Origin of the sequence: Leclercia sp. AS011 (assembly GCF_037152535.1) — a bacterium.
GTDB lineage: Bacteria > Pseudomonadota > Gammaproteobacteria > Enterobacterales > Enterobacteriaceae > Enterobacter.
In genome coordinates this window covers 230,124-286,696 of record NZ_JBBCMA010000002.1, presented here as the reverse complement: position 1 = coordinate 286,696, position 56,573 = coordinate 230,124, and the positions used below count along the sequence as shown (strand labels likewise).

Sequence of the window (56,573 nt, the reverse complement as noted above, 5' to 3'; positions counted from 1 at the left end):
CTGCCCGTGGGTGACAAACGTCGCTCCGGCTTCCTGATCCCGAACGCCAAGTACAGCTCCACAAACTATTTTGAGTTCTACCTGCCGTACTACTGGAACATCGCGCCCAACATGGACGCCACGATCACGCCGCACTATATCCATAAGCGCGGCAATATCATGTGGGAAAACGAGTTCCGTTATTTAACGCAAGCGGGCACAGGCCTGATGGAGCTGGACTACCTGCCATCGGATAAGGTCTACCAGGATGAGCATCCTACCGAAGGCGATCGTCACCGCTGGTTGTACTACTGGCAACATGCCGGGGTCATGGATCAGGTCTGGCGCTTCAACGTGAACTATACCAAAGTCAGCGATCCGAACTATTTCAACGACTTCTCGTCGAAATACGGCTCCAGCACCGACGGTTACGCCACGCAGATCTTCAGCGCCGGCTATGCGGTTAAAAACTTTGATGCCACGGTGTCGAGCCGTCAATTCCAGGTCTTCAGCAGCCAGAACGCCAGCACCTACGGGGCGGAACCGCAGCTCGACGTCAACTGGTACCAGAACGATGTCGGCCCGTTTGATACCCGCATCTACGGCCAGGCCGTGCATTTCGTGAATACCAACTCCGATATGCCAGAAGCCACCCGTGTTCACCTTGAGCCGACAATCAACCTGCCGGTGTCGAACGACTGGGCCAGCCTGGATACCGAAGTGAAGCTGATGGCGACCCACTATCAGCAGAAAAATCTGGATACCTACAACGCTAACAACGGCACTCAACTTGAAGAGTCCGTTAACCGTACGCTGCCGCAGTTTAAAATGGACGGCAAGCTGGTCTTCGAGCGCGATATGAACTGGAGCGAGGGTTACACCCAGACGCTGGAGCCGCGCGCCCAGTATCTGTATGTGCCGTATCGCGATCAGAGCAAAATCAATAACTACGACTCGTCACTGCTGCAGTCGGACTACAGCGGTCTGTTCCGCGACCGTACCTACGGCGGCCTGGACCGTATTGCCTCGGCCAACCAGGTGACGACCGGCGTCACAACCCGCGTTTATGATGATTCTTCCGTTGAACGTTTTAATGCTTCTGTGGGTCAAATCTACTACTTCACAGAATCGCGTACCGGCGATGACAACATTAACTGGGAGAAAAACAACAAAACCGGCTCCCTGGTCTGGGCGGGTGACACTTACTGGCGCATGACCGATCGCTGGGGGCTGCGTGGCGGCGTTCAGTACGATACGCGTCTGGATAACATTGCCACCGGCAATGCAGCCATTGAGTATCGCCGTGATGAAGACCGGATGGTTCAGCTGAGCTACCGTTATGCCAGCCCGGAATATATCCAGGCGACGCTGCCGAACTTCTCGACGGCCGATCAGTACAAAGAGGGCATTTCGCAGGTAGGCGGTACCGCCAGCTGGCCGATCGCCGATCGCTGGTCGATCGTCGGGGCGTACTACTTTGATACCAATCAGAGTAAGGCGGCCGATCAGATGCTGGGCCTGCAGTACAACTCCTGCTGCTACGCGATCCGTGTCGGATACGAACGTAAGCTTAACGGCTGGGATGTCGACAAAAATCAGAGCGAGTACGATAACGTCATCGGCTTTAACATCGAATTGCGTGGCCTGAGTTCCAACTACGGTCTGGGTACTCAGCAGATGCTGCGCTCACCGATTCTGCCGTACCGTAGTTCCTTATGATGTGCTTGAATTACAACGTAATCCGCATTGCGGTTAATTGATATGGAAAAAGTATGAAGAACTGGAAAACGCTGCTGCTCGGTATCGCTATGGTTGCGAATACCAGCTTCGCGGCCCCACAGGTTGTCGACAAAGTCGCTGCCGTTGTGAACAACGGTGTGGTACTTGAGAGCGACGTTGATGGTTTAATGCAGTCTGTGAAGCTCAACGCGGGTCAGGCAGGTCAGCAACTTCCGGATGATTCCACACTGCGTCATCAGATCCTTGAACGTCTGATCATGGATCAGATCGTTCTGCAGATGGGTCAGAAGATGGGTGTGAAGATCTCTGATGAGCAGCTCGATCAGGCTATCGCTAATATTGCGAAGCAAAACAATATGTCAGCGGACCAGATGCGCAGCCGCCTGGCCTATGACGGCATCAGCTATTCGACCTACCGTAATCAGATCCGTAAAGAGATGCTGATTTCAGAAGTGCGTAACAACGAAGTGCGTCGTCGCGTGACGATCCTGCCGCAGGAAGTGGACGCGCTGGCAAAACAGGTGGGTAACCAGAATGATGCCAGCACCGAACTGAACCTGAGCCACATCCTGATCCCTCTTTCAGAAAACCCGTCTTCCGACCAGGTTGCTGAGGCGGAAAGCCAGGCGCGTTCCATCGTCGATCAGGCACGTAATGGCGGCGATTTTGGCAAGCTGGCGATCACCTATTCGGCTGACCAGCAGGCGCTGAAAGGCGGCCAGATGGGCTGGGGTCGTATCCAGGAGCTGCCGTCTATCTTTGCCCAGGCGCTGAGCACGGCGAAGAAAGGCGATATCGTGGGTCCGATCCGTTCCGGCGTGGGCTTCCACATTCTGAAAGTGAACGATCTGCGCGGCCAGAGCCAGAGCATCTCCGTCACCGAAGTGCATGCCCGCCATATTCTGCTGAAGCCTTCCCCTCTGATGAATGACGATCAGGCGCGGGCAAAACTGCAGCAGATTGCCGCCGATATCCGCAGCGGTAAAACTTCCTTCGCCAACGCCGCGAAAGAGTTCTCTCAGGATCCAGGTTCTGCAAATCAGGGCGGCGATCTGGGCTGGGCGGCAGCGGATATTTACGATCCGGCCTTCCGCGATGCGCTGATGCGCATGAACAAAGGTCAGCTGAGCGAACCGGTTCACTCTACCTTCGGCTGGCACCTGATTGAGCTGCTGGACACCCGTAACGTGGATAAAACCGATGCGGCCCAGAAAGATCGCGCGTACCGCATGCTGTTCAACCGTAAGTTCTCTGAAGAAGCGGCAACCTGGATGCAGGAACAACGCGCCAGCGCTTACGTCAAAGTTCTGAGCAAGTAATGAAACAACATCGTGTTGTCATCACTCCCGGCGAACCCGCCGGGATTGGCCCCGATCTGGTTGTCCAGCTTGCCCAGCGCAGCTGGCCGGTCGAACTGGTGATCTGCGCCGATGCCAGCGTGCTTGAGGCGCGGGCGAAGCTGCTTAATCTACCGCTCACGCTGCTGCCCTATCAGGCAGATAACGCGCCCCTCCCCCAGCAAGCGGGTACCCTGACGCTGTTACCTGTCCCTCTGCGTACGCCCGTTGTTCCCGGTCAACTGAGCACCGAAAACGGCCACTATGTGGTGGAGACGCTGGCGCGCGCCTGTGATGGCTGCCTGAGCGGCGAATTTGCCGCGCTGATCACCGGGCCGGTACATAAAGGGGTGATCAACGATGCCGGCGTGGCCTTCACCGGCCATACCGAGTTTTTTGAAGAGCGTTCCCACAGCGCCAAAGTAGTGATGATGCTGGCAACCGAGGAGCTGCGCGTTGCGCTGGCGACTACCCATCTGCCGATCAAAGCGGTTTCCGACGCCATTACGCCGGACCTGCTGCGTGAGGTGATTGCCATCCTGCACTATGACTTACGCACCAAATTCGGCATTGCCGATCCGCACGTGCTGGTATGCGGCCTCAACCCGCACGCGGGCGAAGGCGGCCATATGGGTACGGAAGAGATCGACACCATTATTCCGGTGCTGGACGAGATGCGGGCCCAGGGGATGAATCTCAGCGGGCCGCTGCCTGCGGATACCCTTTTCCAACCCAAATATCTCGATCATGCAGACGCCGTGCTGGCGATGTACCACGATCAGGGCCTTCCCGTGCTAAAATACCAGGGATTTGGCCGCGGCGTGAACATCACCCTCGGTTTACCCTTTATTCGCACTTCTGTTGACCATGGTACAGCGCTTGATTTAGCGGGCCAGGGGAAAGCAGATGTCGGCAGTTTTATTACGGCGCTTAATCTCGCCATCAAAATGATTGTTAATACTCAATGAATAATCGCGTCCACCAGGGCCATTTAGCCCGTAAACGTTTCGGGCAAAACTTCCTCAACGATCAGTTCGTGATCGAAAGTATTGTTTCGGCTATCAATCCACAAAAAGGCCAGGCGATGGTCGAAATCGGGCCGGGCCTTGCCGCTCTGACCGAGCCGGTTGGCGAGCGTCTCGATGAGCTGACCGTCATCGAACTGGACCGCGATCTGGCAGCACGTCTGCAGACGCACCCGTTCCTCGGGCCGAAACTGACCATTTATCAGCAAGATGCCATGACCATGAACTTCGGTGAGCTGGCGGAGAAAATGGGGCAACCGCTGCGCGTGTTCGGCAACCTGCCGTATAACATCTCCACGCCGCTGATGTTCCACCTGTTTAGCTATACTGATGCCATTGCCGACATGCACTTCATGTTGCAAAAAGAGGTCGTCAACCGACTGGTTGCAGGGCCAAACAGTAAAGCGTATGGTCGTTTGAGCGTGATGGCACAGTATTTCTGCAACGTGATCCCGGTACTCGAAGTGCCGCCATCTGCGTTCACGCCGCCGCCAAAAGTCGACTCTGCGGTGGTGCGCCTTGTGCCGCATAAAACGAAGCCGTATCCGGTTAAAGAGCTGCGCGTACTGAGCCGTATCACCACAGAAGCCTTTAACCAACGCCGTAAAACGATTCGTAACAGCCTTGGCAATCTGTTTACCGTTGAGGTGTTAGCCCAGTTGGGTATCGACCCGGCAATGCGTGCAGAGAACATCTCCGTAGAACAGTACTGCAAGCTGGCTAATTACATCAGCGAAAATGCGCCGCCGAAGGAGAGCTAAGCCATGATTGATTCGCCCCGCGTCTGTGTTCATGTACAAAGCATCTATATTGAGTCCCAGTCCACACCGGATGAAGAACGCTATGTTTTTGCTTACACGGTAACCATTCGCAACCTGGGGCGGATGCCTGTGCAACTGCTCGGGCGCTACTGGCTTATCACCAACGGCAACGGTCGTGAAATTGAAGTGCAGGGCGAAGGCGTGGTGGGTGAACAACCGCACATTGATCCCGGCGAAGAGTATCAGTACACCAGCGGCGCGGTTATCGAAACGCCGCTGGGCACTATGCAGGGCCATTATGAAATGGTCGATGCCGACGGCAATGCATTCCGCATTGCCATTCCTGTTTTCCGTCTGGCTGTTCCAACACTCATTCACTAAACATGTCTACATATCTCATTGGCGACGTTCATGGTTGCTACGATGAACTGATCGCGTTGTTAAAGCAGGTGGAATTTACCCCGGGTACGGACAGGCTATGGCTCACCGGCGATCTCGTTGCGCGCGGACCTGGCTCGCTGGAAGTGCTGCGTTATGTGAAGTCGCTGGGCGACAGCGTGCGGCTTGTCCTTGGCAATCACGATCTGCATCTGCTGGCGGTTTACGCCGGGATCAGCCGTAATAAACCGAAAGACAGGATCACCCCGCTGCTGGATGCGCCTGACGCCGATGAGCTTATAAACTGGCTGCGTCGCCAGCCGCTGCTGCAGATTGATGAAGAGAAGCAGCTGGTGATGGCCCACGCGGGCATTACGCCGCAATGGGATCTGCAAACCGCGAAAGAGTGCGCACGCGACGTCGAAGCCGTGCTCTCCAGCGACTCTTATCCTTTCTTCCTTGATGCCATGTACGGCGATATGCCCAACAACTGGAGCACGGAGCTCAGCGGTGTGGCGCGTCTGCGTTTCATCACCAACGCCTTCACCCGCATGCGCTACTGTTTCCCAAACGGTCAGCTCGATATGTACTGCAAGGATGTGCCGGAAAACGCGCCGACGCCGCTCAAACCCTGGTTTGCCATCCCCGGACCGGTGACGGATCAATACAGCGTTATTTTTGGTCACTGGGCATCGCTGGAAGGCAAAGGCACGCCAGAGGGTATTTACGGCCTGGATACCGGCTGCTGCTGGGGGGGAGAACTCACCTGTCTGCGCTGGGAAGATAAAGCGTACTTTGTTCAGCCGTCGAACCGGCATCAGGATTCAGGCGAGAATGAAGCGGTAGCGTCGTAGCGGAGAGCTGCACCTCTCCCATGGGGAAAGGTGCAGAAAAACATTAGCGGCGTTCAAGGATCTCGAAGCAGTAGCTATGCGAATTTTGCGCATCCGCGTCGTGGAATTCGCTGAATACCGATTCCCACTCGTCAGGATCGTAGTCCGGGAAATGGGTATCCCCTTCCACTTCAGCATCAATGTGTGTCAGATATAATTTCTGCGCTTTTGGCAGGAATTGCTCATATACACGACCTCCACCAATCACCATTATCTCTTCGGCATCGCCGCAGGCGGCAATGGCTTCGTCAATGGATTTCACCCACTCAACACGCTCATCCGTGCCGGGCTGGCTGCTTATAACGATGTTTTTACGGCCCGGTAACGGTCGCCCGATTGACTCCCAGGTCAGGCGACCCATTACTACCGGCTTGTTCAAGGTAGTACGTTTAAACCACGCGAGATCGGCAGGCAGATTCCACGGCATGGCGTTTTCCATACCAATCACGCGATCTACCGCAAGCGCCGCAATCAGACTGATCATTGATTATTTCCCGGATGCAAAAAATTGCCGCCACTATACGGAAAGCTTAATCTTTCGTCGACTGGCGGCAGAGTAAAGAACAGGAAATTTTTTATATTTGCTGGCAACCCCTCTTCACGCCAGCGGTTTACTCTCCGGCTCGTCTCCCGGATCGCCGGTATGCTTACCCTCTTCGGTTCCCTGCCAGCCGTGACGCTGGGTCAGCGAGAGGTGATTACGGTCTTCATTGATGATGTCCATCAGCATGGCGCTGGTGCGTTTAACCACCGCCGCGCGTGACGTGGCATCGTTCTCCGCCATTGCCGCCATCTCTTCGACCATCTCTGTATTAAACCGGCGGAACAGATCGGCTCGCTCCCGGGCTTCATAGGCCCCGAGCCCGAGACTCTCCAGCGCCAGCCGACCGGATTTCAGCGCCCCTTCAAAGGTTTCACGCTCCGGCGCATCAACACCGATCTGACGCAGCTTGATGTAGTGATCGATATCACGCGCGCGGGAGATGATTTTCAGATGCGGGAAATGGGTCTTCGCCAGCTCGACCAGTTGCAGGCTGTTCTTGGGATCGTCGATCGCGTTAATCAGCACTTCGGCCTTCTGCGCCCCGGCGGACTCCAGCAGATCCACGCGCGTGGCATCGCCGTAAAAGACCTTCATGTCGAACTTACGCAAGGTTTCAATATGGTCGGGATCGTGGTCGAGGATGACCATCTTCACGCCACTGGAGAGCAGCAGACGGCCGGTGATCTGACCGAAGCGACCAAACCCGGCAATGATCACCCGCGGCTGTTCTTCATCAATTTCATCCGCCTCGCGCTCCTGGCCACTACCGGCCGCTTCCAGACGGGTCAACACCACCAGCAGCAGCGGGGTCACCGCCATAGAGAGCGCCACCGCCAGCGTCAGCGCCTTGGCCCATTCCGGATCGAGCACGTTGGCCATGCTGGCCGCGCCAAACACCACGAACGCAAATTCACTCCCCTGCCCCAGCAGCACCGCAAACCAGCGGCGCTGTTTTCCGGGCACCTTCAGCGGGCGGGCGACCAGCCAGAGCATCGCCATCTTAATCACCAGGAAACCCACCAGCAGAATGGCGATGCGCAGCGGATGAGTCACTAAGGTGCCGAAGTCGACCGACATGCCGACGCCGATGAAAAACAGCCCCAGCAGCAGCCCTTTAAAAGGCTCGATATCGCTTTCCAGCGCGTGACGGTACTCGGAGCTTGCCAGCAGGACTCCTGCCAGGAAGGCACCCATCGCCATGGAGAGGCCTGCCTCTTCCAGCATCAGGCCAAAGCCGAAGACCAGGAACAGGGCCACGGCGCTGAAGACTTCCCGCAGGCCGGAGCGGGCGACAAAGCGCAGCAGCGGTCGGCTGACGTACCGGCCAAGCAGGACCACCAGAGTCAGCGCCCCGGCGACCTTCAATGCCGAAAGGGCAAAGGCGCCGAGGGTGGTGGAGGCCCCGGATACGGCCAGCAGCGGGATCATCGCCACCAGAGGAATAGCCGCGATATCCTGGAACAGCAGCACCGAGAAGGCGCTGCGCCCCATCTGGGAAACCGTCAGGTTACGCTCGTTCATGGCCTGCATGGCGATGGCCGTGGAGGAGAGGGCCAGCGTCATGCCGATCAGCTCCGCCACCTTCCAGTCCATGCCCAGCAGGATGCAGAACCCGCCCAGCAGCAGACCGCAGGCCAGCATCTGCAACGCCCCGCCACCAAATACCGAGGCGCGCAGCTTCCACAGACGACGCGGATCCAGCTCCAGACCGATGACAAACAGCATCAGCACCACGCCGATTTCCGCAAAGTGCAGGATCGACTCGGCGTCGGTGACCAGCCGGAAGCCCCACGGGCCAATCACGCAGCCCGCGATCAGATACCCCAGCACCGAGCCCAGTCCGAGGCGTACCGCAACCGGCACAATCAGCGCCGCAGCGCCTAAATAGATCAGCGCCTGAATCAGCGTATGGCTATCCATGGTGCGCCTCCTGCCAGTCGAGTAAACGTTGTTTATAGTGTCGGGCCTGCGCCTGAAGCGTTTCGTCGTCACAGACAAAGGTGCAGTGCATGGCAAACGGCGGGAGCCAGTTCAGGCCGCAGTAAAGCGCGGTCGCCTGCAGCGGTTGCGCCAGCACGTCAAAACCGGGGAAGGAGCCGATATCAAAATGGCTTTCTCCACCGCCGGTGGTGACGGCCCACAGCAGGCTTTTACCCTTGAGCGCCCTGCCGTTATGACCGTATGCCCAGCCGTGAGAAAATACTTTATCGATCCAAAGTTTAAGCAGCGGCGGCGTGCTGTACCATTGCATTGGATGCTGCCAGACGATCAGATCTGCACGAGAAAGCGCTTCCTGCTCGGCGGCGATGTCGATATTAAAGTCAGGATAGAGCTGATAGAGTGAGCGGATCTCTACGCCCTCCAGCGTCTTAACCTGATCAAGCATTCGCTTATTCGCATGGGAGTGATGCGGATAAGGATGCGCGTAAATAATGAGTATCATGATTAACCTGATTGAACTGCTTTCTTGTTGTGACAGTCAGTGTAGACAGGAAAGAGGTGCGTTTGAAGGGGTCTTTGCTCTTCAGAGGCTTAACCGCAAAGATTGTAAACTGGCCCAGAATCGCGATATGCTCAACGATTAATGAATAATTAAAACTTATATTATTTAAAAATTATATTAATTGGTTATAAAAAATATAAATCATCAAGCATTTAATTTATGATTAATTCACTTTTTAAAATTAGTGAATATACAAGCTTGCTTTAAGATTTAATAATTTTAGTTTTTAATAATAAAAATATCTTTAAAATTCAAGTGTTTACAATAATTCACTTCATCATTAAGATACGCATTCTTTTTTAATCACAATTGGATGTGGCAATGAAGAGCACAGTTTTACAATTAAACAAAATAACGAAATCCCTCGGCAATATATTTCCGGCATTGTTTTTATTTACGCCATTAATGGCAACTGCGGAAATAATTACAGACTCCACTACAAACGCACTAAACTTCTCCGCCGATCAGACTTATACCGTTAATGAGAATGTCATTATTTCTCCCACAACATCAACGCCCGCTGTGACTATCGAGAATAGCGTGGTTACCAATGTTGAAAACCGGGGCACCATTTCAGGTGCTGGTGATGGGATGCACATCACTACGGGAGGACAAAACTTACAGATTAGTAATAAGGAAGGCGCAACCATTAGCTCTACTTCCGCAAATGCGATTACCGTCCAGGAAATGGCAGGAACCATCAATAATGCCGGAAACGTGCGCGGCGCTGAATATGGTATCCAGCTTAGCGATAATATCTCCGGGGTAATAGTAATCAATACCACCACCGGTAATATTGAAGGTAAAACAGCCGTTTCCGTCAACGAGCGTATTACCATGGTCAATGATGGCAACATTACAGGCAAGCAGGGTAATGGCGCAGAGTTCCTTAATTCCGGTAATAGTAGCATCACCAATACCGGCACAATTGAAGGCGCCACCAACGGAATTTTCTCTACCGACCAGGCAAGGGTGAGCGTCATAAATTCAGGTACGATCAAAGGCACCGACAGCGCAATCACCTTTAGCAGTGACAAAAAAAATACCTTAACGCTCAATACCCATTCGCAACTTATCGGCGATGTTATTTCCACTCGATCCCAGGAAAATACCCTTACCTTACTGGGTACCGGTAGCGAAGACAGTAATTTTATTGGCTTGAATCAAGGCGAGGGTTTTGCTTCGCTAACCATGTCGGGCACTGCCTGGGATCTTACGGGTAACGTGGATATTATCGGAACTAACGATTCGATAAAGGTCGATACTGGAAAACTGACGCTGGCAGGCACAGTGAATAACGCCGGTAATACCCTCATCGCCAATGGCGCAACCCTGCAATTGGGTAATGGCGATAAAACCGGTACCTTAACCGGGACAATGACTAACAATGGCACGCTGGAATTTAACCAATCTTCAGATTTCACCTACGCGACCGATATTACTGGTACCGGCAGTGTGATTAAAACCGATGCCAACACGCTGACGTTAACCGGCAATAACAGCTACACCGGCAATACCCTTCTGAGCGGCGGCACTACGCTGGTCGCCGAAGGTGCCACCCTGGGGAGCACAGGCAGCACCGCCACTATCACGGTGGATAACGGCGCAACCTTCGCCAGCGCAGGCAGCGTAAATAACAACGTTGAGATCCTCAGTGGCGGCGTGCTGGCTTCATGGAATGCCGTACAGGGGAACAGCGCTTCCACCTCCCCTACCCTTAACACCATCAACGGCAACGTCACCAACAGCGGCACGCTGCAAATTGCCGGGCTGAATAACAGCGTGGGCAACGATTTCACTATCAACGGTGATTACACCGGCGTGAGCGGTAGCCTGATCGCCATGAACAGCGTGCTGGGCGATGACAACGCCTTAACCGATCATCTGACCATTACCGGCAACAGCGCGGGCCAATCTGGTATAAGCATCACCAATATCGGCGGCGCGGGTGCGCAGACCGTCAACGGGATGCAAGTGGTGAGCGTGGGCGGTAACTCCGATGCCGCGTTTTCTCTCTCCAGACCGGTGGTGGTCGGGGCGTGGGAATACAGCCTGAATCAGCACACCGACGGGAACTGGTACCTTGAGTCTGCCTCGACCACGCCAGACCCGACTCCAGCCCCTACGCCTGCCGATGACAACGGTAACAGCGTTGTGCCTGATCCCGTACCTGATAACAACAACGATGGCGGTTATACCCCACCGGCGATGAGCAATCTCGCGCCTGAAGTGGGTGCCTATTTAGGTAACTACCTCGCCGCGCAGGATATGTTCCTGCACAAACGCGACGATCGCGATCAGCTGACCCTGCGCAATGAAGACGATCTCAACACCTGGATGTACGTCAAAGGGCGTTACCATGAAAATGACGTGGCGGGTGGCAAAGTTAACTACGACACCACCCAGTACGTGATGCAGCTCGGGAGTGATTTCATCAGCAACAAGATGGACACCGGCGTGCTGCATAGCGGGATGATGTTTGGTGCCGGTCAGGCTAAAACCGACTCCACCTCAACAGGCAGCAAACGTTCTGCGCAGGGTAAAGTGGATGGCGTTAACGTCGGGATATACGCTACCTGGCAGGAAGATCAGCAGCTGCGTAAAGGCAGCTATATCGACAGCTGGGCTTCTTTCGGCTGGTATCACAACACGCTGAGAAGCGACGATCGCAGCAACGAGTCCTACAATAGCCACGGCTTTGCCGCCTCACTGGAAGCGGGTCATGCCTGGATTATTGACTCTGAAAGCGAAAGAACCTGGAAAATCGAACCGCAGATCCAGGCCGTCTACAGCTATCTTGATCAGGAAAACCACACCGACACCGACGGCGTGCGTATTTCTACCCTCGATAACGACAGCATTCTGGGACGTGTGGGTGTGAAAACCAGCTACTTCGATCAGAAAGATGTGCAGGCATGGCAACCTTACGTGGCGGTCAACTGGCTGAAAGGTGCCGGTCAGAACGATATCGCCTTTAACGGCGAAGCGTTCAGCAACGACACGCCGGACGATCGCGGTCAACTGGAGCTGGGCGTTACCGGAAAACTGAACGAGACCACGCTAATCTCGCTGCGTGCCAGCGGCGAATGGGGTGAGAACAGCTACGATGCCTACGGTGGTCATATCCTGCTGAACCACCGCTGGTAATCGCGTGACTCAAATCAAACATGCAGTGGCTCAGGCCACTGCATTTTTTTATCAGTTCTTCAGCTCACCCATGGATTTAACCTGATCGCGGTTAATCTGTTCCGTCTGACCGGTTTCGGCATTATCAATAGACATCATTCCCGTATCGTCATCTACCTGCGGTTTACCGTCGGTGACGATGGTTTTGCCGTCGGTGGTTTTCACCGCCTGATTGGAGGAACAGCCGGCAACGGTGAACAGTGCTGCGGCAGTAAAAATTGAAGTTAGCAAAAGATTATTTCGCATGGTGTTCTCCCTGCTTTTCAGTTGGATTTAATTATCGACCTGATAATTTTAGGCTAACTGACTGATGGGATATGGAAAAGCAGAAGGTTCTGAAGAGGCAGTACGCTATCGTAGAGCGGGTGAGCGAAGCGTCACCCGCTATTTGCCCGGCTTCGCTTTCGCTTGCCGGGCCCAGGATAACAGACGTATTACTTGTTAATCTGCGCGTGCATCTCCTGCACCGAAATCACCTTCTCGGTGGCATCCGCATTCAGCGCCATGGCCGTCGCGAAACCGCCGTTTAGGGTGGTGTCGTAATGCACTTTGTACTGCAGCGCGCTGCGGCGAATCAGCTTGGAGTCTTCAATCGCCTGACGCCCCTCGGTGGTGTTGATGATGTAGGTATATTCGCCATTCTTGATACGGTCCTGAATGTGCGGACGACCTTCATGCACCTTGTTCACCAGACGCGGGTTGATGCCGGCTTCACCCAGCACAATCGCGGTCCCGTGAGTCGCATCCAGCTCAAAGCCCTGTTTCAGCAGTTTCGCGGCCAGGTCCACTACGCGCTCTTTATCCCCTTCACGCACAGAGAGCAGCGCACGGCCCTGTTTCTTCATGGTGGAGTTACTGCCCAGCTGCGCTTTCGCGAACGCTTCTGCAAAGGTGCGGCCCACGCCCATCACTTCACCGGTAGAGCGCATTTCTGGCCCTAACAGCGGGTCAACTCCCGGGAATTTGTTGAACGGCAGCACCACCTCTTTCACCGAGTAGTACGGTGGGATGATCTCTTTGGTCACGCCCTGTTGTGCCAGGGTCTGGCCCGCCATCACGCGCGCCGCCACTTTTGCCAGCGGAACACCGGTGGCTTTAGAGACGAACGGAACGGTACGCGCCGCACGCGGGTTGACTTCAATCAGGTAGACTTCGTTGTCCTTCACCGCGAACTGCACGTTCATCAGACCGCGCACCTGCAGTTCGAAGGCCAGCTTCTGCACCTGGTCGCGCATCACGTCCTGAATCTCTTTGCTCAGCGTATAGGCTGGCAGAGAACAGGCGGAGTCGCCGGAGTGTACGCCCGCCTGCTCGATGTGCTCCATGATGCCGCCAATCAGCACCATTTCGCCATCGCAGATAGCATCCACGTCCACTTCTACCGCGTCATCGAGGAAACGGTCCAGCAGCACTGGCGCATCGTTAGAGACGCTCACCGCGGTCTGGAAGTAACGGCGCAGGTCGGCTTCGTCGTAGACGATTTCCATCGCCCGGCCGCCCAGCACGTAGGATGGACGCACCACCAGCGGGTAGGTGATCTCTTTGGCTTTCTCAACCGCCTGTTCAATCGCCGTCACGGTGGCGTTGGCTGGCTGTTTCAGCTTCAGACGGTCAACGGCATGCTGGAAACGCTCGCGGTCTTCCGCGCGGTCAATGGCATCCGGGCTGGTGCCGATGACCGGTACGCCTGCGGCTTCCAGCGCGCGCGCCAGTTTCAGCGGAGTCTGGCCACCGTACTGCACGATAACGCCTTTTGGCTTCTCGATACGGACGATTTCCAGCACGTCTTCCAGAGTTACCGGCTCAAAGTAGAGGCGGTCGGAAGTGTCGTAGTCGGTAGAGACGGTTTCCGGGTTACAGTTGACCATGATGGTCTCGTAACCGTCTTCGCGCAGCGCCAGCGAGGCGTGTACGCAGCAGTAGTCGAACTCGATGCCCTGGCCGATACGGTTTGGACCGCCGCCCAGAACCATGATTTTGTCGCGGTCAACGGACGGGTTCGCTTCGCACTCATCTTCATAGGTGGAGTACATATAGGCGGTGTCGGTGGCAAATTCTGCCGCACAGGTGTCCACGCGCTTGTAGACCGGGTGCAGGTTGTACTGGTCACGCAGCTTGCGGATTTCCGCTTCGCGTACGCCAGCCAGTTTTGCCAGGCGCGCATCGGCAAAGCCTTTACGCTTCAGCACACGCAGGAAGTCAGCGTCGAGGCCGTTGATGCCCAGCTCCGCCACCTGCTCTTCCAGACGCACCAGCTCTTCAATCTGCACCAGGAACCAGCGGTCGATGTTGGTCAGGTTGAAGACGCCGTCGACGGACAGACCGGCACGGAAGGCGTCGGCGATGTACCAGATACGTTCTGCGCCTGCGTCTTTCAGCTCACGACGAATTTTGGTCAGCGCTTCCGGGTCGTCCAGGCTCACTTTCGGGTCGAAGCCAGTTGCGCCCACTTCCAGGCCGCGCAGGGCTTTCTGCAGGGATTCCTGCTGGGTGCGGCCAATCGCCATCACTTCACCGACAGATTTCATCTGGGTGGTCAGACGGTCGTTAGCACCGGCGAATTTCTCGAAGTTGAAGCGAGGAATTTTGGTCACAACGTAGTCGATGGACGGCTCGAAGGATGCCGGGGTACGTCCGCCGGTGATGTCGTTCATCAGCTCGTCGAGGGTGTAACCCACCGCCAGCTTCGCCGCCACTTTCGCAATCGGGAAGCCGGTAGCTTTCGATGCCAGCGCAGAGGAGCGGGATACGCGCGGGTTCATCTCGATAACAATCAGACGGCCATTCTTCGGGTTAACCGAGAACTGGACGTTAGAGCCGCCGGTTTCAACGCCAATCTCACGCAGTACCGCCATCGAGGCGTTACGCATGATTTGGTACTCTTTGTCGGTCAGCGTCTGGGCAGGCGCTACGGTGATGGAGTCACCGGTGTGGATACCCATCGCATCGAAGTTTTCGATGGAGCAGACGATGATGCAGTTGTCGTTTTTATCACGCACCACTTCCATCTCGTACTCTTTCCAGCCAATCAGCGACTCATCAATCAGCAGCTCTTTGGTTGGGGAGAGATCCAGACCGCGTTCGCAGATCTCTTCGAACTCTTCGCGGTTGTAGGCGATACCGCCGCCGGTGCCGCCCATGGTGAAGGATGGACGAATGATGCACGGATAGCCCACGTCAGCGGCAACCGCCAGCGCTTCCTCCATATTATGTGCGATACCAGAGCGCGCGGTGTCGAGGCCGATTTTCTTCATCGCCACGTCGAAACGGCGGCGGTCTTCGGCTTTATCAATCGCGTCGGCAGTTGCGCCAATCATGGTTACGCCGAATTCGGCCAGCACGCCCTGACGCTCCAGCTCCAGCGCGCAGTTCAGCGCCGTCTGGCCGCCCATGGTCGGCAGGACCGCATCCGGACGCTCTTTTTCGATGATTTTACGTACCACTTCCCAGTGAATCGGCTCGATATAGGTTGCATCGGCCATTTCCGGGTCGGTCATGATGGTCGCCGGGTTGGAGTTCACCAGGATAACGCGGTAACCCTCTTCGCGCAGGGCTTTACACGCCTGCGCGCCGGAGTAGTCAAATTCACAGGCCTGGCCGATGACGATCGGGCCAGCGCCAAGGATCAGGATGCTTTTTATGTCTGTACGTTTTGGCATGGTCTTCTCGGCTCCTGATTATTTAGCGGTCTTACGGTATTGCTCGATAAGTTCGATAAAGTGATCGAACAGCGGCGCGGCGTCATGTGGGCCCGGGCTGGCTTCAGGGTGGCCCTGGAAGCTGAATGCTGGCTTATCGGTACGATGGATACCCTGCAGGGTGCCATCGAACAGGGATTTATGCGTCACGCGCAGGTTAGCTGGCATGGACGCTTCGTCCACCGCAAAACCGTGGTTCTGCGCGGTAATCATTACCGTATTGTTGTCGATATCTTTTACCGGGTGGTTACCACCGTGGTGACCGAACTTCATCTTCACGGTTTTCGCACCGCTCGCCAGCGCCAGCAGCTGATGGCCGAGACAGATACCGAATACCGGAATATCAGTTTCAAGGAAGCTCTTAATGGCGTCGATGGCGTAGTCGCACGGTGCCGGGTCACCCGGGCCGTTGGAGAGGAAGATCCCGTCCGGGTTCATCTTCAGCACCTCGTCTGCCGGGGTCTTTGCCGGCACAACGGTCAGACGGCAGCCGCGATCCACCAGCATGCGCAGGATGTTGCGTTTGGCGCCGTAATCGTAAGCCACCACGTGGAACGGCAGCTCCTCTTCTTTTTTCGCTTCCGGCAGCTCATCTGCCAGCGTCCAGCTACCCTGAGTCCAGCTGTAGGCCTCAGCGGTGGTCACTTCTTTTGCCAGATCCATGCCGTTCAGCCCCGGGAAGGCTTTGGCTTTTTCCTGCGCCAGCGCCGCATCCAGGTTATCACCGGCGATGATGCAGCCGTTCTGGGCACCTTTTTCACGCAGCAGACGCGTCAACTTACGGGTATCGATATCGGCAATCGCCACGATGTTATGGCGTTTAAGGTAGGACGAGAGGTCTTCGGTATTGCGGTAGTTGCTGGCAATCAGCGGCAGGTCGCGAATAATCAGACCTTGTGCATGTACCTGGGAGGACTCTTCATCAGCGGCGTTGGTGCCGACATTGCCGATATGGGGATAAGTTAGAGTAACGATTTGGCGGGAATAGGAAGGATCAGTGAGGATTTCTTGATAACCGGTCATTGAAGTATTGAAAACGACTTCCCCAACCGCCGAACCTGTTGCCCCAATGGCCCGACCGATAAACTGGGTTCCGTCTTCCAGAACCAATAGCGCTGACTTAATCAAAACACCCTCCAGAGAATATTCACTCACTTTATTTGCATATTAATTCATAACAGTGCCAGGAATCAATGCAAATCTGCTGCCAGTGGATTTTCGGCAAACGGCGGCATTCTGGAGATTTGGCAGTGGAAAGTCAACTTAAAAAGCAGGTTTTGTTTGTTGTTTTTGCGGCACTGATTGGCAGGAAGGTTTTTAAGGGGCAAAAAGATCAACTAAATCACGTAAGAAAACGCTTGCGGAACATTTTTATTGTTAAAACCTCATGCATAGCCTCAAAAAGTGGACCATTTGGTCAAAATTCACAATATTGAAACAAAAATAACGAGGATAAGATTAGTTTATGAAGGTTTACCACAAAAATACATACGAACTAGATAAAATTAAAGGGCAATAAAATATTGCCCTCTGCAATCAAGATATTATGACTGCAATAACCACATCACGAAGGGTAACTATGATTATAAATTGTTAAGATCAAGCACATCTCGCATGTCAAAGAGACCATCTTTTTTGCCTTTCAACCAGATTGCGGAACGAACAGCCCCATTTGCAAAAGTCATACGGCTGGACGCTTTATGGGTGATTTCTACCCGCTCGCCGATATCAGCAAACATCGCGGTATGTTCGCCTACGATGTCACCCGCACGCACGGTGGCAAAACCAATGGTGCCAGGGACACGTTCGCCGGTATGGCCTTGCCGGGTATAGACCGCACAGTCTTTCAGATCTTTATCCATCGCCTGAGCAATCGCCTCACCCATCGCCAGGGCGGTGCCGGATGGGGCATCAACTTTATAACGGTGGTGCGCTTCGATGATTTCGATGTCGGTGTAATCCCCCATCACCTTCGCCGCCTTCTCCAGCAGTTTGAGCATAACGTTTACGCCCACGCTGAAGTTCGCTGCAAAGACGATAGCGATTTCGTTGGCGGCATCCTGAATAGCCTGCTTGCCCGTATCATCAAAACCGGTGGTGCCAATAACCATCCCTTTGCCGTGTTGACGGCAAAACGCCAGGTGAGTCAGCGTGCCTTCCGGACGCGTGAAGTCGATGAAGACGTCAAAGTCATCTTTGACCGCCTCAAGGCTGCTTTGAACGGTGACGCCTGACTTGCCTGCGCCCGCCAGCTCTCCGGCATCGGCCCCCAGCAGCGATGAGCCTTCACGCTCCAGCGCTGCGCCAAGCGTGACGCCATCCATCTGCAATGTGGCCTGAATTAACTGACGGCCCATACGGCCACCCGCGCCAGCTATTGCGACACGGACCTGTGCATCATGCATAGTTATTCTCTTACGTTAAAATGATGTAAACCGTTTTCAGATTAACCAGCCTCTGTCGATGCCGCTATCTGAAAACGCCAATAATTAGAATTTAATGATAAACAGGGAGAGATATCAGTGAAAGACATGATCGTTAGTGAATACCGCATGGTTCACGCACCACCAGCGCAGGCGGCAGGCTGATCCGTTTCGCGGGTTCATCATTGCCCTGAACCCGGCTGCAAAGAAACTCCCCTGCTGTATGGCCAATTTCCCGGCTAATCGAGGGCATAGGTGACTACCAACTGCCCCTTTTTCATCTTCAGCCCGAGGATCTGCACCATCCCCATATCCGCCAGCTGTTTAACGTGCGTTCCTCCGCACAGGTAGGCCGGGAGGTCGCCAAAGCGAACCTTGCGTCTGCCGGATTCAATTTCGGTATGACGAAGCAGGTTGTCGGCTTTCCAGCCTTCAATGAGGGCCATCAGAGCGCAGGCATCAGGCTGGGGAGCCAGACTCTTGCCGGGCATAAAGGTGATCCGCCCTTCGCCGGGCCAGTGATGGGCTTTTACCGGCTTCCAGCCAAACTGCTCACCGGCATAGCCAATCAAATGGCCTGCGCTGTGCCAGCGGGCGTGAAGTTCTCTCACATCTTTATCGACCTGTATCTCCACCTCGCCTGGCGCAAGCGCGCCGGAGAGAATGTGGACGACATGGTCTTCGCGCAGGGAGACCGCTTCTACCGCCATCCCGGCGATCGATCCTCGATCCGCGGGCTGTCCGCCCCCCTGCGGATGGAAAAGGGTTTGATTGAGTTCAATGGCGTAACGGCCGTCAGGCTCTTCAGTGCAGCGGATTATCTGCGCCCGGCCTGCTGTCGTGTCACTGGTGTAATAAAGTCGTTCTGTCATGGTTGTTCTCCTCTGTACCCTGACAGTATATTCATCACTTAAGTGTCGATAATCGGCCACTCACACATTGCACTCTTGCCCGGTATGCACAAATGAAACCTACCCTGCTTCCCGATCTCGCCACTTTCGTCACCATCGTAGAACATGGCAATTTTTCTACCGCAGCCCGGCTCATCGGCGCAACGCCCTCCGCGATTAGCCGCTGTGTTTCACGACTTGAAAAGGAAATGGGATGTAAATTACTGCACCGCACCACGCGCAAACTGGCACTGACCGCGACCGGAAAATCGGTTTATGAACATGCGCTGGATATGCTCGAGGCGGCACAACAGGCGATGGATTCTGGCAGCAGCCTCCAGACCGTGGCGCAGGGAAAGCTCACAATGAGCGTGCCGAAAGCCGTGGGGCGATTTGTGATCCATCCTTTAATCCCGGCATTCCTTGAGCGTTATCCGCAAATTGATGTCTGTCTGCGTCTGGAAGATCGCTATATGGATTTGATCGACGACGGTGTCGATCTGGCGTTACGGATCACCAACACCCCCTCTCCAGGCCTGTACGGTAAACCGCTGATGCCGGTCACCCATTTGATCTGCGCCACGCCAGAGTATCTTCGCCGTATGGGTACGCCACAGCATCCGCACGATCTTCGGCACCATAGCTGTATTTCGCTCGGTGAAACCCCGGCCGATTCACGTTGGAAGTTTACGTTAAGCGGGAAAACAGAAACGATACAGACGCACGGACGTTATGCCGCTAATCACACGGGTGTAAGGCTGGATGCGGTAAAGCGCAGTCTGGGTATCGGGAGTTTACCCCTGTTCACGGCGCGTGAGGCGCTGGAAAGCGGAGAGATTGTGCAGGTACTGCCGGAGTGGGAGTTTATCAGTAGCTATACGGGCGATCTCTGGCTGCTGTGGACACGTAACAAACATATGCCTGCCAGAATGCGGGCGATGATCGACTACCTGAATGAAAAAATGCCAGTCATTCAGTGACTGGCATTTTTTAAATCTTACTTAACTTCCCGGGCGTCGATACGCAGCTCTTTCGGCACTTCGAAGACAATATTCTCTTCGCGGCCCGCCAGTGGAATGGCCTCTCCGCCACCCAGCTCCTGCAGGCGTGCAATTACGTTCTGCACGAGGATGTCCGGGGCAGAGGCACCGGCGGTTACGCCAACGCAGCCTGCCTCTTTCACCCAGCCTTCCTGAATATCGGTGGCATCGTCAATCAGGAATGCCGCTTTCCCCATCCGCTGCGCCAGCTCGGCCAGACGGTTGGAGTTAGAGGAGTTTTTCGAACCGACGACCAGCACCACATCGGCCTGCTCCGCCAGGGCGCGCACCGCTTCCTGACGGTTAGTGGTGGCGTAGCAGATATCGTCCTTACGCGGGCCGACGATTTTCGGGAAGCGCTGACGCAGCGCATCGATAACGTCAGAGGTGTCATCCACCGAGAGCGTGGTCTGGGTCATAAACGACAGCTTCGCTTCGTTTTTGACGTTCAGGGTCAGCACATCGTCCGGAGACTCCACCAGATACATCCCCCCTTGCGGGTTGCTGTACTGGCCCATGGTGCCTTCCACTTCCGGATGGCCTGCGTGACCAATCAGGATCGACTCTTCACCGCGACGGCTGGCACGTGCGACTTCCATATGCACTTTGGTGACCAGCGGGCAGGTGGCGTCAAAGACGGTCAGATCGCGGCTTTTCGCTTCGTTTCGTACCGCCTGAGAGACACCGTGTGCGGAGAAGATCAGGATCGCGCCATCCGGCACTTCATCGATCTGCTCAATAAAGATCGCCCCGCGGGTACGCAGGCTATCCACCACGTAGCGGTTGTGCACCACTTCGTGACGGACATAAATCGGCGCGCCGTAAAGTTCCAGCGCGTTTTCAACAATGCTGATAGCGCGGTCTACTCCGGCACAGAAACCGCGCGGGTTAGCCAACAGGATCTGCATTCACATCCTCCAGTACCGGGTCAATTTCCAGCACTTCAACATCAAAATGGACGGTACGCCCGGCAAGCGGATGGTTAAAATCGACGGTAATGGAGTCGCCGTTGATTTCACGGATCACGCCAGGCATTTCGCTGCCATCCATAGCGGTAAAGAGCATAATCGCCCCGATTTCCGGTTCGCCCGCATCCATAAACTCACGGCGCGAGAAGTACTGGATCAGGTCCGGGCTCGGCACACCAAATGCGGCATCCGGCTCCAGAGAGAAGGCTTTTTTCTCGCCTTCTTTCAGCCCCAGCAGCTGTTGCTCCAGACCTTCCGACAGAGAAGTGTCGCCAAGACGGAACAGCGCCGGTTTGCCGTTATTGCGGGTGGACTCCGCGGTGGAGCCATCATCAAGTTTCAGCGTGAAATGTACCAGCATCGCGCTGTTGGACTGTACGGATTTAGACATGCAGAGTGCTCACTCATTTTGCCCGGTGGCGCTGCGCTTACAGGGCCTACTCATCGTAGGCCGGTGCAAGCGCAGCGCCGCCCGGCGGGTTTGTTACGCCTGCTCTTTCGCCGCGGGCTTCGGCAGGAAACCTTCCAGCACAATCAGCGCCGCACCGATACAAATCGCCGTATCGGCCAGGTTGAAGGTGGCGAAGTGCCAGTTGCCGACATAGAAGTCGATCATATCGACCACAAAGCCGTGCCACAGACGATCGAACAGGTTGCCCAGCGCGCCGCCAATGATCAGCGCGTAGGCGATGTTATTCAGCTTTTGTGTAGCCTTCGAGCGGTACATCAGCACCGCCAGCACCACGCAGATACCGAGAGCGATACCTGCGAAGAACCAGCGCTGCCAGCCACCGCTGTCCGCGAGGAAGCTAAACGCCGCGCCATAGTTGCGCGCATAGTGCAGATTAAGCGACGGGAACAGCGAAACCGTATCCCCCAGAGCAAAGTTCTGGAGGATCAGGTACTTGCTACCCAGATCGATAATCAGCACGACCACTACCAGCCACAGCCAGCGCAGCCCTGTTGAAGAGAGTGATTTACTCATCAGGCAAACTTACGTTTTTCGCCATCACCGGCGACGTTGCTGACACAGCGTCCGCAGATCTCTGCGTGTTCCGCCACCTTGCCGACATCGGTGGTGTAATGCCAGCAACGCGGGCATTTCTCACCGTCAGCTTTCACCAGCGCCACTTTCAGCCCTTTGAGCAGTTCGCTCTGCTGGGCATCCGCGCTCGCGTCGGCATAATCCGCAACATTCGCCCCGGAGGTCAACAGGACAAATCGTAATTCATCGCCCAGCGCGGTCAGCTTCGCCGCCAGCTCAGGTTCAGCGTACAGGGTTACTGACGCTTCCAGAGAGCCACCGACTTTCTTGTCGGCACGCGCCTGCTCGATCACCTTGTTCACTTCGCCGCGCACTTTCAGCAGCTCGTCCCAGAAGCCGTCGTTCATGGCTTCGGTCTCTGCCAGGCCAAACAGACCCTGGTACCACTCACCGGTGAAGACATACTTCTCACGATCGCCTGGCAGGTAGCCCCAGATCTCATCCGCAGTGAAGGACATGATCGGTGCCATCCAGCGCACCAGCGCTTCCGCGATATGGAACAGTGCGGTCTGGCAGCTGCGACGCGCCACGCTGTCCGCTTTGGCGGTGTACTGACGGTCTTTGATGATGTCGAGGTAGAACGAGCCCATCTCGATGGAGCAGAAGCGCATCAGGCGCTGCACCACTTCGTGGAAGTCGTAAGACTCGTAGGCTTTCAGGATATCTTCCTGCGCCGCTTGCGCGCAGCCTACAGCCCAGCGATCCAGCACTACCATCTCTTCCGGTTTCACCATGTCTTTTGCCGGATCGAACCCGTTCAGGTTCGCCAGCAGGAAGCGCGCGGTGTTACGGATACGACGATAGCTGTCGGCAGCACGTTTCAGGATCTCGTCGGACACCGCCATTTCGCCGGTGTAGTCGGTTGATGCCACCCACAGACGCAGAATGTCGGCGCCCAGCTTGTTCATCACATCCTGCGGAGAAACGGTGTTACCGATAGATTTGGACATCTTGCGGCCCTGACCATCGACGGTGAAACCGTGAGTCAGTACCTGACGGTAAGGTGCCTTGCCCTTCATGGCGGTGGAGATCATCAGGGATGACATGAACCAGCCGCGGTGTTGGTCAGATCCTTCCAGATACATGTCGGCCGCGTGACCCGCGAACTCCGGACGCACGTCAACCACGGAGGAGTGGGTAGATCCGGAGTCGAACCAGACGTCCAGGGTATCCGGCACTTTCTCGTAGTTGTCCGCGTCAGCGCCCAGGATGTCGCGGGAATCGAGATCCCACCACGCCTGAATACCGTCAACTTCGACGCGCTTAGCGACTTCTTCCATCAGTTCCAGGGTGTTCGGGTGCAGTTCCTGCGTCTCTTTATGCACGAACAGCGACATCGGCACGCCCCAGGTACGCTGACGGGAGATACACCAGTCAGGACGGTTGGCAACCATGGATTCGATACGCGCCTGGCCCCAGTCCGGGATCCACTGCACGCCTTTGATCTCAGAAAGCGACTGCGCGCGCAGGCCTTTCTGATCCATGCTGACAAACCACTGCGGGGTCGCACGGAAGATGATCGGGGTCTTGTGACGCCAGCAGCACGGATAGCTGTGCTGCATTTTCTCAACGTGCAGCAGCGAACCGTTGTCGCGCAGCATGTTGACGATGATGTCGTTGGCTTTGAAGACGTTGATGCCGTCCAGGGTCGGGTAAGTCCCGGCCAGATAAGCACCGTCCGGACCCACCGGGTTGGCGATCTCCAGACCGTATTTCAGGCTGATGTTGTAGTCGTCCGGACCGTGGCCACCGGCGGTATGCACCGCACCGGTACCTGCTTCCAGAGTGACGTGTTCGCCCAGAATCGCTGGCACATCGAAATCAAGGAACGGGTGCTTAAAGCGCAAGTGTTCCAGCTCGGCACCTTTAACGGTACCCAGAATGCGGTATTCGGTGATGTTCGCGCGTTTCAGCACGCTCTCCACCAGGTCTTTCGCCAGGATCAGCGCGCGGCCTTCAACCTGTACCAGCGCATAGTCGAACTCCGCAGAGAGGGAGATCGCGCGGTTGGCTGGCAGGGTCCACGGGGTGGTGGTCCAGATCACCAGTGAGATTGGGCCTTCTACGCCCGGCAGACCAAATTTGCCCTGCAGCGCTTCCTGATCGACGCCTTCAAAGGCCACGTCGATGGACGGAGAGGTTTTGTCGTAGTACTCAACTTCCGCTTCAGCCAGTGCAGAGCGGCAGTCCACGCACCAGTGCACCGGCTTAGCGCCTTTGTGCAGATGGCCGTTGCCGATGATTTTGCCCAGCGCACGGATGATGTTGGCTTCAGTTTTGAAGTCCATGGTCAGATACGGGTGCGACCAGTCGCCCAGCACGCCCAGACGGATAAAGTCTTCACGCTGGCCGTCGACCTGGGTCGCGGCATATTCGCGGCATTTGGCGCGGAATTCAGCGGCGGTGAACTTCTCACCCGGCTTACCGAACTCTTGCTCGACTTTCAGCTCGATAGGCAGACCGTGGCAGTCCCAGCCTGGAACGTAAGGCGAGTCAAAGCCCGTGAGGCCTTTGGACTTCACGATAATGTCTTTCAGAATCTTGTTAACCGAGTGACCAATATGAATGCTGCCATTCGCATAAGGAGGGCCATCATGCAGAATGAAGGTTTTTTTCCCTTTTTTGGCTGCACGGATGATGCCGTACAGGTCATCATCGGTCCAACGCGCCAGCATTCCCGGTTCACGCTTGGCGAGGTCGCCACGCATCGGGAACCCTGTTTCCGGCAAATTCAGGGTTGATTTAAAGTCACTCATCAGATTCTCGGTTCCGTATTTATATCTCAGGCATTAAGCCGGGTTTGATAGCCCAAAAATTTCACGGGCTGTTAACTCATCTCTCGCGATTTGCGCTTTTAGCTCATCAAGCGAGGCGAATCGCTGCTCATTGCGTATTTTTTTACGCAGGATTACATCTATATGGCGACCATAGAGGTCCATTACAACGTCCAGCAAATGCACTTCGAGCTGCTGGCGTACGCCAGCCACTGTCGGACGGGTACCAATATTGGCCACGCCGGGCAGAGGCTTATCGCCCAGCCCCGTCACTTCTACCGCATAGACCCCTTTTACCGGGGAAACCTGACGACGCAGCGGTAAGTTCGCCGTCGGGAAACCAATGGTGCGACCCAGTTCATCGCCATGCACGACGCGCCCGGAAATAGAGAACGGGCGTCCGAGCAGGGTTGCGGCGGCATCCAGGTCGTCGTCAGCCAGCGCCTGGCGTACTGCCGTGCTGCTGATGCGTACGCCGCCTTCGCAGAAGGTCTGGGTGCTGGTGACATCAAAGCCATACTCCAGGCCAGCCTTCTGTAATAGCAAGAAATCCCCCTGACGACCAGCGCCAAAGCGGAAATCATCTCCCACCGCCAGAAAGCGCACGCCAAGGCGATCAACTAACAGGTCGCTGACAAAATTTTGTGCCGTCAGGGCGGCGAAACGCCGGTCAAAACGGACGCACAGAACGTAGTCCACGCCGCACTGCGCCAGGTAACGTAACTTTTCACGCAGGCGGGTCAGGCGCGCAGGCGCCTTCTCGCTGGCAAAAAGCTCCAGCGGCTGCGGCTCAAAAATCATGACTACTACCGGCAGACCTCGTGCCCGCCCCTCTTCACGTAACCCCTGCAACAGCACCTGATGTCCACGATGCACGCCGTCGAAATTACCAATAGTCAGCACACACCCATGCGGGGCCTGACTGAGATTATGTATGCCGCGTATCAGCTTCATGACTGGCTCAAAACAGTGAAAATCGCCAAAGTATACCTTGTACAGCGGTTAAGGTTAACCGGCGATTGTTCACGCAAAACAGAAAGCCGTAATGATTTCATCAGGCTTACCTTTCACAGCGAAAAAATCTGTCCACAGATGACGATTTTTGTGTCGAAAAGCTGTATTCAGGAGAGACAAGCTGGTAGAATCCTGCGCCATCACTACGTAACATAGCGTCGCTTATTAACGGCGCTTATTTGCACAAATCCATTGACAAAAGAAGGCAAAGAGGGCATATTCCTCGGCCTTTGAATTGTCCACATAGATCATATTTGGGAGTTGGACTTGGCTAATATCAAATCAGCTAAGAAACGTGCCGTTCAGTCTGAAAAGGCTCGTAAGCACAACGCAAGCCGTCGCTCTATGATGCGTACTTTCATCAAGAAAGTATACGCAGCAATCGAAGCTGGCGACAAAGCTGCAGCGCAGAACGCATTTAACGAAATGCAACCAATCGTGGATCGTCAGGCTGCTAAAGGTCTGATCCACAAAAACAAAGCAGCGCGTCATAAAGCAAACCTGACCGCGCAGATCAGCAAACTGGCTTAATCGCTACTTGTTGTTGCTTGTTTAAAGAACCCGCTTAACGCGGGTTTTTTTATGCCTTCAGATTGCCGGTGGCGTAAACAGCGCCGAGTAGTCACGGTTACAGATTCGCTGCACCGCCGGGTGTTGAATCATCCTTTCGGCAAATATGGCGTGATACTCCTCCATCACGTTATCCACCCTGCCAATCTCCGTTATCTTGTCATCTGAATAGAGATCGTGCGCGTACAGCGTGGGTGCAACAAATATCGCATTGTGCGCTTCGCCAAAGGCTTTCATCAGTGCCGCATCGTCAAACTCCCCCAGAATCTCGACGTTCAGTCCCTGTGAGTTAAACCAGTTCAGCAGCTTGCGTCCGAGCATGGAGCGTCTGCCTGGCACCAGCAAACGGCGCTCTTCCAGGCAGGCCGGGAAGGGTTTTTCTGGCGGCGGATTGATGCACCAGAAGCTGACGCCACATTCGCCAATCTTCACCGAGAACAGCCCTTCCTGCTGGGTGGAGTCAATCGGGCAGTCGGAGATAATCATGTCCAGCTTATGCTGGCTCAACTGCTCCAGCAGCATCTCGTGGGTAGATTCAAAACAGCGCAGGTGGATCTGTTCATCCTCAACTACCGCCGCATCCAGCACGCCGCTGACCAGCCGTTTTGACAGGGCATCCGCGACACCGACGTCAAAGAGCAGATTAGACTCCTTGCGGTAGTTGACGATATCGAGCATCTCCTGGCTCAGGGTGAACATTTTGTCGGCATAGCGAAACACCAGTTCACCGAGCTCGCTGGGCTCGATACCGCGCCCCTTACGCTTGAATAACTTCCCCTGCAGGCGCTCTTCCAGGGCTTTAATCTGCCCGGTAATGGTCTGCGGCGTCAGGTAGAGTGCCTCTGCGGCACCGACAACCGAGCCCTCTTTATAGACATGCCAGAAGTAGTACAGATGGTTGTAGTTAAGATGAGACATGCGATCTTCGCTCCCTGATAGTGTTTACGGGAGGGCGACCGGCCCTCCCGACGTTCCGTTACGCCGGATGCACCTGCCCCGACAATTTCATTTTCAGTAAGGCATAGCCAATAAACGCCGCCAGCAGCGACCCGGTCAGAATACCCAGTTTAGCCCAGACGATAAGCTCCGGAGCATGCGGGCCAAACGCCAGCGTCGAGATAAAGATCGACATGGTAAAGCCGATCCCGCACAGCACGCCAACGGCCATAATATGTCGACAGGTAGTACCCTGCGGCAATGAGGCCAGCTTCAGCTTCAGTGCCAGCCAGCAGAAGAGGCTGATGCCCAGCGGTTTGCCGATAAACAACCCGGCGATGATCCCCAGCGGCAACATCGACGTCAGCCCACCGAAGGTCACTCCCTCAAGGGAGACGCCCGCATTCGCAAAGGCAAACAGCGGCAGGATCATAAAGGCGACCCACGGATGCAGGACATGCTCTAACTGTTTCGCCGGGGATTTACCCTCCTGCGGCTTCAGCGGGATAAAGAAGCCGATAATCACCCCGGCCAGGGTGGCATGCACGCCCGATTTCAGTACCGCCGTCCACAACACCATCCCCACCAGCACATAGATCCCGATCCGACGGACATTGCAGATATTCAGCAGCGCCAGCGCCGCAATGGCCGCCGCCGCGACACCCAGCGACAACACCGACAGCTCGCTGGTGTAGAACAGGGCAATAATAATAATCGCGCCAAGGTCATCGATGATCGCCAGCGCCATCAGGAAGATTTTAAGCGCCATCGGCACGCGATTGCCCAATAGCGCCAGAACGCCCAGCGCAAAGGCGATGTCCGTTGCGGCCGGGATCGCCCAGCCGTGGCGGGCAACGGGATCCTGCCAGTTAAAGGCCAGGTAGATCAGCGCCGGCACCACCATTCCGCCGATGGCGGCAATCACCGGAAACGCCGCGCGCTGCCGGCTGGCCAGGGAGCCCTGAACCAGCTCACGCTTGACCTCCAGCCCGACCAGCAGGAAAAAGACCGCCATCAGCGCATCGTTGATCCACAGCAGCATGTTCTTGTTGATTTCCAGCACGCCGACGCGAAGTTCAACGGGCGTTTCCAGAAAAGCATGATACAGGTCGCGGGTAACGCCCAGATTAGCCAGCAGCATGGCGAGCGCTGCAGCCAGAATAAGAATGATGCCACCGGAGGCCTCATTCTGGAAAAAACGGTGTAGAAGTTTCACTTTTACTCTCTCTCTTTAAGACAATCCCTCGTTAAAACCATCATACTCGCGGATATTCATCGGTAAAAGCAGGTTAATATTGAGTATGCATTCAGTTTTTTCGAGCTATCTTTTCAGCCATAAAAAAAGCCCGGAATCGCTTCCGGGCTTTGAGAATAACGTCAGCTCACCGATTAGCGAGTCAAATCGTCGAAGAATTTTTTCACGCCATCAAAGAAGCTTTTGGAGCGCGGGCTGTTGTTCTCACCCGTTGGGCCACCAAAGCTCTCCTGCAACTCTCTCAGCAGCTGCTTCTGTTTCTCATTCAGGCCAACCGGAGTTTCAACCACCACGCGACACAGCAGGTCGCCTTGGGCGCCGCCACGTACCGATTTCACGCCTTTACCGCGCATGCGGAACAGCTTGCCGGTCTGGGTTTCGCCAGGTACTTTCAGGTTTACGCGACCGTCGAGGGTGGGCACTTCAATCTCGCCGCCCATCGCCGCCATCGCAAAGTTGATCGGCACTTCACAGTAAAGGTTGTTGCCTTCACGTTCGAAAATCGCGTGCGGTTTCACCTGAACCTGTACGTACAGATCGCCTGCTGGTGCGCCATGTTCGCCCGCTTCGCCTTCGCCAGACAGACGAATGCGATCGCCGGTATCGACACCTGCCGGAATTTTAACGGACAGGGTTTTGGTCTTCTCAACGCGACCATGACCGTGGCACTTGTTGCACGGATCCTTGATCAGCGTACCGCGGCCCTGACAGTGCGGACAGCTCTGCTGCACCGCAAAGAAGCCCTGACGCATCTGCACCTGGCCGGAACCGTGACAGGTTGGACAGGTCTGCGGCTTGGTACCTACTTTCGCACCGCTGCCGTGGCAGATGTCGCACTCTTCCAGAGTCGGAATGCGGATCTCTTTCGTTACGCCGCGTACGGCCTCTTCCAGCGACAGCTCCATGTTGTAGCGCAGATCTGCGCCACGCGCCGCACGCTGGCGACCGCGACCGCCGCCAAAGATGTCGCCAAAGACGTCACCAAAAATATCGCTGAAATCTGCGCCGCCGCCACCAAATCCGCCGCCGCCGCCCATGCCGCCCTGTTCAAACGCAGCATGGCCATACTGATCGTATGCTGCTCGTTTCTGGGCATCGGTCAGGACTTCATAGGCTTCTTTGATCTCTTTAAACTTGGCTTCGGCCTCTTTGTCACCCTGGTTGCGGTCCGGGTGAAATTTCATGGCCAGGCGCTTATACGCCTTTTTGATTTCACGCTCTTCCGCTGTTTTGGAAACGCCTAAAATCTCGTAATAGTCTTGCTTAGCCATCTTATTTTATCTGCCCCTAACATGCGTGCACGGGCGGAGAGGAAACCTCTTCGCCCGTGCCAGTGTATTACCCGTTCAAAGGGCGATTATTTTTTGTCTTTCACTTCTTCAAACTCTGCGTCAACAACATCGTCGTCTTTCGCGTTGTTTGCGGAAGCGTCAGCACCCGCGCCAGCCTGCTGCTGAGCGTGTTGCTGCTGCGCGATCTCCATCAGCTTCTCAGAAACCTGAGCCAGCGCCTGCATTTTCGCTTCGATATCCGCTTTGTCTTCGCCTTTCAGGGACGCTTCCAGCGCGCTCAGTGCAGACTCGATAGCAGTTTTGTCGTCAGCTGGCAGTTTATCGCCGGCTTCTTCAACCTGCTTACGGGTGCTGTGCAGCAGATGGTCACCCTGGTTACGGGTCTGAACCAGCTCTTCGAACTTACGGTCAGACTCGGCGTTAGCTTCCGCTTCGCGAACCATTTTCTGGATCTCTTCTTCGTTCAGACCGGAAGAGGCCTTGATGGTGATCTTCTGCTCTTTACCGCTGTTTTTGTCCTTCGCGGAAACGTGCAGGATACCGTCAGCATCGATGTCGAAGGTGACTTCGATCTGTGGCATACCGCGCGGTGCCGGGCTGATACCGTCGAGGTTAAACTGACCCAGATCTTTGTTATCTGCGGCACGTTTACGCTCACCCTGCAGCACATGGATGGTTACCGCAGACTGGTTGTCTTCAGCGGTAGAGAACACCTGGCTGTGCTTGGTCGGGATAGTGGTGTTTTTGGCGATCAGCGCCGTCATCACACCGCCCATGGTTTCGATACCCAGAGACAGCGGGGTAACGTCCAGCAGCAGTACGTCTTTAACTTCACCGGTCAGCACGCCACCCTGAACGGCAGCACCGATAGCAACGGCTTCGTCCGGGTTAACGTCTTTACGTGGCTCTTTACCAAAGAATTCAGCCACTTTCTTCTGAACCATTGGCATACGCGTCTGACCACCTACCAGGATAACGTCCTGGATTTCGGAGACGGACAGACCCGCATCCTGCAGAGCAACTTTCAGCGGCTCGATGGAACGGTTCACCAGGTCTTCAACCAGGCTTTCCAGTTTCGCGCGAGTCACTTTGATGTTCATGTGTTTTGGACCGGTCGCGTCTGCAGTGATGTACGGCAGGTTCACGTCGGTCTGCTGCGCAGAAGAGAGCTCAATTTTCGCTTTTTCTGCGGCTTCTTTCAGGCGCTGCATAGCCAGCGGATCGTTACGCAGGTCAATGCCCTGATCTTTCTTAAACTCGTCAACGAGGTAGTTGATCATACGGCTGTCGAAGTCTTCACCACCCAGGTGGGTATCACCGTTGGTCGCCAGAACTTCGAAGGTTTTTTCGCCGTCAACTTCGTCGATTTCGATAATGGAGATATCGAAAGTACCACCACCGAGGTCATATACCGCGATAGTACGGTTGCCGACTTCTTTATCCAGACCGTAAGCCAGTGCCGCTGCGGTTGGTTCGTTGATGATACGTTTGACTTCCAGACCCGCGATACGGCCAGCGTCTTTGGTTGCCTGACGCTGAGCATCGTTAAAGTATGCAGGTACGGTGATAACCGCTTCAGTTACCGGTTCGCCCAGGTAATCTTCAGCCGTTTTCTTCATTTTCTTCAGCACTTCAGCAGAGATCTGCGGCGGTGCCATTTTCTGACCTTTAACGTCAATCCATGCGTCGCCGTTCTCAGCGCCGATAATTTTGTACGGCATGATGGCTTCATCACGCTGTACTTCTTCGTCCTGGAAGCGACGGCCAATCAGGCGTTTGATCGCAAACAGGGTGTTTTGCGGGTTTGTCACTGCCTGACGTTTAGCCGGCTGACCAACCAGAGTTTCACCATCCTGGGTATAAGCAATGATAGAAGGCGTGGTGCGATCGCCCTCGGCGTTCTCCAGCACACGTGCAGTAGTGCCATCCATAATCGCTACACAAGAGTTGGTAGTACCCAAGTCGATACCAATAATTTTACCCATCTAAACGTCTCCACTAAAAATTCAGTCAACATGTGGTTGTGTACCTGTAATAAGGGCAGAAGGTGCTTTTTCAACTGCCCAGATTTGAATTTTTTCAGGTCCACACACTGCGGTTGACTACAAGATGGGGTCGCAACGGCATCCATCAAGGGGGAAGGATAAAAAAATTTTTAATTTCACCCTGATTAGATCATAGACGGCGCTGATAGCGCCCATTATGATGCCGCGCCCCGCCAGGGAGAATTGGCGTGGGATTCACCATTTCACCATATTAATGATGATTTTTTTGAGGACTTATGGGCAACACTAAGTTGGCTAATCCGGCTCCGCTGGGCTTGATGGGTTTCGGCATGACCACCATTCTGCTGAACCTGCACAATATCGGGATGTTCCCGATGGATGGCGTTATCCTGGCGATGGGCATTTTTTACGGCGGTATCGCACAGATCTTCGCGGGCCTGCTGGAATATAAGAAAGGCAATACCTTCGGTTTAACCGCATTTACCTCTTACGGCTCTTTCTGGCTGACCCTGGTCGCCATTCTGCTGATGCCGAAAATGGGTCTGACCGAAGCGGCGAACCCGCAGTTCCTCGGCGTCTATCTGGGCCTGTGGGGCGTCTTCACGCTGTTCATGTTCTTCGGCACCCTGATGGGTAACCGTGCGCTGCAGTTTGTGTTCCTGAGCCTGACCGTGCTGTTCGCCCTGCTGTGTGTAGGTCACCTGGTGGAGAACGGCGAGTCCATTATCCACGTGGCAGGCTGGATTGGCCTGGTCTGCGGCGCCAGCGCTATCTACCTGGCGATGGGTGAAGTACTGAACGAGCAGTTCGGTCGCACCGTTCTGCCGATTGGTGAAAAACACTGATCCCCCTTCGTGCCCGCCCTGCGGGCACGAAATCGCCTCCCCTGTGAATGCCCCTTCTCGTTTATATCCGGTCAATTTTCAGCCACAACAGAAACGATTAATAAACGGGATGGCAATATTCATCCGATTCAATTGATAAGCATTATCATTGCGATTAGTGTGACCCCGCGCATCCCGGATAATGGATATCAGGTAGCACCCAATATGGAACGCAAGGGGATGAAAAGATTCTGTTGTGTAGCATAAGGTTAACCGATGAATTCCAGCCTTGCCGCCAGCGACCAAACTGGCGAATCCACTGTCGCGTCACATTACCGTAGGGTTCTCGTCCGGCGCTTTGCCCTGGCAGGGGTGCTGTTCTTCCTGATTTTTAGCTCCCTGATCCTCGATTTCACGCTCGGTCCATCAGGCATCTCCGTTTCCACCTTATGGCACACCCTGGTCAATTCAGCCGCGGCCGACGCCGGGACGCGGGTGATCGTCTGGGATCTGCGGCTACCGTTTGCCCTGATGGCTGTCGCTGTCGGCATGGCGCTGGGGCTGGCCGGGGCCGAGATGCAGACCATCCTCAATAACCCGCTCGCCAGCCCGTTTACGCTGGGCGTGTCGTCTGCCGCCTCCTTCGGTGCCGCACTGGCAATTGTGCTCGGTTTAGGCATTCCCGGTATTGCCGACAAGTGGTTCATTCCGGCCAACGCTTTTGTCTTTGCGCTGCTGGCCTGCTTTATTCTGGATGGCATCAGCCGCTGGACCCGCGTGGCGACCTCCGGCGTGGTGCTGTTTGGTATCGCCCTGGTCTTTACCTTTAACGCGCTGATTTCCATCCTGCAGTTCGTTGCCAGCGAAGACACCCTGCAGGGGCTGGTCTTCTGGACCATGGGCAGCCTGGCGAGAGCCTCGTGGGATAAGCTGGCGATCCTGGCCGTAGCGCTACTGATTATCGTGCCGCTGTCGTTGAAAAACGCCTGGAAACTCACAGCGCTGCGTCTGGGAGAGGATCGCGCCGTCAGCTTTGGCATCAACGTGAAACAGCTGCGCCTCACGACGCTGTTACGCATCAGTATTATCTCTTCCCTGACGGTCGCTTTCGTTGGCCCGGTCGGCTTTATCGGCCTGGTGGCACCCCATATTGCCCGCATGATGTTTGGCGAAGATCACCGGTTTTATCTGCCTGGTAGCATGCTGATTGGTGCCCTGGTGCTCTCGCTGGCCTCAGTATTTTCCAAGAACATTGTTCCCGGCGTCATCATTCCCGTGGGCATTGTCACCTCGCTGGTGGGCGTGCCGTTCTTCCTCAGCATTATTATTCGCAACCGGGGGAACGTATGACCGACGGCCTGCGCGTCTGCGATCTGCACACTGGCTATCGTAAGAAAAAGATTATCAGTGGGCTGAGTACCCCCCAGCTCCCTCGCGGGCAGATCACTGCCCTGCTGGGACCGAACGGCTCGGGTAAATCTACCCTGCTGCGTGCTCTGGCTGACCTGAACCCCGCGCAGGGAGAAATGCAGCTCAATGGCGTAGATTTGATGACCCTCTCCCCGGCAAAGCGCGCCCGCAAGGTGGTTTATCTGCCGCAATCTCTGCCGCAGGGGGTGCATCTGCATGCGCTGGAATCGGTCATTGTCGCCCGCCGGGCCAGCGGCAATACTTCTGGGCTTAATGTCGAACACGAAGCGTATGCCATTCTGGAAAAACTGGGCGTGGCCCATCTCGCGATGAGCTTTCTCGATCAGCTCTCCGGCGGGCAAAAACAGCTGATTGGCCTTGCCCAGTCCCTGATCCGCGAGCCGGATCTACTGCTGCTGGATGAACCCTTAAGCGCGCTCGACCTCAACTACCAGTTCCACGTAATGGATATCGTCGCCCGGGAAACGCGTCTGCGTAATATCGTCACCCTGGTGGTGATCCACGACATCAACATTGCCCTGCGCCATGCGAATTTTGCCCTGATGTTGAAAGGTGGCGAGCTGATTGCCAGCGGCCTGCCGGGTGAAGTCGTCACCCCCGCCAATCTGGCGACGGTATACGGCGTGGATGGCCGGGTTGAATACTGTTCCCGTGGGCTGCCGCATGTGGTGGTCGACGGGTTAACACCATAAGAAAGAAGACGGGGAAAACATGACGCTAAAAAAACGCATCGCTGCCGGCCTGGCTCTGGTATTTATGCCTCTGCTGGCTGTGGCGCAGAACTGGCCGGTAACGGTTAAAGACGTGGATAACCGCACGGTCACCATTGAACACGAACCGCAGCGCATCATTCTGCAGGATGGGCGCGACATCTTCGCCCTGGCCCTGCTGGAGCGCGATAACCCGTTTGCCAGGGTGGTGGCGTGGAACAACCTGCCGAAAAAGCAGGACACCGAAACCTGGAACGTGCTGAAGCGTAAATGGCCGGAAGCGGAGAAGATCCTCGACATGAAATTTTCCGACCAGGGCAATGTCGATCTCGAAACGGTCATCTCCCGTCAGCCCGACCTGATGATTGCCCAGCTGCGTGCCAGGCCGTCGCTGGTCCAGTCCGGGGTGCTGGCGCAGCTTGAAGCCCTGCACATTCCGGTCGTGTTCGTGGATTACGAGCTGCACCCGGTCGAAAACACCCTGCCGAGTATTGCCCTGCTGGGCAAAGTCATGGGGCAAACCGAGCGTGCGCAGACCTATATGGATTTCTATCAGCAGCGTCTGGACAGGATCCACCAGCGTCTGGCAACGGTCAGCAAAAAACCGCTGGTGTTTATCGAACCCATTGCGGGTGTGGGCGGGCTGGATAACGGCTGCTGCTTCACCCACGCGCGTAACGGCTGGGGCGGGTTGGTCGAAGCCGCAGGCGGGACCAATATCGGCTCGCAGCTGCTGCCGGGGGCAACCGGGAATATCGCGGTGGAGAAGATCATCTCCCTGAACCCGGATTACTACCTGATGACCGGCTCAAAACGTCCGGGCAAAGGCACGGCGATTATCCCGTTTGGCTATAACGTCCCGGCTGAGGATGTCAGCGCAGCCTTTAACGCTCTGCTGACGCGTCAGGGCGTCGCCAGCATTCCGGCGGTCGCGCAAGGCCATACCGGGGCGCTCTATCACCACTTCTATAACAACCCGTACAACATCGTCGCCATTGAGACACTGAGCAAAATCTTCTACCCGACGCTGTTTAAGGATGTGGATCCGCTGGCGGACTATCACGCCATTATTAACGGTTTTACCGACATTCCGGATGACAACATCATCCTGAGCTTTACCCCTTCGCACTAACAAAAAGGCCGGGCACATTGCCCGGCCTTTTTATTATCCGGCGAGGACCGGTGCTTCTACAGGCTTTTGCCGTAACCAGATGCCTAACGCCAGCCCCATCAGCGACAGCGCCAGCACGTACCAGGCGGGAGCCATGGGCGACACGCCCATCAGCAGGGTGACGGCAATCGGCGTCAGCCCGCCGAAGATGGCGTACGAGACGTTATACGAGAAGGAGATCCCGGTGAAGCGCACTTCCGGCGGGAAGGCGCGCACCATGACGTACGGCACGGCGCCTACCACGCCGACGCACAGCCCGACCAGGCCGTACAGCAGGAACAGCTGCTCAGGATGGCTGCCCGCCAGGTGATAAAATGCCCAGCTCGATCCGGCCAGCAGCAGGCTGCCGATAATAAAGGTCAGGCTGGAACCGATACGATCCACCGCCAGCCCGGCAATCAGACAGCCGAAGCACAGCATGATGGTCGCGATACTGTTGGCCTGCAGCGTCACCGCCGGGGCAAAGCCGTACTGTTTTTGCAACCAGACCGGCGACATCAAAATCACCACCACGATCCCCGCCGACAGCAGCCAGGTGAGCAGCATCGACACCACCACCGCTTTCCTGTGCCGCACCACCACCGCCTTGACCGGCAGCTCCTGCGCCAGCGCCTTGCGCTGCTGCATCTCGAGGAACACCGGCGTCTCCTGCAGCCAGCGGCGCAGATACATCGCCACCAGACCAAAAGCGCCGCCCAGCAGGAACGGAATACGCCAGCCCCAGTCGTGTACCGCCTGTTGCGTCATGCTGGTGTTCACCAGCGTCGCCACCACGGAGCCCAGCAGAATGCCGACCGTCAGCCCTGCGGTCAGCGTCCCGCAGGCAATACCGATCCGCCGGGCCGGCACATGTTCCGCAACAAACACCCAGGCACCAGGCACTTCACCGCCAATCGCCGCCCCCTGCAGGATCCGCATCAACAGCAGCAACACCGGGGCAATAATGCCCATCGAGGCATAGGTCGGCAGCAGGCCGATAGCGAGGGTCGGGACAGCCATCAGCAGGATACTGAGGGTGAACATCTTTTTACGTCCCACCAGATCGCCGAAGTGGGCCATCACGATGCCCCCCAGCGGGCGCGCCAGATACCCGGCGGCAAAAATGCCGAAGGTCTGCACCTGACGCAGCCATTCAGGGATATCAGCCGGGAAGAATAGCTCCCCGACCACCGCCGCGAAAAAGACGAAAATGATGAAGTCATAAAACTCCAGCGCGCCGCCGAGGGCGGCCAGCGTGAGAGTCTTATAATCCTGACGATTGAGAGGCCGGTTGTAATGTGACATAGCGAACCATTTTGGGCTGAGTTGTTGAGTTATATTTACAGCGATCGTAAAGAAAAAATTACTATACCGTAAATGAATTAACCCGCTACTATTGTTACAGCTTATGTCACATAAATGTTAATTTCAGGAGATTGTTTCACGTCTCGCGCTTTTCGGGCGAAAAGCTGCTACCACCTGCGGATCGGTTTCGACGTAAGGTCCCTCAAGAAGCTGTACACAATAAGGTACACTGGCGAAGATACCTGCGACCACTACCTTACCGTCGGCCTCTTTCACCCCTTCCAGCGTCTCTTTAATGGATTTCGGCTGTCCCGGCAGATTGAGGATCAGTGCCTGCTTGCGGATCACCCCTACCTGACGGGAGAGGATCGCCGTTGGTACGAAGTGCAGGCTGATCTGGCGCATCTGCTCGCCAAAGCCCGGCATCTCACGATCGGCGATGGCGAGGGTGGCATCCGGCGTCACGTCGCGACGCGCCGGGCCCGTTCCGCCGGTGGTCAGCACCAGGTGACAACTCATTTCATCAACCAGTTCACATAAGGTTTGCTCGATGATGGCCTGTTCATCCGGGATCAGGCGGGTTTGCACTTCAAACGGGGTGGTCAGGGCAGCAGCCAGCCAGGCTTCCAGCGCGGGGATGCCTTTATCTTCGTAGACACCGCTGGAGGCGCGATCTGAGACGGAAACTAAGCCAATGCGTAAGGTATTCATATCCATTCCATTCAAACAATACAGATTGAGGGAATGATACACGCAGCGGGGGGATTCAGACAGGGAACAAGAGAAGTAGCGTGACCGGGAGCCCGGTCACGCGGGAATGATTACAGCAGGTCGCCGATCATTTTTTCCAGTTTTTCCTGGTCGATAGCAAACTTACGGATACCGTCCGCCAGTTTGTCTACCGCCATCGGATCCTGGTTGTGCTGCCACAGGAACTCGGATTCAGTGATGCGCTCAGGACGGGCTTTCACTTCGCCGCTGAAGCTCAGCTTACGCTCGATCGCGCCTTCGCTTTCTGCCAGCTCTTTCAGCAGCGCAGGGGCGATGGTCAGGCGGTCACAGCCAGCCAGTTCCAGGATTTCGCCCACGTTACGGAAGCTTGCGCCCATCACCACGGTTTCATAACCGTGCTGCTTGTAGTACTCGTAAATTTCGGTAACGGAAACCACGCCCGGATCTTCAGACGCCGCGTACTCTTTCTTGTCGGTATTGGATTTATACCAGTCCAGAATACGGCCCACGAATGGAGAAATCAGGAACACGCCCGCTTCTGCACAGGCACGCGCCTGGGCGAAGGAGAACAGCAGGGTCAGGTTACAGTTGATGCCTTCTTTTTCCAGCTGTTCTGCAGCGCGGATGCCCTGCCAGGTGGAAGCCAGTTTGATCAGGATACGGTCGTTGCTGATGCCAGCATCGTTGTACAGTTTGATCAGGCGTTTGGCTTTGGCGATGGACGCTTCGGTGTCGTAGGACAGACGCGCATCGACTTCAGTCGAGATACGGCCAGGAACCAGCTTCAGAATTTCCAGACCGATGTTCACAGCCAGTTTGTCGGTAGCATCCACTACCTGCTGAGCACGATCGCTACTCTGGCTTTTCGCCCAGGCAACGGCGTCGTCGATCAGTTTGCGGTATTCAGGGATCTGTGCAGCGTTAAGGATCAGAGAAGGGTTCGTTGTGGCATCCTGCGGCTGGTACAACTTCATTGCCGCGATATCTCCGGTGTCAGCGACAACAGTCGTGAACTGACGAAGGGAGGTTAATTTATCCGTCATGATAGTGTTTCTCTTTAACTTGCCCTGGATAATTCGCGTTACCAGCTGAACGCCAGAAACGGAAAAATGACAGGTTTACTTGTTAGGGGGATGTAACCGGTCTGCCCTGATGATAACACGACGGAAGGTCAGCGCAACCGCAGACAATGCGCTGAAGGATCCTGTGATAAACTTGGCAAAATTCCACACTGCTAATTACCTGTTTGCTCACTCATTAGTAGCGATTACCTATGCACTTTGGCATCAACAAGAGGGACGTTAATGCCTGATTATCTGTCGTTTGTTAATGAAATTTTGTGGGGTTCGGTAATGATTTACCTGCTATTTGCGGCAGGTATCTGGTTCACTTTTCGCTGCGGTTTTATTCAGTTTCGCTCCATTTCCCAACTGCGCATTAATCTGAAAAACAGCCTGAGCCACCAGCCGGGAGGCTTAACCTCGTTTCAGGCGCTCTGCACCAGCCTGGCTGCACGGGTCGGCAGCGGAAATCTGGCCGGGGTTGCGCTGGCGATCTCGGCGGGCGGCCCGGGGGCCATCTTCTGGATGTGGATGACCGCGATCATCGGCATGGCGACCTCCTTTGCCGAGTGTTCGCTGGCCCAGCTGTATAAGGAAGCGGATAAGCAGGGGCAGTTTCGCGGTGGCCCGGCCTGGTACATGGCCCGTGGCCTCGGTATGCGCTGGATGGGGGTGCTGTTTTCCCTCTTCCTACTCGTCGCTTACGGTTTGATCTTCAATACCGTGCAGGCCCACTCGGTCGCCCATGCCCTGCGTTTCGCCTTCAACTGTCCGGAAATCGTTACCGGCGGCGTGATGGCCCTCTTCACCCTGGCGGCGATCGTTACCGGCATGAGAGGCGTAGCCCGGCTGATGCAGTGGATGGTGCCGGTGATGGCGCTGCTGTGGGTGATCGCCAGCATGGTGATCTGCGCCTGGCATGCCGACCAGTTACCGGCGGTCTTTACCCTGATCGTAAAAAGCGCCTTTGGCTGGCGCGAAGCCGCCGCCGGTGCGCTGGGCTATACCCTGAGCCAGGCCCTGACGGCCGGTTTTCAACGCGGGATGTTTTCCAATGAGGCGGGCATGGGCTCAACCCCCAATGCCGCGGCGGCGGCGGCCTCCTGGCCTCCTCACCCGGCCTCCCAGGGCATCGTGCAGATGATTGGCGTCTTCGTGGATACCATCATCATCTGCACCGCCAGCGCGATGATCGTGCTGCTGGCAGGCCCGGTGGATCTCCCGGCTAATACCGCAGGGGTGCAGCTGGTACAGCAGGCGCTGGTCAATCTGACCGGGAGCTGGGGTGCCGGTTTCGTCGCCTTTATCATCATTTTGTTCGCCTTCAGCTCCATTGTGGTGAACTACATCTATGCCGAAAACAACCTGATCTTTTTACACCCCGATGCCCGGAAATCCCGCTGGCTATTACGGGGTGGCGTGGTGCTGATGGTGCTGCTCGGCTCCCTGTTAAGCCTGCCGCTGGTCTGGCAGCTGGCGGATATCATTATGGCGCTGATGGCCATCACTAACCTGACGGCAATCCTGCTGCTCTCCCCGGTGATCGTGCTGATAGCCCGGGATTATCTGCGTCAGCGAAAGCTGGGCGTCCAGCCTGTTTTTGATGTCTCGCGCTATCCCGAGATTGAAGCGCAACTTGCGCCCGGCGCCTGGGATGATTTACCGCGTCAATAACAGCCATCGATCAATCGAGGCGGTTTTTTTGGTAAAATCGCACCAAATTTCCTGCAAGGACTGGATATGCTGATTCTGATTTCACCTGCTAAAACGCTCGACTACCAGAGCCCCCTCGCCACCGAGCGTTATACCCAGCCTGAACTGCTGGATCACTCACAACAGCTGATCCGCGAGGCGCGCAAGCTCTCTGCGCCGCAAATTGCCAGCCTGATGAGCATCAGCGACAAGCTGGCGGATCTCAATGCCACCCGCTTTCACGACTGGCAGCCAGACTTCACCCCGGCCAACGCCCGTCAGGCGATTCTGGCCTTCAAAGGCGACGTCTATACCGGTCTGCAGGCAGAAACCCTCAGCGAGGCGGATTTTGATTTTGCCCAGCAGCATTTACGCATGCTCTCCGGCCTGTACGGCGTGCTGCGTCCGCTGGATCTGATGCAACCTTACCGTCTGGAGATGGGGATCCGCCTGGAGAACGCGCGAGGCAAAGATCTGTATCAGTTCTGGGGCGAGACCATTACCGACAAGCTGAACGATGCGCTGAAGGCGCAGGGTGACAATATCCTGATCAACCTGGCGTCGGATGAGTACTACAAATCGGTGAAACCGAAAAAGCTCAACGCGGAGATCGTAAAGCCGGTGTTCCTCGATGAGAAGAACGGCAAGTTCAAAGTGATCAGCTTCTACGCCAAAAAAGCGCGCGGACTGATGAGCCGCTACATCATTGAAAACCGTCTGACGCAGCCAGAGCAGTTGAAGGCATTCAACAGTGAAGGCTATTTCTTTGATGAGGAAGCATCAGGGAAAGGTGAGCTGGTGTTTAAGCGCCACGAGCAGTAACGCAAAACCCCGCCAGTTGGCGGGGTCAGTTTAATGGTGCTTCCGGTCCGGTCCATGACGATGATCGTCATGACGGTCGTCGTGGCGATTATCATGATGCTCGCCATGAGGATGCCAGCGATTGTCACGCCACTCGTAGTGAGATTTCCACCAGTCATGGTCGCGCCAGCGGCCGCCATCCCAGTAGTGTCCTTGCTTATCCTGATCGCCAATCTGCAGTTTGACCGCCGGTACCAGGGTGATTTCTGAGGCCTGAGCCGCCATCGGAGCCACCAGCATCAGCGAAAGTGCGATAAGCACAGGTTTCAGTTTAGACATAAGGTACTCCTTCTTGATCTTGCCCGTTGTGGGCCGATGAAAGGAGATTATCTGAGGGACGGGGAGGATGTTATTCTCTGCAATCCTATTCTGTAAGTGGCCGCATTTATTGGGAATTTCTACTTTTTCCCTGCTATTTTTCTCCTTAATTTCTCCATAAAAAAGCCGGGTGGCGGCTTCGCCTTACCCGGCCTAGGGTACGGTGCTTTTGTAGGCCGGGTAAGCGCAGCGCCACCCGGCAACACACAGACTTACCCGCGCGTCATCATCAACTTACGCAGCGCCGCAAAATCGGCCGGCAGGTTGTGCGACAGCAGCGGCAGATCGGCACGTTCGGCCAGCTCTTTCGGCAGCGGCAGCGACTCACCGAGGATCTCGTCCACGCTCTCCTTAAACTTCGCCGGATGGGCGGTGCCAAGGAACAGGCCATACTCGCCCGGATTCAGCTGATCGCGCAGGGCGCGATACGCCACCGCCGCGTGCGGCTCGGAGGTGTAGCCCACCTGCTTCAGCTCACGCATGGTCTCTTTGGTGGTGTCGTCCGTCACCGCCGCATAGCCCAGCTCATTCAGACGCCAGATTTTACGGCGGAACAGCTCTTCGACACGCGGCCAGTTGTTAGGCTGTGACACATCCATCGCGTTGGAGAGAGTGGCCTGAGTGGTGTTTGGCGTCCACTTGCCCTCTTTCAGGAAACGCGGCACCGTGTCGTTGGCGTTGGTGGCGGCGATAAAGCGCTTCACCGGCAGGCCCAGGGATTTCGCCAGCAGGCCCGCGGTCAGGTCGCCAAAGTTGCCGCTCGGCACCGAGATCACCAGCTGGTTACGCGCTTCCTGCGGCAGCTGGGCTACCGCTTCGAAGTAGTAGCAAATCTGCGCCAGCAGACGGCTGATGTTAATGGAGTTCGCGGAGTTCAGCCCCAGCGCCACCTTCAGCTCTTCGTCGTCGAAGGCCTGCTTAACCAGCGCCTGGCAGGCGTCGAAGTCGCCATCGATAGCGACGGCTTCAATGTTGCCGCCCAGGGTACAGAACAGTTTTTCCTGCAGCGGGCTGATTTTGCCCTGCGGATAGAGGATCACCACGCGCACGTTTTTCAGGCCATAGAAGGCATGCGCAACTGCCGCACCGGTATCACCGGAGGTAGCGGTCAGGATGGTCACTGGCTTATCGCCGCTGATATGGGTCAGCATCTGCGCCATAAAGCGCCCACCGAAATCTTTAAACGCCAGCGTCGGGCCGTGGAACAGCTCCAGACAGCCGACGTCCGGCTCAACCTGACTTACGGGTGCCGGGAAAGCAAAGGCCGCGCGGACGCGCTCTTCCAGCAGCTCCTGCGGGATCTCATCCCCGATAAAGGCGGAGAGAATTTTGGTGCTGCGGGTGACGAAATCCTGTTTCAGCATCTCGTCGATTTCGGTCAGACCAAACTCCGGCAGGTCATGCGGGAAGAATAGCCCCTGGTTTTTGCCCAAGCCCTGCGTGACGGCCTGTGCAAAGCTCACCTGCTCGTTATGATCTTTAAGATTGTAGAGTTTCATTGTTTATCCCAGTACGCGTGCGCCGGCCGTATCCAGACGGCAAATATGAACAAAGCCTTCCTGATTTTGCAGGTAATTTTTCCCCAGCCACTCAGCGACCCGCTGCGCCGTATCCGGCTTGTCGCACAGAGCAAACAGGGTTGGGCCGGAACCGGAGATGCCGCAGGCCAGGGCACCGATATCCAGCGCCGCGCTGCGCGCTTCGTTGAAGCCCGGCAGCAGTTTGGTGCGGTATGGCTCGGCAATCACATCTTTCATCAGTTTTGCCGCCAGCAGCGGCTGACGGGTATAGCAGGCATGAATAAAGCCCGCCAGATGACGGCCGTGCGCTATGCAGTCCTGACGGCGGTACTGCGCCGGCAGAATGGCGCGCGCTTCGGCAGTCGACACCTTGATGCCCGGATAGGCCAGCACCCACAGCCACTCGTCAAAGCCTGGCACCTGCTGGCTGATGATGCCGTTCTCTTCGATCATCAGCTGCATGCCGCCCAGGAAACAGGGGGCGACGTTATCATAATGGATGCTGCCGGAGATGCGCCCTTCAAGCTCGCCCATCAGGGCCAGCAGGCGGGTGTTATTCAGCGGCTTGCCGCAGTGCTCATTCATCGCCACCAGCGCGGCCACCACCGAACAGGCGCTGGAGCCGAGCCCGGAGCCAATCGGCATGCTTTTTTCGAGGGTCATGGCGACCGGCACGTTTTTACCGATCTCCTGACAAAAACGCTCCCAGCACTGATAAACGATATTCTCACGCGGATCGGTTGGCAGCTTGCTGGCGAAACGCCCGACGTTGCTCAGACTGAAACTGTCAGCGGCCTCTACCGTGACCGTATCCCCCAGCGATGAACCATCTACCGGCGTCACCGCCGCGCCCAGCACATCAAACCCAACGCTCATATTGGCGCTGGAAGCCGGGGCATAAACTTTGACCATGTTAAACTCCTAACTTCCATGACAGGGTACGCAGCAGATCGGCAAACACACCCGCCGCCGTCACATCGTTCCCTGCGCCATAGCCGCGAAGCACCAACGGCAGTGGCTGATAATAGTGGCTGTAAAACGCGAGGGCGTTTTCGCCATTTTTCACTTTGAACAGCGGATCGTTACCGTCTACCGCCGCCATCTTCACCCGGCAGACGCCGTCTTCTTCGATGTTGCCAACATAGCGCAATACCTTCCCTTCATCACGGGCTTTTGCAACGCGGGCCGCGAAGGCGTCATCCAGCTGCGGCAGATTCGCCATAAAGGTCGCCACGTCGCCGGAGTCGTCAAAGCTTTCCGGCAGAACCGGTTCGATCACGATATCCGACAGCTCCAGCTCACGCCCCGTTTCACGGGCCAGGATCAGCAGCTTACGTGCCACGTCGGTACCGGAGAGGTCGTCACGCGGATCCGGTTCGGTGTAGCCCAGCTCGCGCGCCACTTTGGTCGCTTCCGACAGGCTCATGCCTTCGTCCAGCTTGCCGAAGATAAAGGAGAGCGACCCCGACAGGATGCCGGAGAAACGCTGCAGTTCATCCCCGGCATTGAGCAGGTTTTGCAGGTTTTCGATCACCGGCAGCCCCGCGCCAACGTTAGTGTCGTAGAGGAACTTACGGCGGGATTTCGCCGCCGCGTGGCGCATCTGATGGTAGTAATCCATCGACGAGGTGTTGGCCTTTTTATTCGGCGTGACCACGTGGAAGCCTTCCCGCAGGAAATCGGCATACTGATCGGCCACCGCCTGGTGGGAGGTACAGTCGACAATCACCGGGTTCAGCAGGTGGTACTCTTTCACCAGACGGATCAGGCGGCCCAGGTTAAACGGCTCTTTCGCCTCCGCCAGCTCTGCCTGCCAGTTCTCAAGGTTCAGCCCGTGAACGTTGGTCAGCAGCGCTCTGGAGTTCGCAATGCCGCAGACGCGCAGATCGATATGCTTTTTCTTGAGCCACTCCTGCTGACGCTTGAGCTGCTCCAGTAACGCACCGCCCACTCCGCCGACGCCAATCAGGAACACCTCAATCACCTGGTCGGTGTTGAACAGCATCTGGTGGGTGACGCGCACGCCGGTGGTAGCATCGTCGTTATTAACCACCACGGAGATGGAGCGCTCTGACGAGCCCTGGGCAATGGCGACAATGTTGATGTTTGCCCGCGCCAGCGCGGCAAAGAATTTCGCCGAGATGCCGCGCAGGGTGCGCATGCCGTCCCCGACCACAGAGATGATCGCCAGATGCTCCTGGATGGCCATCGGCTCCAGCAGCTCTTCTTTCAGCTCGAGGTAGAACTCCTCCTCCAGCGCGCGGCGGGCACGCAGGCAGTCAATCTGCGGTACGCAGAAGCTGATGCTGTATTCGGACGAGGACTGGGTGATCAGTACTACCGAGATGCCATTGCGCGACATCGCGGCGAACACGCGTGCCGCCATCCCCACCATGCCTTTCATGCCCGGGCCGGAGACGTTAAACATCGCCATGTTGTTGAGGTTAGAGATGCCTTTTACCGGCAGGCCATCTTCGTCATTGCTGGCGCCAATCAACGTACCTGGTGCCTGCGGATTGCCGGTGTTTTTAATCAGGCACGGGATCTGGAACTGGGCGATAGGGGCGATGGTGCGAGGGTGAAGAACCTTAGCGCCGAAGTAGGAGAGCTCCATCGCCTCCTGATAAGACATCGACTTCAGCAGGCGGGCATCCGGCACCTGGCGCGGGTCGCAGGTGTACACGCCGTCGACGTCGGTCCAGATCTCGCAACAGTCGGCGCGCAGGCAGGCGGCCAGCACGGCGGCAGAGTAGTCGGAGCCGTTACGGCCCAGCACCACCAGCTCCCCTTTTTCATTACCGGCGGTGAAGCCCGCCATCAGGATCATATGGTCAGCAGGAATTTTGCCTGCCGCAATGCGACGGGTAGATTCGGCAATATCTACGGTTGATTCGAGGTAATGGCCAACAGCGAGCAGTTTTTCGACAGGATCGATAACGGTGACGTTATGGCCACGCGCTTCCAGCAGGCCCGCCATAATGGCGATAGAGAGTTTTTCACCGCGGCAGATCAGCGCCGCGTTAATGCTGTCCGGGCACTGGCCCAACAGGCTGATACCATGCAGAACGTGTTTAATCTGGGCAAACTCTTGCTCAACAAAAGCTTTCAGCTGAGCATGCGGAAAGCCGGGTTGGGCATCCGCCAGGCCCTGCAGCAGGTTAGCAAAGATCTGCTCTGCGTCGCTGATGTTCACCAGTGCATCCTGCCCACCGATGGTTTTTTCAATCATCGCCACCAGGTGGTTGGTAATTTTAGCCGGGGCAGAGAGTACCGTCGCCACCTGCCCCTGCCTGGCATTGCTCTCCAGGATGTCGGCAACACGCAGAAATCGCTCTGCATTTGCCACTGATGTACCGCCGAACTTCAACACTCGCATGGTTGTTACCTCGTAATCTTTAGCCGAAAAAAAAGCCCGCACTGTTCAGGTGCGGGCTTTTTTCTTTCTTTCCTGTACGCCTCAGCCCGCACCGTTACCTGTGGTAATGATGATGGTTGTGGTAATGGTGGTGATGCTGATGCGTTTCATGGATGTTGTGTACTCTGTCATTATTATCTGTCTGTGCTGTCTACCTCTATTGGTTAAAGCATACGTGCCGCTAAGTCAACGAATTTCTGATTTAAGCGCCTTTCCCGACCCTGTCACGTCTCGCTGTCTGACATTTTATTTCTGCCCGGATCGGGCCGTATGCAACCCATAAACTGGAATCTTTAACCATAACTAAAAGCTATGACAGACGTTTACTCTGCGAGCTTTTTTTCGATATCGTGCAGCAATCGGTGCAACATGGCCGTGTCTCGCTGCGCCAGCAGACCCAACCGCTGCTGTAGCCACTCCACCATTTTTTGATCGTCGGCGACATTCAGCGAGTCCAGCAGGCGATCGGTACGCGCACGTAACGCGGCAAGCTGGTTTTCATCTACCTCCGCCACCGGCGCAACCGGCATTTGCATCAGAGAGGCTAATTGATAGCAATAGACCATCACCGCCTGACCTAAATTCAGGGACGGGTAATCCGCCACCATCGGCACGCCGGTCAACACGTCTGCGAGGGCCAGTTCGTCGTTGGTCAGACCGGAATCTTCGCGGCCAAACACCAGCGCCATCTTTGGCATCCACTGGCTTTTCTCCGCCATCAGCGGCACCAGTTCAGCCGGCGTGGCGTAATAATGAAACTTAGAACGGCCGCGGGCGGTGGTAGCAACCGTAAACGAAATATCGTGCAGCGCATCCGCGAGCGTTTCGTAAGTTTTTAAATTATCGAGAATATCTCCCGAGCCGTGCGCCACACGCCGTGCCGCCGGATCCTGATGTGCGTCACTGGCAACGATACGTAAATCGGTAAACCCCATGGTCTTCATAGCCCGTGCTGCGGCACCGATGTTTTCTGCTCTTGCGGGGGATACCAGTACGATTGACAAATGCATTTATGCTCTCTTTTTAAGCAGTTAGCCGATAAAAATGTGATGGACATCATCATATTACGCGACGCGAATTTACAAAATTGCAACACAAATCACCGAAATCGCGTTTCACTACAATTTAAAATCGCTAAACTATTTCATTAATGAACTTTATTCGGCAATGTTAAAGAATAGCACTTATCCTTATGTTTAATAATGATAATACTTTCCTGTGATGGGTGTTGACATTGGATTCGCCTTGTTTATTAATTAATGAACGCAACTGGTTGGTTTATTGAAAAAATGTGACAAAGGCTACCAATCCGCTACGATGATTTCATCAAACTGTTAACGTGCTACAATTGAATTTGATATATGTCAACGAAGCGTAGTTTTATTGGGTGTCCGGTGTCTCTTAACCTGTTATGTTGCTGTTAAAATGGTTAGGATGACAGCCGTTTTTGACACTGTCGGGTCCAGAGGGAAAGTACCCACGACCAAGCTAATGATGTTGTTGACGTTGATGGAAAGTGCATCAAGAACGCAATTACGTACTTTAGTCACGTTACGCCGGTCATGTTAATTTGTGGCATGTATCAGGCAGGTCAGGGACTTTTGTACTTCCTGTTTCGATTTAGTTGGCAATTTAGGTAGCAAACATGCAGACCCCGCACATTCTTATCGTTGAAGACGAGTTGGTAACACGCAACACGTTAAAGAGCATTTTCGAAGCAGAAGGCTACGATGTCTTTGAAGCGACCGATGGCGCAGAGATGCATCAGATCCTTTCTGAAAATGATATCAACCTGGTCATCATGGACATTAACCTGCCGGGTAAAAACGGCCTTCTGCTGGCACGCGAGCTGCGTGAGCAGGCGAACGTTGCGTTAATGTTCCTGACCGGCCGCGACAACGAAGTTGATAAAATTCTTGGCCTGGAAATCGGTGCGGATGACTACATCACCAAACCGTTTAACCCTCGCGAGTTAACCATTCGTGCACGCAACCTGCTGTCCCGTACCATGAACCTGGGCACGGTCAGCGAAGAGCGTCGTAGCGTTGACAGCTACAAATTCAACGGTTGGGAACTTGATATCAATAGCCGTTCCCTGGTGAGCCCACAGGGTGACCAGTATAAACTGCCGCGCAGTGAATTCCGCGCCATGCTGCACTTCTGCGAAAACCCGGGCAAGATCCAGTCCCGTGCAGAACTGCTGAAAAAAATGACCGGCCGCGAGCTGAAGCCGCACGACCGTACCGTTGACGTCACCATCCGCCGTATTCGTAAACACTTCGAATCCACGCCGGATACCCCGGAAATCATCGCCACCATCCATGGTGAAGGCTATCGTTTCTGCGGTGATTTGCAGGAGTAATCCCGCACTTCAGTCATAAAAAAACGGCGCTTTCGCGCCGTTATTTATTTCCACAACCGCATCGTCTCTTTATCCGCCTCCGCGGGTGGCTGCGGGCGTTTGGGCTGGGAGAGCGAATACCAGTCAAAGTGACGGGTAAGATACATTACCGCAAACAACGCCAGCGCCAGTACGGCCGAACCCAGCAGCAGTGCGCTGTCCTCCGATCGCAGCAGGAACCACATCACCACGTCCAGCCCCAGCAGCGCCAGTACAAAGATGCCGCTGCGCTTCCAGCTTTTCAGCACCGCCTGCAGGTACACCCCGTTCATGGCGGCCCCCACCAGGCTGGCAATAATCCAGGCGGGCGTAAAGCCAACATGTTCTGACATCGCCAGCAGCACCAGATAGAACAGCACCAGCGACAGCCCGACCAGCAGATACTGCATCGGGTGCAGGCGCAGCCCGGTTAAGGTCTCGAAGACAAAGAACGCCATAAAGGTCAGGGCAATCAGCAGAATGGCGTACTTAATCGCACGGTCCGTGAGCTGATACTGATCCGCAGGGGTGGCGACCGTTACGCTAAAGGCCGGGATCGCACGCCATTCAGGCACCTCGTTATCGTTGAACCAGCCGCCGAGGTTATTGGCGAACCAGCTGCTCTGCCAGTTCGCCTGGAAACCGGAATCGCTAATCTGATGTTTAACCGGCAGGTAGTTGCCCATAAAGCCCGGATGCGGCCAGTTGCTGTTGAGGGTCATGGCGCTGTTCCGCCCCACCGGCACCACCGCAAAGCTGCCGGTGCCGGTCAGGTTCAAAGACATCTCCAGCGGGAAGCTTTTAGCCTCCAGCGCTTTATTACTCAGCGGGATGTGAATGCCGGATAACGATCCGTAAACGCCCGCTCCGGGCTCAATGCTTAACGTCTCACCGTTGATTTTTGAAACGCTGACCGCGCCAATGCCTCGTGAATCGCCCACGCCAACCACGATAAAAGGTTGTCCCAGGGTCATGGTTTCCCCCTTAAGCTGATCCAGCTCCTCGAGCGTAAAGCGGGCATTGATTTTAAGCTCGGTGTTCCAGATCTGCCCGTCATAGATCCCGATGCTTCGCGTCTCAACGTGCTGATTGCCGTTGACCTGTAGCGACTCCGGCAGAATGAAGTGCATGTAGCGCTTCTTATATTCAACCTGCTTTCCATCCTCAGCCTTGAAATAAGTTTCCGTCACCGGAATGGCGACAAGCGGGCCCACCAGCTGCTGCGGGCCGCTGGTGCTCTGACGCAGCGTGTTTTCGACTTCGTTGCGATAGCTCTCGCGTTCCGAAATCAGATTACCCACCATAAACAGCGGGACGAGTAACAGCAGAATGCACCCTAACAGGGTGGTGACTTTCCAGAAAAGGGGGGATTTCATCGTAGCTCTCCTTTGTGATGAGGAGAGCCTAACTGCGCTATGTGGGGCCAGTTTGAAGTTATGTGAAGGGACGGTGAAGTGTTAACGTGGCCGTTACCCCGCCTGCGGGTCGATTGTGCAAATCAATGCTGCCCTGATGCAGACGCGCCACCTCCTGCACAAAGGCCAGACCAAGCCCGCTGCTTTTCAGCCCGTTCTCGCGCGGGAGGGAGTAAAAGCGTTCAAAAATCCGCCCCAGCGCGTAGTCCGGGATCCCGCTGCCGCTGTCAGTCACGGTGAGGTTGATCTGCTGATGATCTTCCGTGGCCGCAAGCTGGATTGCTCCACCCGGCGGGGTGAAATCGATGGCATTGTCCAGTAAATTGCCCAGCGCCTGCTCAAGCAGGTCGGGATCGCCCTCCACGCAGCACGCCGAGCCCTGACGGGTCAGGGTGATGTTTTTCGCTGCCAGCGTTGCCGCGCGCGCATCGGCAAGCCGCGTAAAAAGCGCGTCAAGGTTGACGCTTACCGGAACAATCTCCACCCGATTCTCAAGCCGCGCCTGGGCGAGAAGTTTTTCCACCAGCGACTGCATGCGCGCATTTTGCACCAGGATATTGTCGATAAACCGCGCGGCCACCTGGGGAGGCGGCTGTTCAGCCAGAATCTCCGCCGCGCCACGGATCGCGGCCAGGGGGCTTTTCAGCTCGTGGGTAAGCGCATGGACATAGCGCTCAATATAATTCTTCCCCTCAAGGCGAATACGCATATTCTCCAGCGCCTGCGCCAGCTTGCGCAGTTCGCTGCTACCCGGGTCGGGCAGCGGCAGCGGGGTATCGCTGGTGACCGAGTCAGCATAGCGCGACAGGGTGTGAATCGAACGGTTGATCCACCAGGCCACCGCCAGGCCAATCAGCAACGCAATGCCCAGCAGCGCCCCACCGGCCCACAGGATCCGCCGCTCGCTGCGCCTGATAACCGGTGCCATCGCGCTGTTGGGTTTGCCGACTGACAGCACGCCGATAATTTTGCCCCCGTCGACCACCGGCGCGGCCACGTACATCACCGTACTCTCGGGATCCTGCGGATTACCCGGGGTGCTGCGGGCACCATATTCTCCCCGCAGGGTCAGCCAGACGTCGTTCCAGCGCGAGTAATCCTGCCCTACGGCCAGCCCGGCGGAATCAAACACCACCCGGCCACGGGCATCGGTCATGTAGACGTGATACTCGTTGCGCACTTTGTGAATACCGCTGATGTTGGCGCGAAAGGGTCGCTGATGAAGCTGCGAAAAGGCCTGCGCCAGCTTGCCCTGCTGCGCATCTCCCGAGAGTAAATCGTCCCGCCCGACTTCAGCCAGCAGCGTGGCGGTGTCGATCAGGGTCCCTTCCGTGGCCCTGCGCACGCCGGGCTTTACCTCCTGGACAAAGATCGACAGCACAAACCACGCGGCGATGGCCACAATCAGGAAGTACCCCAGCAACAGCCGCATGCCGATGCGCATTAATACAATCCCAGACTGTAGCCCATACCCCGGTGGGTGCTGATAGGGGAAAGCTGATCATTTACCGCCCGCAGCTTGGCACGCAGGGTCTTGATATGGGTATCCACGGTGCGATCGAAGCTGTCGCCCTCCTCTCCCCAGACTTTATCCATCAGCTGCTGACGAGAATAGACCCGGCCCGGCGACTGCAGCAGCGTTTTGAGCAGCAGAAACTCGTAGCGCGTCAGCGGCAACGGCTCTCCGCACCAGCTGATGCGGGCGGCGGGTTCGTTCAGTTCAAACTGGCCGATACGGACGACCTCAGACGGCGCGGTAGATTTTTGCAGCCGCCGTAAGATGGTGCGCACCCGGGCGCACACTTCCCGGGGCGAGAAGGGTTTGGCGACGTAATCATCCGCCCCGATCTCCAGCCCAAGCAGCTTATCCACCTCATCGCTGCGGGCGGTCAGGAACAGCACCGGCAGCGCGGGATGCTGCGCCAGCAGCTGGCGGCACAGCTCAAAGCCGCTGATATCCGGCAGGCCGACATCCAGAATAGCGAGCGCCGGGATCTGCCGGCGTACCTCCTCCAGCACGGGCAGGCCGCGTTCGAAGGCCTTTACCGCAAATCCCTCCTGCTGAAGCATGTAGATCAGCGTCTCGGCGATACTGATTTCGTCTTCAACCAGCCAGACCACAGGTTGTTGCATGGGCTATCCCTGAATTAATGCCACGGCATAATCGGCACTGCGCTAAGGGCGTTTTTCGGTGACCCTTCCACGACCTTATCCGAGTAGGCCAGATAGGCCAGGGCGTTACGCTTCGCATCATAGAAACGCACGACCTGCAGTTTTTTGAACACCAGCGAGGTGCGTTTCTGGAACACCACTTCGCCCTGCGACTTGCCGTTTTTGATCTTATCGCTCAGCTCAACCGGCCCAACCTGCTGACAGGAGATCGCCGCGTCGGAGGTGTCTTCCGCCAGCCCCAGCCCGCCTTTAATCCCGCCTGTTTTGGCGCGACTGATATAACAGGTCACATTTTTCACATCGGGATCGTCAAAGGCTTCAACGACAATTTTATGGTCGGGCCCGAAAACCTTAAATACGGTATCAACGGAACCAATTTCTTCTGCCTGTGCGGCATGACCGGTTAATAACAGCAGCGTGGTGAGGATCAATGTCTTGTATTTCATATTGTTACCATATTTGAAAATTACATTGCGTCATTATTCAACAATCGCGAGAAAAAAGTAGCAAGATCACAGGATTAGAATATATTCCCCCAGAACAGGGGGTAAAGCGCATTTAAGCGCAAAAAAAACACTGAATGCTAAAACATCAAAAAATGCTATTATCCGCTAACCTGTTAGCAGGGTGTCTGCTGTATTAAGGATGAGGATAGTATATGGATCAGGCTGGAATTATTCGCGATCTTCTTACCTGGCTGGAAGGCCATCTGGACCAGCCTTTGTCACTCGATAATGTGGCGGCAAAAGCGGGATATTCTAAGTGGCACTTACAACGGATGTTCAAGGATGTCACCGGTCACGCCATCGGCGCTTATATCCGCGCGCGTCGACTGTCCAAATCCGCCGTGGCGCTGCGCCTGACTGCGCGTCCTATTCTGGACATCGCCTTACAGTATCGTTTTGATTCGCAGCAGACCTTTACCCGTGCGTTCAAAAAACAGTTCTCCCTGACCCCTGCACTCTATCGCCGCTCGCCGGACTGGAGCTCCTTCGGGATGCGTCCGCCGCTGCGTCTGGGCGAATTCGAGCTGCCGAAGCACGAGATGGTCACTCTGCCGGATACCCATTTGATTGGGACCACCCAAAGCTACTCCTGCTCGCTGGAGCAGATCTCCGAGGTCCGTCACCAGATGCGCGTCCAGTTCTGGCGGGATTTCCTCAGCCACGCACCGGCCATTCCGCCATTGCTGTATGGTCTGAACGAGACCCGGCCGAGTCTGGAAAAAGATGACGAACAGGAGGTCTTCTACACCACGGCGTTAACGCCTGAGATGGCCAACGGCTATATCCAGGGCTCGAAACCGGTGGTGGTGGAAGGCGGTGAATACGTGATGTTCACCTATGAAGGGCTGGGTACCGGCGTGCAGGACTTTATCATGACGGTCTACGGGACCTGCATGCCGATGCTGAACCTCAATCGCAGAAAGGGTCAGGATATTGAGCGTTACTATCCGTCAACGGATGTGAAGCCGGACGAACGCCCAATCGATTTGCGCTGCGAATACCTGATTCCGGTTCGCCGTTAACGCTGTAGCTCATCTAACGCAGGGGCATCGAGATGCGAGATATCCCCTGCCATCTCCACAATCCAGCCTGATGCCAGCCACGGACTCTGCTGATAGTCGATGCGGGAAAGCGAGCAGTTACGCAGACGCAGACGACGCTCGGCCCAGGCCGGCAGCCCCAGAATCGTACTGACCAGGCAGCCCAGCGCCATGCCGTGACTCACCAGCAGCGGTCGACTGCCCTCGGGCAGATCCAGACAGGCCGCCAGCGCCGCGTGCATACGCTCGCTCATCTCCTGCATTGATTCGCCCTGAGGTATACGGCCATCTTCAGAGCCGTTAACCAGCGTGCGGCGCCATGCCTCTTCCTCTTCGGTGAGGCTATCGATAAGACGCTTTTCCAGCACCCCCATATCAAGCTCGCGCAGACGGGCATCGACAGTGACATCGCAGCCGCAGGCCTGCGCGATAATCTCTGCTGTGCGTCGCGTGCGACCTAAATCGCTGGCGATGATGTGGGTAATGCCCAGCGTTCTGGCGCGTTCGCCTACCTGACGGGCCTGTTCTTCGCCCTTGGCAGTAAGTGGACTGTCTGACTGGCCTTGAATACGTCGCTCGGCGTTCCACTGCGTTTCACCGTGGCGAACAAGGTATACCTGTAACATGCTTTTTTTCCGTTATACTGCGATGATATTTTTAGAGTTAGGCTTAATTATGCACCAGGTTGTCTCTGCTACCACTAATCCTGCCAAAATTCAGGCAATTCTAAGAGCATTCGACGAGATCTTCGGCGAAGGATCCTGCCACATTACGCCCGTCAGCGTCGAGAGCGGCGTACCGGAACAGCCATTCGGCAGCGAGGAAACCCGCGCTGGCGCACGAAACCGCGTGGCTAACGCCAGAGTCGCCTGTCCTGATGCGGACTTTTGGGTGGCGATCGAAGCAGGCATCGACGAAGGGGCCACCTTTAGCTGGGTGGTTATCGAAAGCCGGGAACAGCGTGGCGAAGCACGCTCAGCCACCCTGCCGTTACCGGAGGTCATTCTGAACAAAGTACGTGACGGTGAAGCGCTCGGCCCGGTGATGTCGCAGTACACGGGTATCGATGAGATTGGGCGTAAAGAGGGGGCGATTGGGGTCTTTACCGCCGGAGCGCTGACGCGCTCAAGCGTTTATCATCAGGCGGTGATTCTGGCGTTAAGCCCGTTCCATAACGCGATTTACCGTTAATTGCCGGAGCATTGCCGGATGGCGGCTTCGCCTTATCCGGCCCAGGGTAAATCCGATCAGGCATTGTTCAGTAGCACCTGCTCCAGCCAGTGGCGCAGCTCAACCGGCGCCGATTTCAGGCTGTTCGATCCGCGGGTGATGGTGGCGATCCCCGCCCCCAGCTCGCTTTTCAGCTCGCGCTGGCTCATCTCGCCGCGCAGCAACTCCTCAATGATCCGCACCCGCGTACCCAGCGCCTCGCGCTCGTCGGGGGTAAGCATCAGCTGCAGCAGCGGCAGATGCAGATCCTGTTCATAAGACTGGCGAAGCAGCTCCACAAAACGAAGCCACTCCTGGTGACGTTGTTCGGCCATAGCCGATGAATAAGGGGAATGCTGGGTCATGTTATGCCGCCTGTTGTACTCTTAAACGAGTACAAGCATAACATAACCCACACCGATCAGTAACGTCGCTGCCACTCACTGTCGCTCATCAGGGCATCTTTCTGTCCCATGAAGTAGCGATAGTAAGCATCATATGCCAGCACGTTCTTCACATAGCCGCGGGTTTCCGAGAACGGAATGCTCTCGACAAAGGCCACCGCGTCGATGCGT

53 protein-coding genes, 2 pseudogenes and 1 other annotated feature (2 of these 56 cut by a window edge) are annotated in these 56,573 nt (G+C 55.9%); of the genes and pseudogenes, 19 read left to right on the top strand and 36 right to left on the bottom strand.

All coding sequences use genetic code 11. The features are described from left to right. The 6 genes in view from lptD to apaH are tightly spaced (at most 53 nt apart) and all read left to right on the top strand, a layout consistent with a single transcriptional unit that may run on beyond the window. A protein-coding gene (gene lptD, locus WFO70_RS13815) for an LPS assembly protein LptD (protein ID WP_337016876.1) crosses the window boundary here: on the top strand, window positions 1–1,698 show its 3' portion. The gene continues 651 nt to the left of window position 1, outside the view; 1,698 of the gene's 2,349 nt are visible here — the last part of the coding sequence; the start codon falls outside the window, past its left edge; its stop codon occupies window positions 1,696–1,698. 53 nt (window positions 1,699–1,751) lie between these two features. Further along, on the top strand, window positions 1,752–3,038 hold the full coding sequence (gene surA, locus WFO70_RS13810) for a peptidylprolyl isomerase SurA (protein ID WP_337016875.1): 1,287 nt from the start codon (window positions 1,752–1,754) through the stop codon (window positions 3,036–3,038). Beyond that, window positions 3,038–4,024, top strand: coding sequence for a 4-hydroxythreonine-4-phosphate dehydrogenase PdxA (gene pdxA, locus WFO70_RS13805; RefSeq protein ID WP_337016874.1), 987 nt, complete (start codon window positions 3,038–3,040; stop codon window positions 4,022–4,024). The genes surA and pdxA overlap by 1 nt, the downstream gene beginning before the upstream one ends. Next, window positions 4,021–4,842, top strand: coding sequence for a 16S rRNA (adenine(1518)-N(6)/adenine(1519)-N(6))-dimethyltransferase RsmA (gene rsmA / locus WFO70_RS13800; protein ID WP_337016873.1), 822 nt, complete (start codon window positions 4,021–4,023; stop codon window positions 4,840–4,842). The genes pdxA and rsmA overlap by 4 nt, the downstream gene beginning before the upstream one ends. Before the next feature lie 3 nt (window positions 4,843–4,845). Then, the gene (gene apaG, locus WFO70_RS13795; RefSeq protein ID WP_333851502.1) at window positions 4,846–5,223 is read left to right on the top strand and encodes a Co2+/Mg2+ efflux protein ApaG; all 378 of its coding nucleotides are present in this window, start codon (window positions 4,846–4,848) and stop codon (window positions 5,221–5,223) included. A gap of 2 nt (window positions 5,224–5,225) precedes the next feature. Continuing rightward, on the top strand, window positions 5,226–6,074 hold the full coding sequence (apaH, locus tag WFO70_RS13790) for a bis(5'-nucleosyl)-tetraphosphatase (symmetrical) ApaH (protein ID WP_337016872.1): 849 nt from the start codon (window positions 5,226–5,228) through the stop codon (window positions 6,072–6,074). 43 nt (window positions 6,075–6,117) lie between these two features. Here apaH and folA read toward each other — a convergent pair whose 3' ends face one another. The 3 genes from folA to kefF all read right to left on the bottom strand — a co-directional run bounded on the left by folA (window position 6,118) and on the right by kefF (window position 9,100). Continuing rightward, window positions 6,118–6,597, bottom strand: coding sequence for a type 3 dihydrofolate reductase (gene folA, locus WFO70_RS13785; protein WP_039030411.1), 480 nt, complete (start codon window positions 6,595–6,597; stop codon window positions 6,118–6,120). A 114-nt stretch (window positions 6,598–6,711) separates the two neighbouring features. Continuing rightward, a complete protein-coding gene (gene kefC / locus WFO70_RS13780) occupies window positions 6,712–8,577 on the bottom strand; it encodes a glutathione-regulated potassium-efflux system protein KefC (protein ID WP_337016871.1) in 1,866 nt (621 codons plus the stop codon). Further along, window positions 8,570–9,100: a glutathione-regulated potassium-efflux system oxidoreductase KefF gene (kefF, locus tag WFO70_RS13775; protein ID WP_337016870.1), complete on the bottom strand. Its 531-nt coding sequence runs from the start codon at window positions 9,098–9,100 to the stop codon at window positions 8,570–8,572. Before kefF ends, kefC begins: the two co-directional genes overlap by 8 nt. Before the next feature lie 747 nt (window positions 9,101–9,847). Between kefF and WFO70_RS13770 the strand changes: the two genes are divergently transcribed. Next, entirely contained in the window at window positions 9,848–12,307 is a 2,460-nt protein-coding gene (locus WFO70_RS13770; RefSeq protein ID WP_337016869.1) for an autotransporter family protein, read from the top strand. Between the two features lie 51 nt (window positions 12,308–12,358). On the opposite strand, the gene WFO70_RS13765 is transcribed toward WFO70_RS13770, so the two are convergent. The 3 genes from WFO70_RS13765 to carA form a co-directional block, all read right to left on the bottom strand. Further along, a complete protein-coding gene (locus WFO70_RS13765) occupies window positions 12,359–12,592 on the bottom strand; it encodes a YgdI/YgdR family lipoprotein (protein ID WP_337016868.1) in 234 nt (77 codons plus the stop codon). A gap of 188 nt (window positions 12,593–12,780) precedes the next feature. Next, window positions 12,781–16,005: a carbamoyl-phosphate synthase large subunit gene (gene carB, locus WFO70_RS13760; protein ID WP_337016867.1), complete on the bottom strand. Its 3,225-nt coding sequence runs from the start codon at window positions 16,003–16,005 to the stop codon at window positions 12,781–12,783. Window positions 16,006–16,023: 18 nt separating this feature from the next. Continuing rightward, the gene (gene carA / locus WFO70_RS13755) at window positions 16,024–17,172 is read right to left on the bottom strand and encodes a glutamine-hydrolyzing carbamoyl-phosphate synthase small subunit (RefSeq protein ID WP_337016866.1); all 1,149 of its coding nucleotides are present in this window, start codon (window positions 17,170–17,172) and stop codon (window positions 16,024–16,026) included. Window positions 17,173–17,237: 65 nt separating this feature from the next. Here carA and WFO70_RS13750 point away from each other — a divergent pair, with 65 nt between their 5' ends. Beyond that, entirely contained in the window at window positions 17,238–17,480 is a 243-nt protein-coding gene (locus WFO70_RS13750; RefSeq protein WP_337016865.1) for a hypothetical protein, read from the top strand. Between the two features lie 147 nt (window positions 17,481–17,627). On the opposite strand, the gene dapB is transcribed toward WFO70_RS13750, so the two are convergent. The 3 genes and pseudogenes from dapB to WFO70_RS13735 form a co-directional block, all read right to left on the bottom strand. Next, window positions 17,628–18,449, bottom strand: a complete 822-nt coding sequence (gene dapB, locus WFO70_RS13745; protein ID WP_337016864.1) for a 4-hydroxy-tetrahydrodipicolinate reductase — start codon at window positions 18,447–18,449, stop codon at window positions 17,628–17,630. Between the two features lie 133 nt (window positions 18,450–18,582). Beyond that, a pseudogene (locus WFO70_RS13740) lies at window positions 18,583–18,708 on the bottom strand (LacI family transcriptional regulator); the annotation flags it as partial. Continuing rightward, window positions 18,707–19,339: an alanyl-tRNA editing protein gene (locus WFO70_RS13735; protein WP_337016863.1), complete on the bottom strand. Its 633-nt coding sequence runs from the start codon at window positions 19,337–19,339 to the stop codon at window positions 18,707–18,709. The gene WFO70_RS13735 and the pseudogene WFO70_RS13740, both read right to left, overlap by 2 nt. A gap of 92 nt (window positions 19,340–19,431) precedes the next feature. Between WFO70_RS13735 and WFO70_RS13730 the strand changes: the two genes are divergently transcribed. Next, window positions 19,432–20,337: a LysR family transcriptional regulator gene (locus WFO70_RS13730; RefSeq protein WP_337016862.1), complete on the top strand. Its 906-nt coding sequence runs from the start codon at window positions 19,432–19,434 to the stop codon at window positions 20,335–20,337. A 17-nt stretch (window positions 20,338–20,354) separates the two neighbouring features. On the opposite strand, the gene ispH is transcribed toward WFO70_RS13730, so the two are convergent. The 6 genes and pseudogenes from ispH to WFO70_RS13700 form a co-directional block, all read right to left on the bottom strand. Further along, window positions 20,355–21,305 (bottom strand): 4-hydroxy-3-methylbut-2-enyl diphosphate reductase, encoded by a 951-nt coding sequence (ispH, locus tag WFO70_RS13725; protein ID WP_337016861.1) that lies wholly within the window; start codon window positions 21,303–21,305, stop codon window positions 20,355–20,357. Next, the gene (fkpB, locus tag WFO70_RS13720; RefSeq protein WP_333851523.1) at window positions 21,286–21,756 is read right to left on the bottom strand and encodes an FKBP-type peptidyl-prolyl cis-trans isomerase; all 471 of its coding nucleotides are present in this window, start codon (window positions 21,754–21,756) and stop codon (window positions 21,286–21,288) included. Before fkpB ends, ispH begins: the two co-directional genes overlap by 20 nt. A 93-nt stretch (window positions 21,757–21,849) precedes the next feature. After that, window positions 21,850–22,350 (bottom strand): signal peptidase II, encoded by a 501-nt coding sequence (lspA, locus tag WFO70_RS13715; RefSeq protein WP_337016860.1) that lies wholly within the window; start codon window positions 22,348–22,350, stop codon window positions 21,850–21,852. Continuing rightward, a complete protein-coding gene (gene ileS / locus WFO70_RS13710; protein WP_337016859.1) occupies window positions 22,350–25,166 on the bottom strand; it encodes an isoleucine--tRNA ligase in 2,817 nt (938 codons plus the stop codon). The genes lspA and ileS overlap by 1 nt, the downstream gene beginning before the upstream one ends. A 33-nt stretch (window positions 25,167–25,199) precedes the next feature. Next, on the bottom strand, window positions 25,200–26,138 hold the full coding sequence (ribF, locus tag WFO70_RS13705) for a bifunctional riboflavin kinase/FAD synthetase (RefSeq protein WP_333851528.1): 939 nt from the start codon (window positions 26,136–26,138) through the stop codon (window positions 25,200–25,202). A 7-nt stretch (window positions 26,139–26,145) separates the two neighbouring features. After that, window positions 26,146–26,352: pseudogene (locus tag WFO70_RS13700) on the bottom strand (DUF2575 domain-containing protein). Between the two features lie 113 nt (window positions 26,353–26,465). Here WFO70_RS13700 and rpsT point away from each other — a divergent pair. Beyond that, window positions 26,466–26,729, top strand: coding sequence for a 30S ribosomal protein S20 (gene rpsT / locus WFO70_RS13695; protein ID WP_012015991.1), 264 nt, complete (start codon window positions 26,466–26,468; stop codon window positions 26,727–26,729). A gap of 57 nt (window positions 26,730–26,786) precedes the next feature. Here rpsT and nhaR read toward each other — a convergent pair whose 3' ends face one another. From nhaR to dnaK, 4 genes are all read right to left on the bottom strand, one after another. Then, a complete protein-coding gene (gene nhaR, locus WFO70_RS13690) occupies window positions 26,787–27,686 on the bottom strand; it encodes a transcriptional activator NhaR (RefSeq protein WP_337016858.1) in 900 nt (299 codons plus the stop codon). 58 nt (window positions 27,687–27,744) lie between these two features. Further along, on the bottom strand, window positions 27,745–28,920 hold the full coding sequence (gene nhaA / locus WFO70_RS13685) for a Na+/H+ antiporter NhaA (RefSeq protein ID WP_337016857.1): 1,176 nt from the start codon (window positions 28,918–28,920) through the stop codon (window positions 27,745–27,747). Between the two features lie 173 nt (window positions 28,921–29,093). Further along, entirely contained in the window at window positions 29,094–30,230 is a 1,137-nt protein-coding gene (dnaJ, locus tag WFO70_RS13680; protein ID WP_337016856.1) for a molecular chaperone DnaJ, read from the bottom strand. 86 nt (window positions 30,231–30,316) lie between these two features. Further along, entirely contained in the window at window positions 30,317–32,236 is a 1,920-nt protein-coding gene (gene dnaK / locus WFO70_RS13675; RefSeq protein WP_106994183.1) for a molecular chaperone DnaK, read from the bottom strand. A 296-nt stretch (window positions 32,237–32,532) separates the two neighbouring features. On the opposite strand from dnaK, the gene satP reads away from it, so the two are divergent. The 4 genes from satP to WFO70_RS13655 all read left to right on the top strand — a co-directional run bounded on the left by satP (window position 32,533) and on the right by WFO70_RS13655 (window position 36,354). Next, the gene (satP, locus tag WFO70_RS13670) at window positions 32,533–33,102 is read left to right on the top strand and encodes an acetate uptake transporter (protein WP_337016855.1); all 570 of its coding nucleotides are present in this window, start codon (window positions 32,533–32,535) and stop codon (window positions 33,100–33,102) included. A 255-nt stretch (window positions 33,103–33,357) separates the two neighbouring features. Continuing rightward, a complete protein-coding gene (locus WFO70_RS13665; RefSeq protein WP_337016854.1) occupies window positions 33,358–34,431 on the top strand; it encodes a FecCD family ABC transporter permease in 1,074 nt (357 codons plus the stop codon). Beyond that, window positions 34,428–35,204 carry an ABC transporter ATP-binding protein gene (locus WFO70_RS13660; RefSeq protein ID WP_337016853.1) on the top strand — a complete coding sequence of 259 codons (777 nt, stop codon included), beginning with the start codon at window positions 34,428–34,430 and terminating at the stop codon, window positions 35,202–35,204. The genes WFO70_RS13665 and WFO70_RS13660 overlap by 4 nt, the downstream gene beginning before the upstream one ends. A 19-nt stretch (window positions 35,205–35,223) precedes the next feature. Continuing rightward, window positions 35,224–36,354 carry an ABC transporter substrate-binding protein gene (locus tag WFO70_RS13655; protein WP_337016852.1) on the top strand — a complete coding sequence of 377 codons (1,131 nt, stop codon included), beginning with the start codon at window positions 35,224–35,226 and terminating at the stop codon, window positions 36,352–36,354. A 33-nt stretch (window positions 36,355–36,387) separates the two neighbouring features. Here the strand turns inward: WFO70_RS13655 and WFO70_RS13650 are convergent, their stop codons facing one another. The 3 genes from WFO70_RS13650 to tal form a co-directional block, all read right to left on the bottom strand. Beyond that, window positions 36,388–37,677 (bottom strand): MFS transporter, encoded by a 1,290-nt coding sequence (locus WFO70_RS13650; protein WP_337016851.1) that lies wholly within the window; start codon window positions 37,675–37,677, stop codon window positions 36,388–36,390. 123 nt (window positions 37,678–37,800) lie between these two features. After that, window positions 37,801–38,388, bottom strand: a complete 588-nt coding sequence (gene mog, locus WFO70_RS13645) for a molybdopterin adenylyltransferase (RefSeq protein WP_337016850.1) — start codon at window positions 38,386–38,388, stop codon at window positions 37,801–37,803. Window positions 38,389–38,498: 110 nt separating this feature from the next. Further along, a complete protein-coding gene (gene tal / locus WFO70_RS13640; RefSeq protein WP_337016849.1) occupies window positions 38,499–39,452 on the bottom strand; it encodes a transaldolase in 954 nt (317 codons plus the stop codon). 261 nt (window positions 39,453–39,713) lie between these two features. On the opposite strand from tal, the gene WFO70_RS13635 reads away from it, so the two are divergent. After that, window positions 39,714–41,144 (top strand): alanine/glycine:cation symporter family protein, encoded by a 1,431-nt coding sequence (locus WFO70_RS13635; RefSeq protein ID WP_337016848.1) that lies wholly within the window; start codon window positions 39,714–39,716, stop codon window positions 41,142–41,144. 66 nt (window positions 41,145–41,210) lie between these two features. After that, window positions 41,211–41,984 (top strand): peroxide stress protein YaaA, encoded by a 774-nt coding sequence (gene yaaA, locus WFO70_RS13630; protein ID WP_337016847.1) that lies wholly within the window; start codon window positions 41,211–41,213, stop codon window positions 41,982–41,984. A gap of 30 nt (window positions 41,985–42,014) precedes the next feature. On the opposite strand, the gene WFO70_RS13625 is transcribed toward yaaA, so the two are convergent. The 7 genes from WFO70_RS13625 to yjjY form a co-directional block, all read right to left on the bottom strand. Further along, complete coding sequence (locus WFO70_RS13625; RefSeq protein ID WP_337016846.1) at window positions 42,015–42,302, bottom strand: DUF2502 domain-containing protein; 288 nt, start codon at window positions 42,300–42,302, stop codon at window positions 42,015–42,017. Between the two features lie 251 nt (window positions 42,303–42,553). Beyond that, window positions 42,554–43,840: a threonine synthase gene (gene thrC, locus WFO70_RS13620; protein ID WP_337016845.1), complete on the bottom strand. Its 1,287-nt coding sequence runs from the start codon at window positions 43,838–43,840 to the stop codon at window positions 42,554–42,556. Window positions 43,841–43,843: 3 nt separating this feature from the next. Then, on the bottom strand, window positions 43,844–44,773 hold the full coding sequence (gene thrB, locus WFO70_RS13615) for a homoserine kinase (protein ID WP_337016844.1): 930 nt from the start codon (window positions 44,771–44,773) through the stop codon (window positions 43,844–43,846). 1 nt (window position 44,774) lies between these two features. Beyond that, entirely contained in the window at window positions 44,775–47,237 is a 2,463-nt protein-coding gene (gene thrA, locus WFO70_RS13610; RefSeq protein WP_337016843.1) for a bifunctional aspartate kinase/homoserine dehydrogenase I, read from the bottom strand. 25 nt (window positions 47,238–47,262) lie between these two features. Continuing rightward, window positions 47,263–47,380, bottom strand: a sequence feature (Thr leader region). Beyond that, entirely contained in the window at window positions 47,319–47,387 is a 69-nt protein-coding gene (gene thrL, locus WFO70_RS13605; RefSeq protein ID WP_103181027.1) for a thr operon leader peptide, read from the bottom strand. Its footprint overlaps the feature before it by 62 nt. 212 nt (window positions 47,388–47,599) lie before the next feature. After that, complete coding sequence (locus WFO70_RS13600) at window positions 47,600–48,286, bottom strand: tRNA/rRNA methyltransferase (protein ID WP_337016842.1); 687 nt, start codon at window positions 48,284–48,286, stop codon at window positions 47,600–47,602. A gap of 399 nt (window positions 48,287–48,685) precedes the next feature. Beyond that, on the bottom strand, window positions 48,686–48,826 hold the full coding sequence (gene yjjY / locus WFO70_RS13595; protein ID WP_001541509.1) for a protein YjjY: 141 nt from the start codon (window positions 48,824–48,826) through the stop codon (window positions 48,686–48,688). A gap of 95 nt (window positions 48,827–48,921) precedes the next feature. Between yjjY and arcA the strand changes: the two genes are divergently transcribed. Further along, entirely contained in the window at window positions 48,922–49,638 is a 717-nt protein-coding gene (gene arcA / locus WFO70_RS13590; RefSeq protein WP_032616427.1) for a two-component system response regulator ArcA, read from the top strand. 44 nt (window positions 49,639–49,682) lie between these two features. On the opposite strand, the gene creD is transcribed toward arcA, so the two are convergent. Genes creD through creA form a run of 4 tightly spaced genes read right to left on the bottom strand, consistent with a single transcriptional unit; the run spans window position 49,683 to window position 53,689 of the window. After that, window positions 49,683–51,032: a cell envelope integrity protein CreD gene (gene creD, locus WFO70_RS13585; RefSeq protein WP_337016841.1), complete on the bottom strand. Its 1,350-nt coding sequence runs from the start codon at window positions 51,030–51,032 to the stop codon at window positions 49,683–49,685. Between the two features lie 58 nt (window positions 51,033–51,090). Beyond that, window positions 51,091–52,515: a two-component system sensor histidine kinase CreC gene (gene creC / locus WFO70_RS13580; RefSeq protein WP_337016840.1), complete on the bottom strand. Its 1,425-nt coding sequence runs from the start codon at window positions 52,513–52,515 to the stop codon at window positions 51,091–51,093. Then, window positions 52,515–53,204, bottom strand: coding sequence for a two-component system response regulator CreB (gene creB, locus WFO70_RS13575; RefSeq protein WP_337016839.1), 690 nt, complete (start codon window positions 53,202–53,204; stop codon window positions 52,515–52,517). Before creB ends, creC begins: the two co-directional genes overlap by 1 nt. A 14-nt stretch (window positions 53,205–53,218) precedes the next feature. Continuing rightward, window positions 53,219–53,689, bottom strand: coding sequence for a protein CreA (creA, locus tag WFO70_RS13570; RefSeq protein ID WP_142488165.1), 471 nt, complete (start codon window positions 53,687–53,689; stop codon window positions 53,219–53,221). A 212-nt stretch (window positions 53,690–53,901) separates the two neighbouring features. Here creA and robA point away from each other — a divergent pair, with 212 nt between their 5' ends. Further along, window positions 53,902–54,771, top strand: coding sequence for an MDR efflux pump AcrAB transcriptional activator RobA (robA, locus tag WFO70_RS13565; RefSeq protein ID WP_337016838.1), 870 nt, complete (start codon window positions 53,902–53,904; stop codon window positions 54,769–54,771). Here robA and gpmB read toward each other — a convergent pair. Next, on the bottom strand, window positions 54,768–55,415 hold the full coding sequence (gpmB, locus tag WFO70_RS13560) for a 2,3-diphosphoglycerate-dependent phosphoglycerate mutase GpmB (RefSeq protein ID WP_337016837.1): 648 nt from the start codon (window positions 55,413–55,415) through the stop codon (window positions 54,768–54,770). The genes robA and gpmB overlap by 4 nt on opposite strands. 49 nt (window positions 55,416–55,464) lie before the next feature. Here gpmB and yjjX point away from each other — a divergent pair, with 49 nt between their 5' ends. After that, window positions 55,465–55,980: an inosine/xanthosine triphosphatase gene (yjjX, locus tag WFO70_RS13555; protein ID WP_337016836.1), complete on the top strand. Its 516-nt coding sequence runs from the start codon at window positions 55,465–55,467 to the stop codon at window positions 55,978–55,980. A 56-nt stretch (window positions 55,981–56,036) separates the two neighbouring features. Here the strand turns inward: yjjX and trpR are convergent, their stop codons facing one another. Both trpR and sltY read right to left on the bottom strand, forming a co-directional pair. Then, window positions 56,037–56,363, bottom strand: a complete 327-nt coding sequence (gene trpR / locus WFO70_RS13550) for a trp operon repressor (RefSeq protein ID WP_337016835.1) — start codon at window positions 56,361–56,363, stop codon at window positions 56,037–56,039. Window positions 56,364–56,419: 56 nt separating this feature from the next. Next, window positions 56,420–56,573, bottom strand: the final stretch of a protein-coding gene (gene sltY / locus WFO70_RS13545; protein ID WP_337016834.1) for a murein transglycosylase. Its footprint extends 1,784 nt past the window's final position; 154 of the gene's 1,938 nt are visible here — the last part of the coding sequence; its start codon lies beyond the right edge, outside the window — the gene reads right to left on this strand; it ends in the stop codon at window positions 56,420–56,422.

What these genes read in the sequence shown, in the direction of transcription:
- surA (WP_337016875.1), top strand. Translation starts at nt 1,752, where the DNA reads ATGAAGAACTGGAAAACGCTGCTGCTCGGTATCGCTATGGTTGCGAAT.
- pdxA (WP_337016874.1), top strand. Translation starts at nt 3,038, where the DNA reads ATGAAACAACATCGTGTTGTCATCACTCCCGGCGAACCCGCCGGGATT.
- rsmA (WP_337016873.1), top strand. Translation starts at nt 4,021, where the DNA reads ATGAATAATCGCGTCCACCAGGGCCATTTAGCCCGTAAACGTTTCGGG.
- apaG (WP_333851502.1), top strand. Translation starts at nt 4,846, where the DNA reads ATGATTGATTCGCCCCGCGTCTGTGTTCATGTACAAAGCATCTATATT.
- apaH (WP_337016872.1), top strand. Translation starts at nt 5,226, where the DNA reads ATGTCTACATATCTCATTGGCGACGTTCATGGTTGCTACGATGAACTG.
- folA (WP_039030411.1), bottom strand. Translation starts at nt 6,597, where the DNA reads ATGATCAGTCTGATTGCGGCGCTTGCGGTAGATCGCGTGATTGGTATG.
- kefC (WP_337016871.1), bottom strand. Translation starts at nt 8,577, where the DNA reads ATGGATAGCCATACGCTGATTCAGGCGCTGATCTATTTAGGCGCTGCG.
- kefF (WP_337016870.1), bottom strand. Translation starts at nt 9,100, where the DNA reads ATGATACTCATTATTTACGCGCATCCTTATCCGCATCACTCCCATGCG.
- WFO70_RS13770 (WP_337016869.1), top strand. Translation starts at nt 9,848, where the DNA reads ATGGCAGGAACCATCAATAATGCCGGAAACGTGCGCGGCGCTGAATAT.
- WFO70_RS13765 (WP_337016868.1), bottom strand. Translation starts at nt 12,592, where the DNA reads ATGCGAAATAATCTTTTGCTAACTTCAATTTTTACTGCCGCAGCACTG.
- carB (WP_337016867.1), bottom strand. Translation starts at nt 16,005, where the DNA reads ATGCCAAAACGTACAGACATAAAAAGCATCCTGATCCTTGGCGCTGGC.
- WFO70_RS13750 (WP_337016865.1), top strand. Translation starts at nt 17,238, where the DNA reads ATGCAAATCTGCTGCCAGTGGATTTTCGGCAAACGGCGGCATTCTGGA.
- dapB (WP_337016864.1), bottom strand. Translation starts at nt 18,449, where the DNA reads ATGCATGATGCACAGGTCCGTGTCGCAATAGCTGGCGCGGGTGGCCGT.
- WFO70_RS13735 (WP_337016863.1), bottom strand. Translation starts at nt 19,339, where the DNA reads ATGACAGAACGACTTTATTACACCAGTGACACGACAGCAGGCCGGGCG.
- WFO70_RS13730 (WP_337016862.1), top strand. Translation starts at nt 19,432, where the DNA reads ATGAAACCTACCCTGCTTCCCGATCTCGCCACTTTCGTCACCATCGTA.
- ispH (WP_337016861.1), bottom strand. Translation starts at nt 21,305, where the DNA reads ATGCAGATCCTGTTGGCTAACCCGCGCGGTTTCTGTGCCGGAGTAGAC.
- fkpB (WP_333851523.1), bottom strand. Translation starts at nt 21,756, where the DNA reads ATGTCTAAATCCGTACAGTCCAACAGCGCGATGCTGGTACATTTCACG.
- lspA (WP_337016860.1), bottom strand. Translation starts at nt 22,350, where the DNA reads ATGAGTAAATCACTCTCTTCAACAGGGCTGCGCTGGCTGTGGCTGGTA.
- ileS (WP_337016859.1), bottom strand. Translation starts at nt 25,166, where the DNA reads ATGAGTGACTTTAAATCAACCCTGAATTTGCCGGAAACAGGGTTCCCG.
- ribF (WP_333851528.1), bottom strand. Translation starts at nt 26,138, where the DNA reads ATGAAGCTGATACGCGGCATACATAATCTCAGTCAGGCCCCGCATGGG.
- nhaR (WP_337016858.1), bottom strand. Translation starts at nt 27,686, where the DNA reads ATGTCTCATCTTAACTACAACCATCTGTACTACTTCTGGCATGTCTAT.
- dnaJ (WP_337016856.1), bottom strand. Translation starts at nt 30,230, where the DNA reads ATGGCTAAGCAAGACTATTACGAGATTTTAGGCGTTTCCAAAACAGCG.
- dnaK (WP_106994183.1), bottom strand. Translation starts at nt 32,236, where the DNA reads ATGGGTAAAATTATTGGTATCGACTTGGGTACTACCAACTCTTGTGTA.
- satP (WP_337016855.1), top strand. Translation starts at nt 32,533, where the DNA reads ATGGGCAACACTAAGTTGGCTAATCCGGCTCCGCTGGGCTTGATGGGT.
- WFO70_RS13665 (WP_337016854.1), top strand. Translation starts at nt 33,358, where the DNA reads ATGAATTCCAGCCTTGCCGCCAGCGACCAAACTGGCGAATCCACTGTC.
- WFO70_RS13660 (WP_337016853.1), top strand. Translation starts at nt 34,428, where the DNA reads ATGACCGACGGCCTGCGCGTCTGCGATCTGCACACTGGCTATCGTAAG.
- WFO70_RS13655 (WP_337016852.1), top strand. Translation starts at nt 35,224, where the DNA reads ATGACGCTAAAAAAACGCATCGCTGCCGGCCTGGCTCTGGTATTTATG.
- WFO70_RS13650 (WP_337016851.1), bottom strand. Translation starts at nt 37,677, where the DNA reads ATGTCACATTACAACCGGCCTCTCAATCGTCAGGATTATAAGACTCTC.
- mog (WP_337016850.1), bottom strand. Translation starts at nt 38,388, where the DNA reads ATGAATACCTTACGCATTGGCTTAGTTTCCGTCTCAGATCGCGCCTCC.
- tal (WP_337016849.1), bottom strand. Translation starts at nt 39,452, where the DNA reads ATGACGGATAAATTAACCTCCCTTCGTCAGTTCACGACTGTTGTCGCT.
- WFO70_RS13635 (WP_337016848.1), top strand. Translation starts at nt 39,714, where the DNA reads ATGCCTGATTATCTGTCGTTTGTTAATGAAATTTTGTGGGGTTCGGTA.
- yaaA (WP_337016847.1), top strand. Translation starts at nt 41,211, where the DNA reads ATGCTGATTCTGATTTCACCTGCTAAAACGCTCGACTACCAGAGCCCC.
- WFO70_RS13625 (WP_337016846.1), bottom strand. Translation starts at nt 42,302, where the DNA reads ATGTCTAAACTGAAACCTGTGCTTATCGCACTTTCGCTGATGCTGGTG.
- thrC (WP_337016845.1), bottom strand. Translation starts at nt 43,840, where the DNA reads ATGAAACTCTACAATCTTAAAGATCATAACGAGCAGGTGAGCTTTGCA.
- thrB (WP_337016844.1), bottom strand. Translation starts at nt 44,773, where the DNA reads ATGGTCAAAGTTTATGCCCCGGCTTCCAGCGCCAATATGAGCGTTGGG.
- thrA (WP_337016843.1), bottom strand. Translation starts at nt 47,237, where the DNA reads ATGCGAGTGTTGAAGTTCGGCGGTACATCAGTGGCAAATGCAGAGCGA.
- WFO70_RS13600 (WP_337016842.1), bottom strand. Translation starts at nt 48,286, where the DNA reads ATGCATTTGTCAATCGTACTGGTATCCCCCGCAAGAGCAGAAAACATC.
- arcA (WP_032616427.1), top strand. Translation starts at nt 48,922, where the DNA reads ATGCAGACCCCGCACATTCTTATCGTTGAAGACGAGTTGGTAACACGC.
- creD (WP_337016841.1), bottom strand. Translation starts at nt 51,032, where the DNA reads ATGAAATCCCCCCTTTTCTGGAAAGTCACCACCCTGTTAGGGTGCATT.
- creC (WP_337016840.1), bottom strand. Translation starts at nt 52,515, where the DNA reads ATGCGCATCGGCATGCGGCTGTTGCTGGGGTACTTCCTGATTGTGGCC.
- creB (WP_337016839.1), bottom strand. Translation starts at nt 53,204, where the DNA reads ATGCAACAACCTGTGGTCTGGCTGGTTGAAGACGAAATCAGTATCGCC.
- creA (WP_142488165.1), bottom strand. Translation starts at nt 53,689, where the DNA reads ATGAAATACAAGACATTGATCCTCACCACGCTGCTGTTATTAACCGGT.
- robA (WP_337016838.1), top strand. Translation starts at nt 53,902, where the DNA reads ATGGATCAGGCTGGAATTATTCGCGATCTTCTTACCTGGCTGGAAGGC.
- gpmB (WP_337016837.1), bottom strand. Translation starts at nt 55,415, where the DNA reads ATGTTACAGGTATACCTTGTTCGCCACGGTGAAACGCAGTGGAACGCC.
- yjjX (WP_337016836.1), top strand. Translation starts at nt 55,465, where the DNA reads ATGCACCAGGTTGTCTCTGCTACCACTAATCCTGCCAAAATTCAGGCA.
- trpR (WP_337016835.1), bottom strand. Translation starts at nt 56,363, where the DNA reads ATGACCCAGCATTCCCCTTATTCATCGGCTATGGCCGAACAACGTCAC.